The following is a 42,372-nucleotide window of genomic DNA, read 5'->3' on the forward strand; positions in this document are numbered from 1 at the left end:
TACGAGAGGCTGCGCGCCAAAGGCAAACCATTCAAAGTCGCCATCAACGCGTGTATGCACAAACTTCTGCGTATTCTGAACGCAAGGATGCGGGATTATCTGGCCTCTTTGCAGACAAAATCAGAACGGCAAAGCGAACAGCAAAGCGAACAACAACCCGCACCGCAATGCGCGTAATCACCGAGTTTGGTTGCCCTGCCCGATGGGGTGGGGGAACACAGTTGCTACAGCATACGGGCTACGCTTGCTTTTGAGCTTTCAGACGGCCTTTTGGCTGCACTGAAACTTGGTTTCAGACGGCCTGAAAAGCGGCTACCCGTTTCATTGGCCATGATTCTGTTGTCCAAACGCGTTCAAATTCTTCGGCGAAACCGTGTTGCGCGGCGTAGGTTTGCAGTTGTTGCAGCCAAGTTTTCGGGGCGATGTCGGCGGCGGCGCGGGTGGTGTGCAGCAGGTAGGGGCGGGTATCGAAAGCTTGGACGATGTGTTGGCTGACGGCGTTTAAGGCTTGGGGATTGTGGTCGGTTTGCTGGGCGATTTTTTCGTATTGCGACAGGGCGGCGGCTTTTGCGGTTTCGTGTTCGGCGGCGGTTTGCGGGCTGTGTCGGGCGGTGGTGGCTTGGATGGTAATCAGTGGTGGTAGTTGTCCTTCGGCAAGCGCGGCGGCGAGGCGCAGGTGTCCGTCTAAAATCAGCTGGTGGTTGGATAGGGCAGGGAGTTCGTACGCCAAGACGGGCGGCAGTTGGTTTTGCCGTGCGCGTTTGCGCCAGTATTTGAGACGACCGTCTTCGGCGTGGTGGGTTTTCAGGGTGATGAAGCGTTCGGCTTGGGTGTAGAAATTGTTGTCCAATGCGTCGAAACGGCTGCCTGAAAACAGCCATTGGGCGTAGTTTTTGTCGGTTTCAGGCTGCCCCACGGCGGTGTCGTGCCAGCATTCTCCCCATCGCGGCGGCAGGGTTTGGGCGGGGCGGTAGTCGAAGTGCCATTCGCCGCTGCCGAGCAGCCCTGCGTTGTGGGCGGCGAGTTGCTCGATGAAATATTTGTTCCACAACAGGCCTTGTTCGGCAGCGGGTTGGCGGGCGATGTGTTCGTTTACGCGGCTGCCGATGTGCCCGACGGGCTGGTATGCCTGCCAGCGTTCGGCGTAGCTGCGGACGAGGTAAGTGTCGTATAAATCGTGGCTGAAGAACGACCAGAACACGGGTTCATCGTGGCAAGTCAGGCTGAGGCTGATGCCGTCGGGCGTGTGGAGTTTCAGGTAGCCTTGCGTTTGACGGTCGATATGCAGGGCGAGGCTGCTGGGTGAGGCGGGATTCCGGGTCAGGTTGCCGCTGTATTGTTCCAGCGCGGTGTTGAGCGATTGGTAGTGCATGGGGTGTCCTTTGTGCAGGCTGCTTTTTTGGCTTTAACTTTGTGGAAACTCCGTTTCTTGGTGGAAACGGAGTGTTCATTTTACTGAAGCCTCTGCTTTCAGACGGCCTGATATGGTCAGCGGATGTGTGGGAATCACTATCCGTTGATGTGAAGCCGTTTTAGGATGCAGGCTGCTTCGGATGAAACACGCGATACGCGCCACGCAGGGTGAACAACAGCAACGCGCCGATGAACAGCAGCCCGATGGTCAAGGCAATCGGCTCGTCTATGTTGCGCCACCAGCCGATGCCCGACCATGCAAAGGCGGCGGCAAGCGGCAGATACCAGCAGCACAACACGGTGTATTTCCACCACTGCGGCGTTTCGTCCGGCACGGTTTCGCCTTCGGCCAGCGTGTTCTGCCAATCGTCGAAGCGGCGGTGGAACCACATCAGCGGCAGGGCGAACAGCGGCACGGCGATGAGCGCGTCCAGCAGGGCGGCTTTGCGTTCGCGGTTGAATCGGGCGGCTTGGTCGGCATAACGGTAGATTGGCACGCCATCCACTTCCATTTCATACAGGCGCGAGCCGCTGTATTTCACTACGGCCGTTTTGCCCGCGTGGGCGTAGGCGGATTCGCAAGCGTCGTGCAGGTCGGCGGCGCAGCTCAAATGCAGGGTTTCACCGCCGTTGGGGAAGGGGAGGTAGCTGGTATCGCTCACATGGCGGCAGGGGCGGCCGAGCAGGAATTGGGCGAATCCGTTTTGGGATATGGCATCCTGCCTGGCATAACATTCGGTTCTTGCGTTATATGGTTTGGCGGGCACGATGCCGCGTGCTTCGCGCAATTCGCCGTATGAGGCCGCCGTGCCACCGTAAAAGGCGACAACCGCACCCATTACGGCAATCATCAAATAAAGCCATTGCAGCGAAGAGATGCCGCTTTTGCCGGCGGGGAATCGGTCGTAAAGCCGTTTTTCGCCGCGTGCCAGCGCGCGGATGCGTAGATACAGCACCAGCGCGGTGGCCAGCAGTATGCCCCATAGCACACCGTTTACGGGCAGAAACCAGCCGATGCCGAATGCGGCAACGATGTAGAAGAACATGGCGCGGTAGAGCGCGTGCGGGGTTTGGGGGACGGGCAACATGGTTTCGTCTTGCTATAGTCGATTAAAATTGCAATGATACGGCGTTGGCTCGCCTTGACGTACTACCTGTACGCCTTACGGCTCGCCGCCTTGTCTCATTTTTATTTTAATCGACTATAAAAAAATATGGTATGCGCGGATGAATGTGCAGCAAGCGTAGCCTACATGGGTAGGGTGTTTCGCCACGCGCCGCACACGGTTAAAGACGGCTTGAAACCCTTGTTTTCCCCTTTCGGACGCCTTTCTTCACAAAGGCCGTCTGAAACCCATCTTTCAGACGGCCTTATTATCAACCAAACCATTGCCGACATCGAACGCAACAATCTGCGTCAGGAAATTTAAAGAGCCCACGCAAGCGTAGCCCGCATAACGCAGTATGCCGACCCGCGACGCGCTCGTTTTTCAAGCCGAAAGGCCGTCTGAAACCTGTTCAGACGGCCTCCCCGATATCCGAAAGGAAACCCGCCATGCCCACGTTGAAACCCAAACCGTTTGCCGCCGCGCTCTGCGCCGCCCTTCTGCTTTGTGCTTGCCGCAATATCGATATTGCCGCCGACAGCGGCATCCGTCTGCCCGAGCATTTCAGCCAAAACCAAGCCGCGCACGGCAGCGCCGACATTGCCGTTTGGTGGCGGCAGTGGCGCGATCCCGTGCTCGACAGCCTGATAGAGCGTGCGCTGGCGCAGAATTTCGACATCAGAATCGCGCAAAGCCGCCTGAACGAAGCACGCGCCGTCGCCCAACTGGCACGGGCCGACCTCGGCCCGACGGCCGGTGCGGCGGCGCTGGCGGCTTTGGGGCGCGGCGGCAGCGCCAACCCGCTTGACGAAAACCTGCGGCAGAACCTGTCGCATCTGCCACAGGCGGGCGCTCTGGCCGAAGACGGATTTTCCGCGCGCGGCAAAATGGCGGGCGCGGGCTTTGCCGCCTCGTGGGAGCCCGACATCTTCGGGCAAAAACGCAGCGACGCCGACGCCGCCCGCTACGCCGCCCTCGGGCGGCAGGAAGCCGTGTACGGCGCACGGCTGCTGGCCGCCGCCGACACTGCCGACCATTATTTCCAAGCCCGTGCCGCGCAAGGCCGTCTGAAAACTGCCGCCGACAGCGTTGCCGTGCTGGAAAAAATGCTGCGCTACCTGCAAGGCCGCTTCAAAGCAGGGCACGTCACCGACGCCGAAGTTGCCCAAGCCCGATCCGCCCTTGCCTCGGCGCAGGCCAAACAAAGCACCATCGCCGCAGAATACGCCGCCCAAGTGCGCGCCATCGCCGTGCTCACCGGACAAGTGCCGCAGGATTTCGTCCTGCCCGACAGCAGCACCGACGCGCTGGCCAAGCAGCCCGACGCCCCGTCCGGCCAAACGCCGCAAGGGCTGCTCGAACGTCGCCCCGACTTGCGCGCCGCCGCTGCCGAAGTGCGCGCCTACGCGGCAAAACTTGCCTCCACCAAAGCCGACCTGCTGCCGCGTTTCTCCATCCGCTTCCTCGGCCAAAGCGGCCGCATCGACCTTGACAGCAGCGACCTGAAAGGCTGGAACAGCCTGGTTTCCGTCGGCATACAGCTGCCGCTGTTCACCAACGGCCGCATCAGCGCCAACATACAGGCCGCCGACGCCCGCCTACAAACCGCCCTTTTGCGCTACGACCAAACCCTCCTCACCGCTCTGGGCGAAGTCGACACCGCCTATCAGGGACAATCCGCCCTGACGCGGCAAAACGCCCTGCTCGCCGACGCCGCGCGGCAGTCTGCCCAACAGGCCGCCGACAGCGGCAAACTGTTCCGCCACGGCAGCGTCACCCTCGACAGCGCCCTGAAAGCCGAACTGGCCGCGCAGGAAGCGCGCGAAAACCTGATCCGCTCGCAACTGGCACGCGCACAAGCCGCCCTCGGCCTTTACAAAGCCCTCGGCGGCGGCTGGTCGGAGTGGGGGAGCAGAACGCCGATACGGAACGGGAGCGCTTTCTTTGCGACCGTCTAAAAACGTTCAGACGGTCTTTTATCGTTTTATCGTTTTTTCAGACAACCTTTGCGGTTTGGAAATAATGTCTGTCTGTACGGATTGGCGTAGCAGTGCAGGGTAAGGGTTTGGCGTGGAGGCCGTCTGAAAGCCCGTTTGGCCGGAATGCAAAAAGGCCGTCTGAATGTTTTCAGACGGCCTTTTTTGTCGTTTTTTCAGACGGCCTTTGTGGTTCGGAAACGGTATCTTTCTTCGCGGATTGGTGTAGCAGTGCAGGGCAAGGGTTTGGCATGAGGCCGTCTGAATCTTTCAGACGGCCTCTTTGCTGTTTTCAGACGGCCTTGGGCAGCGTCTCAACCGCGTTCCGGCGTTTTCAACACCCGTTGCCGCCGCGTTTCGCTCAATACCATGCCCGCGCTGACGGACACATTCATGCTTTCCACTGTGCCGAACATCGGTATCGATACCAGCATATCGCAGTGTTCGCGCGTGAGGCGGCGCATGCCTTCGCCCTCGTTGCCCATCACCCACGCAATGCTGTCGGGCAGGTCGGCATGGTACAAATCGGCTTTGCCGCCCATATCCGTGCCAACTATCCAGATGCCGTATTCTTTCAACTCGCGCAGGGTACGGGCGAGGTTGGTGACGGTGATGTAGGGTACGGTTTCGGCCGCGCCGCAGGCGACTTTGCTCACGGTGGCGTTCAGCCCCGCGCTTTTGTCTTTCGGCGCGATGACCGCGTGCACGCCCATTGCGTCGGCGGTGCGCAGGCACGCGCCGAGGTTGTGCGGGTCGGTGATGCCGTCGAGGATGAGCAGAAGCGGCGGCTCGCTTAAGTTTTCCAACACGTCTTCAAGGTGGACATGGTTTTTCGAGGCATTGATAAAACCGGCTACGCCCTGATGGCGCGCGCCTTTGGCGATGGCATCCAGCCGCGCGGCATCGGCAAAATGCACGCGCACGTTTTCGGCGGCGGCTTTTTCCAACACTTCGCGCGTGCGGGCATCGTTTTTGCCCTCTTGGATGTAGAGTTCGGTAAGGGATTTGGGGTTTTGCCACAGGCGGGCGTTAACGGCGTGAAAGCCGTAGATGAGTCTTTGGTTGGACATGACGGGTTTTCGGCGGAATGGGAAACGGCGGATTATACAGGCCGTTTGAAAGCGGGGCTTCAACGAAGTTAAAAGCGGGTTTGTCTTTATCATTCCGTTGAAGCTTTGCTTTTAGAAACGTCATTTCCGAGAATGGATACCGGCGGGAATGATCTCTGCCGCTGCGACAGGGAGTTGCCCCGGTAACCATGAGATTGGAAATGTGCGCTTAGGCAAAGGCCGTCTGAAAAGCATATCTCATGAGTTTTCAGACGGCCTTTGGGAGGATGGCCGGTATGGCATGGAACGTGTGCACCACTGGGACGCCTCCCCCTGTATATAACTCATACTGTGCCCGATGGTTTTGACAATAGGTATGTAAGCGGTGTCTGATAGGTTTTTTAGACACTCTTTAAGTTTAGAAGAAAATAAACATTTTATTTGTTGTTTTAAATTAAAAAATATTTGCATAAATTATCTCAAACGGTGATAATTCTCAAAATTCTAATTTTAGAAATAATACTATTGGGCATGATTAGCTATATTAAGAATTTTTGTAAAGCAGCCGCTTTACTGGTTTCCATCCCCGCCTTTGCCGACGAAATACCTTTGGATTTGGAAGAATTACTTACCAACAAAGGAAAAATCAAGTTGGAGGCATCCGTCAGCTACGCCAATACTGAAAACAGACGCTCCGAAGTACAGGCATTGGTAGGAGCCTATGTTAATAAACAAATGGATATAATGAACTCTATTAATTAAATTGATACCAAGGAATATCCACATTAGGCTTGAATAATGGATATTCCTTGTTTTTTTACTAGGGGCTGTTGACATTCAGCTTGCGAAGCGGTTTTTTGAGTAAAAAATGCCCGAATGCAAGGAAAAAAGCACAGTAAGGTTGGACACCTTGCGAGCATTTTTGACGCGGCAGGCGGGTATTTTTTGCCAAAAACACCGCCGCAAGGCTGATTGTCAACAGACCCTAGGGTGGGGGCTTGCGCCGCTGCGGCAATTTCTGCGGAGGCTTCGGCGCAAATGAAGTCCTGCAGACTGCCGCCCCCACCCCGACCCTCTCCCGCGCTTGCGGCGCAGGGGAGGGAGTTTGGTGCGCGGCGGGGTTTTCGGTTCCAGCCGCCGCAGATTCAGTCGGCAAACGGTTTCTGCTGCCAGTAAAAGCGTTTGGGCTGCCATTGGCGTGCGCTCAGGGTTTGGCCGCCGCTGTCGAACAGCCATGCGCCTTGTCGGTCGGTGCGCAGCAGGCGTGCGCCGTGGGCGGACAGGCGGGTCTGCACTTCGCGGGCGGGGTGGCCGTAGGGGTTGCCGAAGCCTGCCGAGGCGACGGCGTAATCGGGCGATACGGCGTTGACAAACGCGCCCGACGACGAGCCTTTGCTGCCGTGGTGTCCCAACACCAACACCTGCGAGCGCAGGGCGTCGCCGTAGCGGCGTACCAGTTCGGCCTCGCCGCGCGTGTCCAAGTCGCCCGTTACCAGCACCGCCGTTTCCCCCGCCAGCACGCGCAGCACGCAGCTTTGGCCGTTGTCGCCCGCGCCGCCCGCGCCCGTGTCCAGGAGCTCGAAGCGCACGCCATCCCATTCCCATGCCGTTTCCTCGCGGCAGCTTTGCGCCTGCGGGTAAAACCCGGGCTGTCCGGCCAGCACGGCACGCGGGCGCAGGGCGGCTGTCAGCAGCGGCGCGCCGCCGTCGTGGTCGGTATCGTGGTGCGACAAAAGCAGCACGTCCGGCCGCCGCACGCCGAGCGCGCGCAGGGCGGGCAGGGTCTGCATCTGCGCCGCGCCTTCCGTGCCCGTGTCGAACAGAAGGACGTGGGAGGCCGTCTGAAAATACACCGACAAGCCCTGTCCGACATCGATCACTACGGTTTTCAGACGGCCTTGTTCGGGCGGCGCGGGGCGGTAGAAGACAAAGCCCGCCAGCACCAGCGCAGCCCACGGCCGCAAGCCCGCGCCGCGCGGCAGCAGCCACACGCAGGCCGCCGCAGCCGCCAGCGCGGATAGCGGCCACGGCGCAGCGGCCACGCCCCATTCGGGCGCGTAAGCCGCCAGCCAAGCCAGCGTCTGCAAAGTCTGTTCGCCCAGCCATGATGCCGCGTATTGCAGCGGGTAAAACGGCAGCAGCGACGCCGCCAACGCCAGCGGCACCAGCACCCAGGAAAACCACGGAATCATCGGCGCGTTTGCCAACGGCGAGGCAAGGGGCAGGGCGGCAAACAGCCAACCCGTTGCCACCGACGAAGCCAGAGTCGCCGCCCACTGCCCGCGCAAGGCGGCAAGCGGCCAGGGGCGTCTGCCCGTGCGCCACGAATCCGCCCACAGCAGCGCTGCCACCAAACCGAAGGACAGCCAGCTTCCCGCCGCCAGTGCCGCCGACGGGTCGAGCAGCAAAACCAAAGCCAGCGCAAACCACCAGCCGCGCCAGGCCGAAGCCGCGCCGCCCGCCGCCCACGCGGCCGCCACCGCCGCCACCATCAGCAGCGAACGCAGCGTTGGCACGGCAAAACCCGCCAGCGCCGTGTAAAACAAGGCCGCCGCCACGCCCGCCGCCAGCAGCCAAACCTTCGGCCGGCGCGGCGCAACGGGCAGTACGAGCAGCAGCCGTTTTGCCAGCCACGCCGCCAGCAGTGCCACCATCGACACGTGCAGCCCCGACACGCTCACCAGATGGTTCAGCCCCAGCGGGCGGAAAGCCTGCCACCATTCGCCGCGCAACGCGTCCTGTTCGCCGACGGCCAACGCCCGCATCAGTGCCGCGCCGTCGGCCGTTTCCTGCGGCATCCGCCGCCAGCTTGCGCTGACGGCTGCGCGCAGGCGCAGGAGGCCGTCTGAAAGGCCGTCTGCAAACCCCAGCGCCTGCCGCTGCGCGCCCGCCGTCGCCAGCGCGTCGATACCGTTGGCCAGCGCCCATGCCTCGCGGCCGAAACCGCGCGCGTTGTTCTCGCCGACGGGGGCGCGCATCCGCAGGTTCAGCCGCCACACGCTGCCGGCAGGCCAGTCGCGGCGGCGGTAGTCGGCCAACTGCACGCGGTAGCTTCGTCCGTCGTCCGCCACCGCTTCGGCGGTAAAGCGCACCCGCCGCCCGTCGTCCTGCGCCAGCCCCGTCACGCGCACCGCCGCCGCCAGCGTCTCGCCCTGTTTTTCAGACGGCCACCGCCGCGCCAGCGCATCCTCCGTGCGCCACACGCCGTAAGCCGCGCCGACAAGCAGCAGCAAAAGCAGCAAACCCGCGCGTTTCCGGCGCAGCAGAGCCGCCGCTGCGCAGCAGAAAGCCGCCGCCCACGCTGCGGGCGGCGGCACAAAGGGCAGAGCGAACGACAGCAGCACGCCGACGGCGAATGCGGGCAGCAGGTAAAACGGCATGGCGGCTCCTGTCGGCTTGGGTTGGTGGTTGGGAAAAGGCCGTCTGAAAGGCTGTGTGGCTCGGCTTCCTGAATCCGACGTTTCCTTTTAAGGGGAAATCCGCTTTCAGGCCGCGTTTGTCGGGTGTTTTTCAGACGGCCTTTGAGGCTGTGAAACCGCGTGCGTCGCGGGGTGCACGCCCTACGGCATACGGGCTACGCTTGCTGAAAGCGGAGGGACGGCGTTTTAGGCTGCTTTGTGTCGGACTTGGCAACCAAATCTGCGCTTGCTCGGGTGGCATTTGCTCAATATGTTTCCCAAGAAAATTTTGAATCATCTTGGGGAATCAGTCCTGTTGCAAAATATTGCACGGCACATTCAAACGCTGTTTTTTTAGGCAATATATATTTAGGCTCAAACAAACCAAGCTGTCCTCCGGTATTTAATTCTATTTGTAATGTGCTTTTTTCATTCGCATTAATCAAATTAAAAACAAAACCGTTCTCTTCTCCTGTTACCACATACCTGCCATTTCCTCCGCCAATCATCAGATAGTTTTCTTCTGATGAAGACAAATTCACAAGGGTATGTTGCCTTTCATCTAATTTTTCCAAAATATCTAAAAGTTCTTTTGAAGAAGCAATATGATAAATTTTTTCTTTGCAATGAGTGCCATTCCAGTTATCTAAAATAATTTCCATAATTAACAGACTTTCTTATTTGCGTAGGAAATATTTCCTGCTGCCGCTAAGACGGCTCGCCGTGCCACATCAGCGCGTTTTGCACGCGGCGCAGTTCGCGGCGGAGGTGTTTGGCGTGCTTGGATGGGGCGGATTTTTCGCGTCGTTTAACTGAGCCGACAGGGCGGCGGCTTCGCGCTCCAAGCTGTGTTTTTCTGCGGAGAGCGCGGCGGGGTTGTAGCCGCTGCCCATTGGTGGTTTTTGCCTTTGGGCGGAATGGGAGCTTTATAGCTCAATTCGATGCACGCGCCGCCGCAATGGGGACAGCGCGGGACGCGTTCTTCCTCGCCGCGCGGTCAAAACATCCAAACAGATGGCGACGGCGGCGGTGTTGTCGGCGATAAACAGGTCAAACAGCAGCTTGTCGGCTTTTTCCAAATCCGTTTTTTGCGGGCGGAGAAATTTTTGGCAAGGGCTTGCGCCTGCTTGGTTTGGTTGGGCGACAGATTGGGCAGGGCGGGTAGTTTTGAGAACATTTTTGTTGGCTCCGGTTTGGGGTTTCAGACGGCCTTTGAAGTTGGGACACCGCGTGCGTTGCGGGGCGGCATACGGTCTACGCTTGCTGTGGGGATTCGGATGGCTTGGCAGAGGCCGTCTGAAAGGGCGGTTTGGGGTTTTAACTTTGTTGAAGCCGTAGGTCAGGCATTGATACCCGACGTTTTTCAATTTGCCGCTGCTTGTCCGGCATTAATGCCGAACCTGCTTAGGCTTCTTCGTCGTACGCTTCCCGCGTCAGCACTTCAATGCCGCGTTTTTTGAGTTCAGCCAGCAATTCGGCGGGCGGGTCGAGGCTTTCGAGGCCGATGATGCGTTTGAGCTTGGGCAGGTGGGCGAGGTCTGCGATGGCGGCGCGGGTGACGGGTATCATCTGGTCGCAGCCGGGGTCGTAATACGGCCACAGTTCGGCGTAGAGCGGGGAGCAGCCGTCTTCGATATGGAGTTCTTCTATGGTGGCGAGCATCTCGGGCGGGATGTCGAGCCGGGTGAAGTAGTCGAGGATTTCGGGCACGGGGGCGTAGCCGTCGGTGTCGCGGCTGATGACGCGCGTTTCGCAGTCGGCGGCGAAGCGGTCGAAGTCGAGGCGGGGCGCGAGGGTGTCGCGGCGGTACATGAGTTCGTCGATGACGGCGAGTTTGAGGGCGGTGTCGCGGAACGGGGTTTGCGGCGGCGCGGCTTTGGCGGGTTTGGACGGTTTGGCGGCAGGCAGCAGGCCGCGCAGGGTGGCGGCGGCGGGGGTATCGGGCGCGGCTTCAGCGAGCAGGCGGATGTTTTCCCGCACGGGGCGGCTGCGCTTGAGCCATTTCATCAGTTCGGGGCGGCTGTCGTTCGCAGCATTTTCCGCCAAATCGAATTCTTCCAGCACTTGTTGTTGCAGGGTTGCGATTTCCGTCGCGCCGCATTGTGGCAGGGTGGCTTGGAAGATGGCGGCAGCGTGTTGGTAGGGGTAGCTGTCGGTGTCGCCGTCGCCGAACATTTGGCTGAGGCAGTAGTCCTGCCGGTTTTGTGCGCCGAGGGCAAGCAGGGCGGCGAAGGCGGCGATGGGGTCGGGGGCTTGTTCGAGGTAGCTTTCAAAGAAGCCGCTGTATTGTTCGGGGAAGCGTTGCAGGTAGGGGCGGACGAGGGCGGCGGCAGGAATGAAATTTTCAGGCTGGTCGTGGGTGCTGTGGTGGAAGTAGAGGTCGAGCAGGCTGCCGAGCCAGTTTGCGGCGCGGCTTTCGGGCGGCAGCGGGGCGGCGGTGGCGGCGGCGAGGTGTTCGGCAAGTTGCGCGCCATATTGGGCGAGGACTTCGCCGGTTTGGCGGGTGTTGTCGTAGCGTTCGGCGATGAACAGACGTTGGGCAAACAGGGCGGCGAATTCGTCCAAGCCCTGCCATTGTTGCCACTGCTGCGCGGCGGCCTGTTGGAGGATGCGGAACAGGAAGGTGTAGTAGTGGCGCAAATCGGCTATCGGGTGCTGCTCGAAGTATTTGAGCCATTCGCGGCGCACGGCTTTGCGGGATGCGGGGTCTTGTTGGAGTTGGGCGAGGTTGTGGCCGAGCATGGCGGCCAGGGGGTTGGGCTCGGGCGGGGGTGTGCCGCTGTAGCCGTCTGAAAGTTTGGCGGCGGGGTTGGTTTTTTTGCGGAAGAAGGAGAACATGGCGGGCTGGCTTTTTGCGTGAGGTGGTAAAGTCGGGCGGGGTGGTTCGGGCGGCTTTGGGCTGTATGGCGGGAAACGCGTGCGGTGTGGCAGATTTATCCGGCAGCGCATCCAGACCGCGTGCGTCGCTTGCGCCACACCCTGACTTAGCGGCGGAGGCCGTCTGAAAAACGTTTTTCAGACGGCCTTTGCTGTTTCAGACGGCCTTTTTCTTTTTGGCGGGGGCGGGGGCGGGTTTGCTTTTGCCGGTTTCGGCTGCGGGTTTGTCGGAGATGCCGAGGCGGCGCAGGGTGTCGTTCAGGACGCGGGTGTTGCCGCCGGCGGCACGCCCTTGTTTGAAGGTGTCGCGGGCTTCGTCTTTGCGGCCGAGTGTCCACAGGACTTCGCCCAGGTGGGCGGCAACTTCGGCTTCGGGGTGTTCTTTGAAGGCGTATTGCAGGTAGGGTAGGGCGGCTTCGGGGTCGCCTTTGAGGAAGTAGGCCCAGCCGAGGCTGTCGTTGATGGCGGGTTCTTCGGGCAGTTGTTCGAAGGCGGCGCTGATGAGGGGGAAGGCTTCTTCGATTTGGGGGGTGGGCAGGGTGAGCAGGGTGTAGCCGAGGGCGTTTTGCGCGTTGGGGTTGCCGGGGGAGAGTTCGAGGTAGCGGCGCAGGTCGGCGACGGCTTTGGCGGGTTGGCCGAGGCGGTCGCTGTAGATCATGGCACGATGGTAGAGGATGTTGCCGGTCATTTCGGCGTTGCCGGGCTGTTTGGCGGCGTTTTCGTAGAGGCGGTTGAGTTCGGCGAGTGCCTGTTTGGCATTGCTGCTGTGGCCGATGACGATGAGTTCGATGCCGGCGAGGTGGGCGGCGTCGAAGAAGCGTCCTTGGCGGGCGGTCATGCGGCGGGCGCGGCGGACTTCGGCGGCGGCCTGCGGCCATTTTTGTTCTTCGGCATACAGCGAGGCGGCGAGGACGGCTTTGTCGAAGGCGTAGTCGGGGGAGTGGATTTTGTCGAGCCAGCCGTGTGCTTCGGTGTAGCGTTTGTTGTCGGCGTTGCGCATGACGGCGATGACGGCGGCACGGCTTTGCTGTTCCTGCGTGCCGCTTTGGTAGGCTTTGGTGAGGTAGGAGAGGATTTCGTCGAGCGGGGCTTGGCGTCCGGCGGACAGGAGGGCGGCCTGGATGTAGAGGTCGGCGTTGGGGCGTTTGTCGATGAGTTCGCGCAGGAGTTTGCCGGCCTCTTCTTTTTTGTTGGCGAAGATGAGGGCTTCGACTTGGAGTTCCTGCCAGACGGGGGAGAGTTTGGCGGTGTCGGTTTCGGCGAAGAAGCGGTTGATGATGTCGGGTTTGCGCTGACCGATCAGGCGCATGGTGAGGTAGGTGGGGGGGAGGATGTCGCTGTCGAGCGCGGCCAGGCGTTGCAAGGCCTGAACGGCGGCGGCGGTTTTGTCGTTGAGGGCACTGAGGATGGCGTCGGCGATGACGGCGTCGGGTTTGTCGAGGTAGGTTTTGGCGCGGTTGTGGACGGGTTCTTCCATGAGTTTGGCCACGGCGGGGTTTTGCGCGGCGGTTTGGGCGGTGAGCAGGAAGATGCGGCTGCGCTGGCCTTCGTCGGCGCCTTCGAGGGCGGCGTCGAAGCCGTCGCGGGCGTTGGCATAGTGGCCGCGTACCATGTCGCGCATCCAGGTGATGCGTTTGAGGGCGGGGCCGGGGACGGGTTCGATTTTCAGCCAGCTCTGGTAGATTTGTTCGGCCTGTTCGTAAGCGCCGAGGCCGACGGCCATGTCCATCGCGCGTTCGGCCACTTCGGGGTCGCGGGTGCGTTCGAGCATGACGAGATAGGTACCTAGGGCGGTGGCGGGGTCGCCTTTGTGCAGGGCGATTTCGGCGCCGAAGAGGGTGAAGGCGTCGTTGGTACGTTTGACGACGGCTTCGCGGCGGGCGGCTTCAGCGGCGTCGATGGTGATGTGGCGGTGGCTGCCAACCTTTGTGACGGGGCGGCCGCTTGTGCCTGCGGCGTGGAGGGCGGAGGCGGCGAGTGTCAGCAGGATGGTGAGGGCGGCGGTGGTCAGGCGGGATTTTTTGTCAGACATGGTGTTCTCGGTGGGTGCTGGGGGCGGTCTGGCGGGCGGTTCGGACTTTGCGCGGCGGCGGTTTGGCTGCGTTGAAATCCGGCTTTCAGACGGCCTGTAACGGAAAGGGGGCTACTTTAACATACGGCGGAATGAATTTTATAGCGATTGGCTTGCAGGGGTGGTTTGCCGGCTGGCGCAGGCGGATGTGAAAACTGCGCCGCAAAGCACAAAGTTGCTTTGCGGCGCAGTTGGCGCTTGCTGCGGAGGCGGCGTCAGTCGAGCTTGCCGTGGCAGTGTTTGTATTTCAGGCCGCTGCCGCAGGGACAGGGGTCGTTGCGGTGGACGACGATGCCGCGCGCGGCCAGCGCTTCGGGGGTGTAGCTGCTGTTGTCGGCATTGGGGTCGAAGGCTTCGGCGGCCAGCCCGCTGCGCGACTGCGACAGCACTTCTTCCATGTCGGGCGCGTCGGCTTGGAAGGCGTGGGCGTTCAGGTCGGCTAAATCGGCAGGTTCGCTCTCCTGTGCCAGCGGCTCGTCCATACGGACCTGTACGGAAGCCAGTATCGAAGCAATCTGGTATTTGATGCTGTTCCACAGGTTTTGGAACATTTCGAAGGCTTCGCGTTTGTATTCCTGCTTGGGGTTTTTCTGGGCGTAACCGCGCAGGTGGATGCCCTGGCGCAGGTAGTCCATAGCCGACAGGTGGTCGCGCCACTGGGTGTCGATGACTTGCAGCATGACGTTGCGTTCGTACTGGCGCATTTCGTTTTCGTCGACAAGGGCGGTTTTGTTGCTGTAATCCTGTTCCATTTGTGCCAGCAGGCGTTCTTTCACGTCTTGGTTGTCGAGCGTGTTGTCTGCTTTCAGCCAGCCTTGGATGTCGGCATGCAGACGGAAATCGCTTGCGAGGCGGGCTTCCAGTCCGGGCAGATCCCATTGTTCTTCCATGCTGTCGGGCGGCATGTGGGTATCGATCAGTGCGGAGACGGTTTCGGTGCGGAATTCTTTGCCGATTTCGCTGATGCTGCCGGAGGCGAGGATGTCGTTGCGCAGGAAGTAGATGACTTTGCGCTGGTCGTTGGCGATGTCGTCGTATTCCAAAACCTGTTTGCGCATATCGAAGTTGCGGCCTTCGACTTTGCGCTGCGCGCCTTCGATCTGGCGGGTGAGCATGCCCGCTTCGATGGCGACGCCGCGCTCGGGAGCGAGGCGGTTGAGGATGGCGGCGGCGCGGTCAAGCGCGAAGAGGCGCAGGAGTGGGTCTTCAAACGAGAGGTAGAATCGGCTGGAACCGGGGTCGCCCTGGCGTCCGGCGCGGCCGCGCAGTTGGTTGTCGATGCGGCGGCTCTCGTGGCGCTCCGTGCCGATGATGTGCAGGCCGCCCGCTTCCATTACTTTGTCGTGCTCTTCCTGCCAGCCGTTTTCCAGGGCGGAAATTTTGGCGGCTTTTTCTTCTTCGCTTAGGCTCTCGTCGGCACGGACGGCGTCGGCCTGGTGTTTGACGTTGCCGCCTAGCACGATGTCGGTACCGCGTCCGGCCATATTGGTGGCGACGGTAATCGCGCCGACTTTGCCCGCCTGCGCCACAATCAGGGCTTCGCGCTGGTGTTCTTTGGCATTTAACACGTTGTGCGGAATGCCATGTTGGCGCAGCAGGGTGGAAACGAGTTCGGAGTTTTCGATGCTGGTGGTGCCGACGAGTACGGGTTGGCCGCGGTTGAAGCATTCGATGATGTCTTTGACGACGGCTTCGTATTTTTCTTCGGCCGAGCGGAAAATCTGGTCGTTGAAGTCTTTGCGCTGAATCGGGCGGTTGGTCGGGATGATGACGGTTTCCAGATTGTAGATGCTCTGGAATTCGAAGGCTTCGGTGTCGGCCGTGCCGGTCATGCCGGCGAGTTTGGTGTAGAGGCGGAAGTAGTTTTGGAAGGTAATCGAAGCGAGGGTTTGGTTTTCGCGTTTGATTTCGACACCTTCTTTGGCTTCGATGGCCTGATGCAGGCCGTCCGACCAGCGGCGGCCCGACATCAGGCGGCCTGTGAATTCGTCGACGATGACGATTTCACCGTCTTGAATCACATAGTGCTGGTCTTTGTGAAACAGCGAATGGGCGCGCAGGGCGGCCATCAGATGGTGCATCAGGGAGATGTTGGAAACGGCGTAGAGCGAATCGCCTTCGGCCAGCAGGCCGATGCGCGTCAGGATGGCTTCGGCATGTTCGTGGCCGGCTTCGCTGAGCAGGACGCTGTGGTTTTTCTCGTCCACCCAGTAATCGCCTTCGCCTTCTTCGGTTTCCTGGCGGAACAGCTGCGGGGGGACTTGGTTCATGATTTTGTACAGGCTGACGTTGTCGTCGGCCTGGCCGGAGATAATCAGCGGCGTGCGCGCTTCGTCGATGAGGATGGAGTCGACTTCGTCCACTACGGCGAAATTCAGTTCGCGCTGCACTTTGTCGTATTGGTTGACGACCATATTGTCGCGCAGGTAGTCGAAACCGAACTCGTTGTTGGTGCCGTAGGTGATGTCGGCGCCGTAGGCGGTTTGGCGCTGGAAGGGGTCGAGATCGCTGATGATGACGCCGACTTCGAGGCCGAGGAAGTTGTAAAGCGGACGCATGGTTGCCGCGTCACGCTGTGCCAGATAGTCGTTGACGGTGACGACGTGCACGCCTTTGCCCGAAAGGGCGTTCAGATACACGGGCAGGGTGGCGACCAGGGTTTTGCCCTCGCCGGTGCGCATTTCGGCGATTTTGCCGTAGTGCAGCACCATGCCGCCGATCAGCTGGACGTCGAAATGGCGCATGCCGAGCACGCGGCGCGAGGCTTCGCGGCAGACGGCGAAGGCTTCGGGCAGGATGTCGTCCAAACTTGCGCCCTCGGCGATGCGCTGTTTGAATTCGGCGGTTTTGCCTTGCAGCGCGGCATCGTCTAGCGCTTGGATGCCTGCTTCCAATTCGTTGATTTTCGCTACGGTTTTCCGATATTGTTTCAGCAGGCGGTCGTTGCGGCTGCCAAATACTTTTTTTGCCAGTTGGGTAAGCATGGGATTTTTGAACCTGTTTTTAAAGGCGATAACGGCGCATTTTAACACAGGCCGTCTGAAATAAATAATCCGCCCGCATGGGGTGCGGGCGGCTGCGGAGGGGTTGTTTTTCGCGGGAACGGGGCTTGGGTGGGTTTCAGACGGCCTTTTCTGTTTTGCGGCATGAGGCCGTCTGAAAAGTATTCAGACGGCCTCTTAATTATTCCGTTTGTTCCGTTGCTGCGGGGGCGACGGTAAACGCGGCCTGTATCAGGCCGCAGAGATCCAGTTCGAGCCTGTCGCCGCCGCTCAGACGGCCGACACCAGCAGGCGTGCCGGTGAAGACGATGTCGCCGCGGCGTAGGCCGTAGGTTTCTGCAAGATGGCAAAGGATGGCGGGCAGGCTGTAAATCATCAGGGAGGTGTCGCCCTGCTGGCGCAGGATGCCGTTTTGCCGCAGGGAAAAGTGGGTGTGCAGCGGGTCGGGCAGGCGGCTGGCGGGCAGGAAGTCCGATACGCAGGCCGCGCTTTTGAAACCTTTGGCTTTTGTCCACGGCAGGCCTTTGTTTTTCAATTCAGTTTGGACATCTCGGGCGGTGAGGTCGAGGCCGGCGGCGTAGCCTGCGACTAGGGCGAGGGCTTCGTTTTCGTTCAGACTGTCGGCATCGCCGCCGATCAGCAGCACCAGCTCGGCTTCGTAATGCACGTCGGCACTGTATGCGGGCAGGACGATTTGCGCGCCGCTGCCGATAATGGCGGAATTGGGTTTGAGGAACACCAGCGGTTCGGTCGGGGTTTCGTTTTGCAGCTCGGCGATGTGGTCTACATAGTTGCGGCCTATGCAGTAGACGGTGTTGGCGCGGACGGGGCGGGAGTCGAGCAGGATGTCGGTCATGGCTTTTCCTTTTGTGGGGGCGGGGAGTTTGTTTCAGACGGCCTTTCCGGCTGCTTTGCCTTTCAGACGGCCTGAGGCCGTCTGAAAGGCGCATGGCAGGCGGATTGTAGCGTGTTTGCCAGCCGAATCCGTGTGCGGCGGGCAAAAAAACGGCATACCGTTTTGCGGTATGCCGTGGCAGGGTGCAGGGTTGCTGCTTGTTTGGCAGTGGTTTGCAGCGGCGGTTTGTTTCGCCTTAGTCCTCTTGCGCCCCAAGTTGCAGGTAGTTGGGCAGGCCCATTTTGGCAATCAGTTCCTGCTGGGTTTCCAGCCAGTCGATATGCTCTTCGTTGACGTTTTTCTGTTTTTCCAACAGCGCGCGGCTGACGTAGTCTTGGCTTTCTTCGCACAGGGCGATGGCGGCGGCCAGCTCGGCGTGTTTTTCTTCCTCTTTGGCCAGGTCGCATTTGATGATTTCTTCGGTGTTCTCACCGATCAGGAGTTTGCCCAGCTCTTGCAGGTTGGGCAGTCCTTCGAGCATCAGGATGCGTTCGATTAGGGCGTCGGCGGATTTCATTTCGCGGATGGACTGCTTGTAGAAATGTTCCGACAGCTCTTCCAAGCCCCAGTTTTTCAGGATGCGGGCGTGGAGGAAGTATTGGTTGATGGTCACCAGCAAAAGGCCGAGGTTTTTGTTCAGCCCGCGGATGACGTTGCGGTCGCCTTGCATGTTTCTTTCCTTTTGTGTGGCTGTTTACAGCTGGCTTTGGGTGTAGTTTTCCAGACCCATGATGTCGATCAGGCGCAGCTGCTGTTCGAGCCAGTGGGCGTGGTCTTCTTCGGTGTCGGCCAGTTGTTTGACCATGATGTCGCGGGTGACGTAGTCCTGTTTTTCCTCGCACAGTTTGATGCCTTTTTTCAGTGCGGCGCGCACTTCCAATTCGGTGTTCAAATCGGCTTTGAGCATGGAGGGCAGGTCGCTGCCGATGTTCAGCGCGGTGGGTACCATGTTGGGTGTGCCGCCCAGCATCAGGATGCGGCGGATAAACTGTTCGGCGTGTTCGGTTTCTTCAACCATTTCGTGGCCGAGACGCTCGAAGAGTTTGTTGTAGCCCCATTCGGCATACATGCGGGAGTGGATGAAGTATTGGTCGCGCGCGGCCAACTCGCCCGCCAGAAGTTCGTTCATATAGTCGATGACTGCTTTATCGCCTTGCATAATTATTTCCTTGTTTGTCCGGATTAAAAAAAATTGGTGTGGTTTGGGTTTGGCAGAAGGTTTGTGTCCCGCCTTGTTTCGGGCGGCGTTTTTTGAATGGGCGCATTCTAGCAGCGCCAAAACGCAATGCAACTTTTCTTTTAAAATACAAACAATTATCAGGCAAAAGGCTGGGGGCTTGAAGAAGGCTGTCTGAAAGTATTGCTTTGTTTCCTTTAGGGTTTTAATCCGTTTGATTTTAATAAAAGCTCTCAATAAATTTTGTTATTTACATAGTTTAACCAAATGCAAAAAAGCGCCCGTGCAACAGACTTTTGCACGCGGTAAAAATCCGACCCTGCGGCGGCAAAGTGCTATAATCCGCCGCTTTTCCATTCCGTCAGCAAAAGTACAAAACTTATGAAACAAATCCGCAACATCGCCATCATCGCCCACGTTGACCACGGCAAAACCACGCTGGTTGACCAGCTGCTGCGCCAGTCCGGCACTTTCCGCGCCAACCAGCAGGTGGACGAGCGCGTGATGGACAGCAACGATCTCGAAAAAGAACGCGGCATTACCATTCTCGCCAAAAACACCGCCATCGAATACGAAGGCTACCACATCAACATCGTCGATACCCCCGGACACGCCGACTTCGGCGGCGAAGTGGAGCGCGTATTGGGCATGGTCGATTGCGTGGTACTGCTGGTTGACGCCCAAGAAGGCCCGATGCCGCAAACCCGCTTCGTGACCAAAAAAGCGCTGGCGCTGGGCTTAAAACCCATTGTTGTGATTAACAAAATCGACAAACCCACCGCCCGCGCCTCGTGGGTAATCGACCAAACCTTTGATCTGTTCGACAATCTCGGCGCCACCGAAGAACAGCTGGATTTCCCGATTGTGTACGCATCAGGCCTGAGCGGCTTTGCCAAACTCGAAGAAAGCGACGAGAGCAGCGATATGCGCCCGCTGTTCGACACCATCCTGAAACACACTCCCGCCCCCAGCGGCGATGCCGACGCCCCCCTGCAACTGCAAATCTCCCAGCTCGACTACGACAACTACACCGGCCGCCTGGGCATCGGCCGCATTCTCAATGGCCGCATCAAACCCGGCCAGGTTGTTGCCGTGATGAACCACGAGCAGCAAGTCGCCCAAGGCCGCATCAACCAGTTGCTCGGCTTTAAAGGCCTGGAGCGCGTGCCGTTGGAAGAAGCCGAAGCAGGCGACATCGTGATTATTTCCGGCATCGAAGACATCGGCATCGGCGTGACTATTGCCGACCGCGACAACCCCGTCGGCCTGCCGATGCTGAGCGTGGACGAACCCACCCTGACCATGGACTTTATGGTCAACACCAGCCCGCTGGCCGGCACCGAAGGCAAATTCGTCACCAGCCGCCAAATCCGCGACCGCCTGCAAAAAGAGCTGCTCACCAACGTCGCCCTGCGCGTGGAAGACACCGCCGATGCCGACGTATTCCGCGTATCCGGCCGGGGCGAGCTGCACCTCACCATCCTGCTGGAAAACATGCGCCGCGAAGGTTATGAGCTCGCCGTCGGCAAACCGCGCGTCGTGTTCCGCGAAATCGACGGCCAAAAATGCGAGCCCTATGAAAACCTGACCGTTGACGTACCCGACGACAACCAGGGCGCAGTGATGGAAGAACTCGGCCGCCGCCGTGGCGAGCTCACCAATATGGAAAGCGACGGCAACGGCCGCACCCGCCTCGAATACCACATCCCCGCCCGCGGCCTGATCGGCTTCCAAGGCGAATTTATGACCATGACGCGCGGTGTCGGCCTGATGAGCCACGTCTTCGACGACTATGCACCCGTGAAGCCCGACATGCCCGGCCGCCACAACGGCGTGCTGGTTTCCCAAGAGCAGGGCGAAGCCGTCGCCTACGCCCTGTGGAACTTGGAAGACCGTGGCCGCATGTTTGTCTCCCCCGGCGACAAAATCTACGAAGGCATGATTATCGGCATCCACAGCCGCGACAACGATTTGGTCGTCAACCCGCTCAAAGGCAAAAAGCTCACCAACGTGCGTGCCAGCGGTACCGACGAAGCCGTGCGCCTCACCACCCCCATCAAGCTCACGCTCGAGAGCGCCGTCGAATTTATCGACGACGACGAACTGGTCGAAATCACCCCCCAGTCCATCCGCCTGCGCAAACGCTATCTGAGCGAGCTCGAACGCCGCCGCCATTTCAAAAAACTGGACTAATCCGTCGGCAAGAGGCCGTCTGAAAGCGCAATGCAGCATCTGCCTTCTTTCAGACGGCCTCCTTCAAACAGGCAAAACGGTAAAAGGCCGTCTGAAATCCCTTATCGGGCTTTCAGACGGCCTTTTTTGCTGCGGAATCGGAATCATCAGCCTTCGGCAAAATTCCTGCCGCGAAAACGCGCTGCGGATGGCGCGGCTGCCCGGCAGGCGCACCACGGCGGAGGGAATGCCGTGCTTGTCGGCTTGTTCTGCCAATATTTCCGCCGTTCCTGCTGCTCTGCCTCGCGCAGGATTTGCGCCGGCACAAAGCAGACGAAAATGCGGCAGCCGGTCAGGTCTTACGCTGTGGAAATTTGCAGGAGCAGGCTCACGGTTTTCTCTTTTCAGACGGCCTCTGCGTGATGCGGACAACAGGTTGCACAAAACCGTATTCCAGCCACTCTTCCGACGGCGGCAGGGCGAAGCCTTGCAGTGTCAACAGGCCGTTTGAAAAACGGTATGCCGCAACTGCTTCGAGCGGCTCAATACGGCTTTCGGCAATCGTGCGCGAACGCCCGGTTTTCGCATGGTAGGCGCGGCCGCGGAACTGCTGCCAGTCGGAAATTTCGATCACGACGTTTGGCGCAAAAGCCTGCAAATCGGTGTGGTAGATTTCTGCGAAATGCAGCGTGATATGTTTGCCGCCGATTTGTATGTTTTCCAACAGGCAGTCGGCGGTTTCCACATCTTGCGGACGGATAAGGGACGCGCTCATTTTTTGTTCCTTTCAGAAACGTCATCCCCGCGTAGGCGGGGACGCCTTTTCATCTTCGGACGGAAGGAATATTTTTCGTCAAAACCCTTGTTGCCGATTTTGGCTTGGTCGGGCACGGGCGGGCTGGTTTCGGCTTCGCTTTTCAGTTGCGACAGGTATTCCACGATTTTCTGCCAGACGAAATCGGGGTCGAGATACACGCCCAGGGCGGAGAGCTGCGGGTTGGCGGCGTAGGCGGTGTAGTCGCTGATGTCGCGTATGGTTTCGCCGTCTTCGGTTTGCACTTGCGGGAAATAGGCCAGCAGCAGGGGGATGTCGCGGTAGGGCTGCAGGCGCGGGATGTTGTTGCGCCTGATTTCTTTTGGTGCGAGCAAACTGTGCAGTTCTTCGCTGTGGTGCACCCAATAGTTGTAGCCGACGAGGCAGTATTCCTGCCCGTCGCAAAAGCAGAGAAATTTGTCCATCCAGCCGTTGCGGTTTTCGATGCGGACGGACTCGATATTCGCCGCGCTATACACGCGTTCGCCGCTGTTGAACAAGGCCGTCTGAACATTGCCCACATAGAGCCACGATACGACGACGCACGCGTCAAGCTCTTTTTCCCATTCGGGCAGCGGCGCGGGCAAGGCTTTGGGCGCGGGCAAATCTTCGCGCGCGCGGCGGTCGAACACCAAAATCGGATCGACGCCGTATTTGGCGACTTTGAAATCGTAAAAATCTTTAAATTTGCTGATGATTTTCATGTTTTATTCCCCTGCTGCGTTGAGGCCGTCTGAAAGTGTTTTGACTTTGTTGAAGCTGCGCTTTCAGACGGCCTGTTTTCAAAATCCGTTTTTCAATTCGCGCAGGGCGGTGAAAACGGCGGTTTCGCCGTGCAGTTCGCGGCCGCAGAGTTCGGCGGCGCGGCGGCGGACGGCGGCTTCGCCGGTGCGCAGAAAGGGGTTGATGCGCCGCTCGTGGGCAAGGGTGACGGGCAGGGTGGGGGTGTGCGCGGCCTCTTTGCGGGCGCAGGCGGTGTCGGCGTTGTCGGGTTCGATGTGGGCGGCGAAGGCGAGGTTGGCGGCGGTGTATTCGTGGGCGGGGTAGATAAGGGTGTCGGGCGGCAGGGCGGCGAGGCGGCGGCAGGAGGCGGCGAGTTCTTCGGGCGTGCCGGTGAAGACGCGGCCGCAGCCGGCGGAGAAGAGGGTGTCGCCGCAGAAAACGTGCAGACGGCCTGCGTCGTGCAGCAGGTAGGCGAGGTGGCGGTCGGTGTGGCCGGGGATGTGCCACACGTCGGCGCGGTGTCCGGCAAAACGGATTTTGCTGCCTTCGCCGACGGTTTCGTCGGCTTCGGCGATGTCGCTGTTGCCATAGACGGTGCAGTCGGGGAAGCGGCGTTTGAGTCCGGCGATGCCGCTGGTGTGGTCGTGGTGGTGGTGGGTAATCCAGATTTGCGTGAGGACGAGGCCGCGCGCGTGCAGATAATCGAGCACGGGCGCGGCTTCGGCGGGATCGACGCAGGCGGCGTTGAGGCCGTCTGAAAGCAGCCAGACGTAGTTGTCGGACAGGGCGGGGATGGGGGTGATGTTTAGGGGTTTGTTCATGGGATTCCTAATGTTTGTCTTTCGGCGGCACGGGCGCGAACCAGCCGACCAGAAGCAGCAGCAGGCCGACGATGATGAAGGAGGCGATGCGTTCGATGCCGCCGCTGTTGCCCAGCTCGACGAGGAAGAGTTTCACCACCACCGCGCCCATCAGCGAGGCGCCGCCTATCCAGCGGCTGCGGCTGCCGCTGCGGTTGCCCGCCACCATCAGCACGATGGCCGCACCCGCCCACACGACGGACAGGCTGGCCTGCAAGCCGACGGAGCGCAGGAGTTCGGCCAGATTCCAGCCGATGCCGCCGTAGAAATGCCAGAGGCGCATCACGCCCGCGCTGAGGGTGAAAAAGGCGAGGGCAGACAGGGCGTATGCGGCCGTTTTCCGCGTTTCTTCGTTCAGATGGATATGCGGCAGCGAACGGAAGCCGAACCACAGCAGGCCGACGGCGGCCAGCTCCGTCGGGTTAAACAGCGGCAGATAGGGCAGCGGCGCGGGGCGGTGGGGCGCGGCGGTGTTGGTCCACAGCAGCCACGCGGCGGCGGCAAAGGCGCACAGGGCGCGGCCGAAACTGCCGTAAACGGCGGGATGCCGTCTGAAAAGCGGCAGCGCGCCTTGCTCCGCCGCCAGCCAATAGGCCGCAGGCACGGCCAGCCACGACAGTTGCAGCCACGCGCCCGACAGGAACAACGAGGCCGTCTGAAACACCAGTTTCTGCCACAGCAGGGCAAACAGAAACAGCGCGGCGGCATGCAGATAGAAGAACACGCCGCGTCGGCCGTTTTCTTCGGCATTTTCCGCACCTTCTTCGTCAGCCAAACCGAGCAGCCAAAAGGTCAGCGCGGTTTGCGCCGCCAGTATCGGCCATGCGACGAGCGGTGCGGCGCGGAAGTTTTCCGTCAACAGCGCGGCGGCGAAGAAAAAGGCGGGCGCAAGCAGAACGTATTGCGCCTCGCGCCAGCGCAGATAACGGGCGGCTGCGGCAAAGGGCGTCAGCAACAGCAGCGGGTGCAGCCAGCGCCCGATGTTTCCGGACGAGCCCAAAACGCCGCGCCACGCCGCGTCGGCCAGCAGCAGCGCAACGGCAAACACCGTTGCTCCCGACCAAGACGTCTGCTCTGACTCGCGCCATTGCGGCCGCGACAAAAGCCATGCGGCGGCGGCCGTCAGCGCGGCGGCTGTCAGATATTGCGCCGCTTCGAGCGGCGGCAGCGCCGCGTGTGCTGCGTCGGTTTTCAGTAGGGCGAAAACCGTGCAGCAGAACGGTTTGGCGAGATAAATCAGGGGCAGCGCCAGTGCACACAGCAGCGAGAACACGGCGAACACGGTTTGCCGCTGTCGGTATTGGCAGGCCGCCCACAGCAGCGACAGCAGCGCGTAGGACAGCAGCAGCGTCTTGGACGACGAGAACCACAGCAGCGGCAGCAGCGAGGCGTAGAACAGCGCGGCGGTCAGTACAGCCGTCTGCCAGCTGCGTTCCCATGCGGCCGAACCCTCGCGGCGGTACAGTGCCCACAACAGATAAACCAGTCCGCCGCCGCCCGCCGCCAGCAGCGTCGACAGCGGCGAACCGGTAATCAGGCGGCCTGAAACGCGGTAGGAAGCAAGCTGGGCAACAGCGGCGAGCAGATACACCGCCAAAGCCGCCAAACGCAGATGCGGCAGACGCTGGCGCAGGCCGAAGTAATAGGTCAGCGCCGCTTCCAGCGTCCACAGCGAGGCGGTGTCCGCGCCGTCGAAAAACAGCGGCACGGCCAACGTGGCAAAAGCGAGCGCGAGCGCGGCAAACGCCTGCCGCAGCAGTGCCAAACCGCCGCCCTGCACCGTCAGCGCGGCGCAGGCGTACGCGGCGGCAAAGCCCAGCGCCGACCAGCCCGCGCCGTGCGGCCAATGTTTCACCATATGCCATTGCAGGGTGAAGGCCGCGCCCGCCGTGCCAAAGAGCAGCACATGGTCGATCAGATGCACGCGCATACCGTGTGCGGCAATGCGCGCGACAATTTCGCCGAAGGAGGCGTTGTCGGCCAGGGGCGGCACATCGTCTTCTTCGTTTTCCCACAGATGGCGGCGGGCGAAAAACACCGCCACTAGCGTATAAAGTAGCCCGTGGTAAAGCAAAAACGGCTCGGTCGTTGCGAACAGATCGGGTGCGTAATCGCGCGCGCCCCACGCGGCGGCAATCAGAAACGTGCCGGCAAAACCGGTGAGGTTCAACGGCCGCCAAGCCTTAAACCAGGCGATAAAGGCCACGCCGCCGTTGAGCAGCGCCAGATAGGAAAACAGCACCAGATAACGCCCGCTGCCGTCGGATACCAGCAGCGGCGCGGCCAAACCGCCAACCAGCGCCACCTGCGCCATCGCCTGCGCGTTCTGTTTCACCGCCGAGGCCGCCATTACCGTCACCAGCAAAACCATCAGCGCGAATACCAAAGGCGCGGGCAGCAGCGGATGCAGTTTCAAAGCCGCCAGCGCAGTGAGATACATCACCGCCAAACCGAAGCCCTGCAATACCAGCGCGTAATCGCGGCGGCGCGCCTGCAACTTCCAGCCCGCCAGCGCCGCCGCCAAACCCGCGCCCGCCACCGTCAGATAACGCAGCCCCACCGGCACATGCACGCGCTCCGAGGCATAGCGCAGCAAAAAGGCCAGGCCGAGAAACAGCACCACCACGCCCGTTTTCAACAGCGGATTGCTGCGGACAAACCACGATGCCAAAGCATTATTGTCATACCACGCGGCTTGGTCTGCCGTTTCGTTTTCAGACGGCCTCTGCGCTTGGGAGGCCGTCTGAAACGCGGTTTGCGCCGTTTGTGCCTGCACGCGGGCGGCTGCGGCCTGCGTCGGTGCGCCGTGCATCGTGCCGTCCTGCCGCTGCGCACGCAATCGGGCGAGGGCGGAAACGTCTGCGCGGGCATGGCGCGGCGGCAGGGCGGGGGAGGGCGGTGTTTCGTTTTCTGCCATCTCTGTCTGTGGAGAAAAGGCCGTCCCCGTCTCAGGCATACAGGGATAACGTTTTTGAACGCCGCCGTTTTCGGCCTGCGGCGGCTCGCAAACGTCTGCCGACGGGTTTTCAGACGGCCTGATCTGCGCTTCGAGCAGGCGCACGCGACGGCGCAAATCTTGGATTTCCTGCCGCAGCGCCTGCGTGCCGCCGCTTTCGCGCTGCGCCTTTTGGGCGGTGTGCACGGTGTAGCACAGCGCGGCGCCGAGCAGAAAGCCCGACAGCGGCGCACCGTTGACGATGCCGACAATCAGGGCAAGGACGAAAAGCAGATACGGCATGGGAAATCTCCTGCGGATGCGGACAGGCGGCCGATTGTATAGGTGCGGCGGCACAACCGCAAAAGAGGCCGTCTGAAAGCGCAGACAAAACGCCGTTGCGGCCGCCCGCCGTGCCTTTCAGACGGCCTCTCTTGGCGCTGCCGCACGCGCCGCTATAATCGCCTGCCTGTTTGACTGTCTGCCGCACGGAGATCGCTTTGTCCGTTTTGCAAAACATCACTTGGGGCGAGATTTTCCTTGCCGCCCATACCTGCGCCGCACTCGCCTGCATGGTGCGCGTGCTTTATAAGCAGCGTAATGTCGGTTCGGTGTTCGCCTGGCTCATCATTCTGTTTCTATTTCCGATTTTCGGCACGCTGGCCTATCTGATGCTCGGCGAACCCAGATTGGGTGCGGCGCGCGCCAAGCGCAGCGGCGAGATGAACCGTTTTTACCGCGGCTTCGCCGAAAAATATCTGGCCGACCGCTACCTCGACATTGCCGGGCAGGTAAAACCGCGCTACCACGGCATCGGCCGCATCGCCGAGCGCGTTACCGGCCTGGGTGCGACGCAGGGCAACGCGATGGAGCTGCTCTCCACCACCGACGAAATCGTTGACGCCATGCTGGCCGACATCGAAGCGGCGCAGCATTCCTGCCTGCTGGCCTTTTACATCATCGAGCCGCAGGGGCGCATCGAAGAGCTGATGAGCGCCGTGGCGCGGGCGGCGCAGCGCGGCGTCGACTGCGCCGTTTTGGCCGACGCCGTGGGCAGCCTCGGCTTTTTCGACAGCCGCTGGGCGCAAACTCTGCGCGACGCGGGCGTGGAAGTACACGCCTCGCTGCCCGTCGGCCTGCTGCGCACCTTCTTCACGCGCAGCGATTTGCGCAACCACCGCAAAATCCTCGTCGTGGACGGCAAAGTCGGCTACACGGGCAGCTACAACCTCGTCGACCCGCGTTTTTTCAAACAAGATTCGGGCGTCGGCGAATGGGTGGACGTGATGATGCGCTGCACCGGGCCGCTGGTGCTGGAAATGTCGGCCGTGTTCTTTGCCGATCTGGCGGTGGAAGACGACGAAAACCTGCAAGGCATACAGCAATACATCGCCCTGCACGAAGACCGCATCCCGACGCTGCTGCCGGAAAACATGGCGCAGGGCGGCATTGTGGCGCAGGTGATCCCCTCCGCACCCGACCAGAGCGACCGCGTGATTTACGAAACCATTGTCAGCGCCGTCCACTCCGCCACCCGCCGCGTCACCATCACCACGCCGTATTTCGTGCCCGACGAGCCGCTGCTCACTGCCCTTACCACTGCCGCCAAGCGCGGCGTGGCCGTAACCCTCATTCTGCCGGCGCAGGTCGATTCCCTGCTCGTGCGCTACGCCTCGCGCGCCTACTACCCGATGCTGCTGGCCGCGGGCGTGGACATCGCCCTCTTCGAAGGCGGCCTGCTGCACGCGAAAACCATGGTGATCGACGACGATTACGCCCTCTTCGGCACGGTCAACATGGACATGCGCAGCTTCTTCCTCAATCTGGAAATCAGCCTCGCCATCTACGACCGCCCCACCACCGCCCGCATCGCCGCTCTGCAACAGGGCTATTTGGCCGACAGCCGCCGCATCAGCGCCGAAGTGTGGGAAAAACGCCCCAAATGGTGGGGGCTGGTGGAAAACACCGTCAGACTGATGAGCCCGCTGCTGTGAGGCCGTCTGAAAAGCGGAAAAGGAAACATCATGGCGCGTTTTGACAAAAAAACCATGCAAACCCTGCGGAGGGCAGGTTGGCATCCCAACCGGCACACTGATACCGCCGCCGTTGCCGCCCAAGCCGCCGCCTGCGGCTATGTTGTCGGCGAAAAGCCCGCTACTTTCCTGCGCGAGTTCGACGGCCTGTCCCTCGAATTTTCCGAGCGGGATTTTCTCTTTGAATTCCGCGCCCGCACGGAATGCCTGACGCGCGAAAGGCTGGCCTATATCGCGGGCAGCATCGGGGAAGAAGGGCTGGAAGTCGGCGAAACGCCCGATGTGGCACTGGTTGTCGGCGAAAGCGGACGGATGTACGGCATCTGCCACGTCACCGGCATCACCTGTCTTTTGGGCGGATGCGCCGACGAGGGCGTGGAATTTGTCTGCCGCAGGGGCAACCCGTTCAAGCATCTGCTGTAACGCCTTTTCAGACGGCCTCCCGGGTGCAAAGGCCGTCTGAAAGCCGCCTGTTGGCAGAGGCAGCATTACCTTTTATACTGCCCGCGTTTTTTGCCCGCCAAATCCCTGCCCATGCTGCCCAACGCCCTGACATTCGCCCGCAGCCTGCTCGAAGGCCGTCTGAAAGCAGGCGGTCGCGCCCTCGACGGCACGGCGGGCAACGGACACGACACGCTGCTTCTGGCACGGCTGGTCGGGGAAACGGGCAGGGTTTGGGCGTTCGACATACAAAAGCAGGCGCTGGACGCCACCAAAGGCCGTCTGAAAGCGGCAGGGGCGGACAAGCAGGTAGTGTTGGTGTGCGACAGCCACGAGCGTTTGGCAGACTATATAAAAGAGCCGCTCGATGCCGCCGTGTTCAACTTCGGCTACCTGCCGGGCGGTGACAAAAACATCACCACCTGCGCCGAATCGAGCATTGCGGCGCTCGAAGCCGCGCTGGGGCTGCTGACCGAAGGCGGCATTTTGGCGGCGGTGCTCTACGGCGGCCATCCGGCAGGTGCGCAGGAGAGCGCGGCGGTACAGGAATGGGCGGCCGCCCTGCCGCAGGAGCGCTTTGCCGTGTTGCGCTACGCCTTTGCCAACCAGCGCAATTCGCCGCCGCTTTTACTGGCGGTGGAAAAAATTTCCAAACAAAAACAAGGGATACAACCATGATTTACATTTGGGCGAAAAAAGGCCATCTGTTTTTTGTCGCCATGACCGTGCTGCTGTTCAACCTGCGCTACTGGATGCGCTTTGCCAAGCCGGAAAAGCCGCTGCCGGGTGTGCTCAAAGTGCTGCCGCATCTGAACGACACCACGCTGCTCTTCACCGGCCTTTGGATCATGACCATCGCCCACTGGACGCCCTTCGGCAACGCCAACTGGCTGGGCGTCAAGCTGCTTTTGGTGGTGGGCTACGTCTTCATCGGCATGGCGGCGCTCAAATCGCAGCCGCGTTCGGCCAAAGCCTGGTTTTTCTACGCACTGAGCATGGGCGTGGTCGGCATCATCTACTATCTGGCCACCTACAAACCGTTTTAAAGCGCAAAAGGCCGTCTGAAAGCGTTTCAGACGGCCTTTGCCCGATATGCCGCAAACGTTTTCTCGGCTATAATCCGCCCGTTTTTTCCGCACCGTTTGAACCCGTTCAGACGGCCTTTTAATATAATTACAGGGATTACATTATGACGGCAGCCGCTTCCTCCGAGCCGATGGGCATCAAAGACACCATTCACAACTGGATGCGCTATATGTACGAACATAAAGCGTCCGACCTCTTCATCACCGCCGAATTCCCGCCCGCCGTCAAACTCGACGGCAAACTCACGCCGATTACCGACAAACCGCTCACCGCCGGCACCTGCGGCGCCATCGCCCAGGCGCTGATGACCGCCAAACAGCGCGAAGAATTCGAAAGCACCAAAGAATGCAACTTCGCCGTCAGCATCGACGGCGTGGCGCGTTTCCGCGTCAACGCCATGATCCAGCGCGGCGCCGTCGCCCTCGTCATCCGCATCATCAACAGCGTCATCCCGAAAATGGACGACCTGCGCCTGCCCGAAATCCTGAAAAAAGTCGCCATGCAGAAACGCGGGCTGGTGATTTTCGTCGGCGGCACCGGCTCGGGCAAATCCACCTCGCTGGCGGCCATGATCGACTACCGCAACGAAAACAGCTACGGCCACATCATCACCATCGAAGACCCCATCGAGTTCGTCCACCCGCACAAAAACTGCATCATCACCCAGCGCGAAGTGGGCGTCGACACCGACAACTGGTTCGCCGCCCTGAAAAACACCCTACGCCAAGCACCCGACGTCATCCTCATCGGCGAGATACGCGACCAGGAAACCATGGAATACGCGCTGGCCTTCGCCGAAACCGGCCACCTGTGCATGGCCACCCTCCACGCCAACAGCTCCAACCAGGCGCTCGACCGCATCATCAACTTTTTCCCCGAAGAAAAACGCACCCAGCTTCTGACCGACCTGTCGCTCAATTTGCAGGCCTTCGTCTCCCAACGCCTTGTGCCGAAAGAAAACGGCAAAGGCCGCGCGGCCGCCGTGGAAGTGCTGCTGCAATCGCCGCTGATTTCCGACCTGATTTTGCGCGGCGAAGTGCACGGCATCAAAGAAATCATGAAAAAATCCACCGACATCGGCATGCAGACCTTCGACCAGGCGCTGTACGAACTCTTCGAAAGCGGCCAGATTTCCTACGCCGAAGCGATTAAAAACGCCGATTCCGCCAACGACCTGCGTCTGGCCATCCAGCTCAAAAGCCGCAGGGGACAGAACGCCGGCATCGACTTCGAGCTGCTGTAAGACAGACAGGCCGTCTGAAAAACGCCGACAGGCTTTCAGACGGCCTTTTCCCATCCATTCCCTTTTCAGACGGACTCCCGCGCCGCAGCTTCCCCGAACCATGCACTATTTCAGCCTCCACAGCGAAGACCAAACCCATATCGGCTTCTTCGTTATGACCGACGACGATGAGCACGAAACCCCGCCGCAGTCCGGGCAGTTTCTCGTCAAACTGCAAAGCGAAAACCCGCCCCCCGCCGCCGCAGAACGCGCCCTCGCCCCCTTCCAAGACAGCAAAAACCCCGGCATCTGGCAGCTGGAACAAGACCGCGTCGAACTCTACGAAGCCGACGGCACCCCCGCCGGGCGCATCCGCAACGAATACCTCAGCCTCGGCGGACAAACCTTTATCCTTGAAGACCTTGCCGGAACATTCTGATGGAAAGCATGTACATCCTCGTGCCGCTGAGCCTAATTCTCGGCGCGCTGATTATCTATTTCTTCTGGTGGTCGGGCAAAAGCGGCCAGTTCGACGACCTCGAAGGCCCTGCCCACCGCATCCTGATGGACGACGACAGCTACCACGAACCGCCGCAGACACCGCAACCCGACAGGCCGTCTGAAAAAAACCGCCCCGAACACGGAGAACAACCATGAGCGACAACAGCTTCGCCTTTGCCAAAAGCCGCCGCTTCGCCCCGCTGTTCGGCACACAGTTTCTCGGCGCATTGAACGACAACCTGTTCAAAACCGCCCTCTTTGTCATGATCAGCTACCACGGCCTCGGCGCCAACAGCATCCTGCCGCCCGCGCAAATGCTTAACCTCGGCTCGCTGCTCTTCATCCTGCCCTATTTCCTCTTCTCCTCCATCTCCGGCCAACTGAGCACCCGCTACGACAAAGCCCGCTTCGCCCGCATCATCAAACTTTTGGAAATCCTCATCATGGCCGTTGCCGCCTACGGCTTTCACATCCAGTCCGCGCCCCTGCTGCTGGCCATGCTCTTTTGCATGGGCGCGCAATCCACCCTGTTCGGCCCCCTCAAATACGCCATCCTGCCCGACTATCTCGACGACAAAGAACTGATGATGGGCAACAGCCTGATCGAATCGGGCACCTTCCTCGCCATCCTCCTCGGCCAAATCCTCGGCACGATACTGGCGGGCGCGCCGCACGCGCTGGTGATGGCGCTGGTCGTGCTGATTGCCGCCGGCGGCACGGTCACAGCCTTTTTCATGCCCTACGTCGGCGCGAAAAACCCGCAGCAGCACATCGACCCGAACATCGTCCGCAGCACCAAACAGCTCCTCAAAGACACCTTCGCGCAAAAAGAACTCTATACCGCCATCATCGGCATCTCCTGGTTCTGGCTCATCGGCGCGGTGTACACCACCCAGCTGCCCACCTTCACGCAAAAACACCTCGGCGGCAACGACAACGTCTTCAACCTCATGCTCGCCCTCTTTTCCGTCGGCATCGCCGCAGGCTCGGTACTGTGCAGCAAAATCAGCGGCCACCGCCTGCACCTGCGCCTCGTTTCCGCCGGCACCGTCGGCCTCACCGTCTTCGGTGTCCTGCTCGTCTGGCTTACCCACGGCCAACACTACGACAGCGCGCAGCTCGAAGGCATCTTCTCCTTCCTCACCCGCGCCAACGCCTATCCCGTCATGGCCTGCATGATTGCCATCGGCTTTTTCGGCGGCTTTTTTTCCGTGCCCCTCTACACCTGGCTGCAAACCGCCAGCAGCGACGAATTCCGCGCCAACGCCGTCGCCGCCAACAACATCGTCAACGGCCTGTTTATGGTGGCCGCCGCTATTTTCAGCGCCGTGCTGCTCTTTCTGTTCGACAACATCGGCCTGCTTTATCTCGCCGTCGCCCTCGGCAACCTCGGCCTGCTGGCCTATCTGGTCAAACTCGACCGCCGTTTCCTGCGCGGATAAACCGCTTACCAAACTTTTCAGACGGCCTGCTTGATACAGGCCGTCTGAAAAGCCATATGGCCGTCTGAAACTGCAACCGCAACCGAGAAAGGCCGTCTGAAATGACCGACTACATCCCCACCTTCCGCCGCCGCAAACTCAACGAACCGGGCTTTCTGAAAAAACTCGCCCGCCACGCCGCCGACCTCGGTGCGCCCGTCGTGCGGCAGTTTTACGCCCTCTACTACCTCTACCGCTCGCCGCAAACCCCGGCCAAAGCCAAACTCATCATCGCCGCCGCCCTGCTGTATTTCGTCAGCCCCATCGACAGCATCCCCGACATTCTGCTGCCTTTTGGTTTCACCGACGACATTGCCGTCCTCACGCTGGCCTACACGCAACTCAAAGCCTATCTCACCGAAGACATCCTCAGCCGCGCCCAAGCAGCCGCCGACGCACTGCTGCGCCGCTGAGCCTGTGACGAAAGGCCGTTCCCGCCTTCGCGGGCATGACGTTTCTGAAACGTTTTCAGACGGCCTTTTTGCGCCCGCGCCGCCCGTGGGTGTGGTGAAAACGGATACGGAATGATAAAATTTCGCACCAATCGGGCAGACTGTTTCAGACGGGCTGCCCGTTTTTCTGCGGCGAAAGTCCGTCTGAAAACATGGCTTTAACGCAGTTAAAAACACCTTCCCTTTCCCCATTTTCACAAGCAAACCATGAAACCGCACACCTTCATTCTCACCCTTCTGTTTACCGCCGCTGCCGTTTACTTTTGCAGCGGCATCGGTTTTGGCGCGTGGGATTCGCCGCTGGCGATGGACGACACCGTCCGCCAAATCCGCCTGCCGCGCATCTACACCGCGCTTTTGGTCGGCGCGGGGCTGGCGGCTTCGGGCGCGGCTTTGCAGGCTTTGTTTGAAAACCCGCTGGCCGATCCCAGCCTGATCGGTACGTCGGGCGGCGCGGCTTTGGGCGTGATTTCGGTGATTGCACTCGGCGGCGGCGCGGTGAGCGTACCCGTGGCCGCGTTTGGCGGCGCGTTGGGCGTGTGCCTGCTGATTTTGGCCGTGCACCGGCTGGTGGGCGGCGGAACGCTGGGGCTGCTGGTGTTGAGTTTCGTATTGAGCGCGTTTGCAGGCGCGGCGGTGAGCATGATTATGTTTCTGGCCGACGACATGGCGCTGCGCAGCGCAACCAACTGGCTGGCGGGCAGCCTGTCGGAAGCGGGCTTTGCCTCGCCGCTCTTGGCCTTGTGCACCATGCTGCCTGGTTTTGTATTGCTGCTGCTGTCGGGGTGGCAGCTCGATGTATTGATGACAGGCGAAGACACCGCCGTGAGCATGGGCGTGTCGGTGAGCCGCGTGCGCGTGCAAACCGTTATCGGCGCGGCGCTGATGACCGGCGGCGCGGTGTCGCTGGCGGGCGTGATCGGCTTTCTCGGCATGATGATTCCCAACGTGCTCGCGCAGGCCGTCAGCGGCGGACGCAGCCGCCTTACCGCGCTGTCGGCCTGGGTGGGCGCGGTGTTTCTGATGATTGTGGACGGCATCTCGCGCTGGCTTACCTATCCCGTCGATTTGCCCGTGGGCATCGTCATCGCCCTGCTCGGTGGGCCGTTTTTTCTGTATCTCTTTATCCGCCCCATACAACGTTAGTGAATCAAAATTAAGAAAGATACAAGGCAGCAAGCCGCAGACAGTATGGGTAATACGGCAAGGCGCAGCAACGCCGTAGATTTTTTAATTTTGGTTCACGCTCATTTTCAGACGGCCTCATCATGACCACACAAACCACATTCCAAGTCCGCAACCTTCACGTTGCCGTTAAAGGCAAAACCCTGCTTTCCATCGACGCGCTCGATTTTCCCGCCCAAAAAACACCGCCGTCATCGGCCCCAACGGCGCGGGCAAATCCACCCTGCTGCGCGCCCTTATCGGCCAGATTGGACAAGGCGAAATCCTGCTGCACGGCGCACCCGCCGCCCCGCAAGTGCGCCAAGGCCGCGCCGCTTGGGTCGGCCAGCACGGCCGCTACAATATGCCCATGAGCGTGCGCGGCTACATCGCGCTGGCAGCCTACGCCAAAAAAGGCCGTCTGAACGACAAAGCCGCCGCCGCGCTCTTGGATTATTTCGATTTGGCCGAGCTGGCCGACAAACGCATCGGCCGTCTCTCCGGCGGCGAGCAGCAACGCGCCAACATCATCCGCGCCCTGTTGCAGGACGCGCCCGTATTGCTGCTCGACGAGCCGTGCAACCACCTCGACATCCGCCACCAACACCGCCTGATGCAGCATCTGGCGCAGCACAAAACCGCCATGCCCTCCATCATGGTCTTGCACGACCTCAACCTCGCCGTCCGTTATGCCGACCATATCGGATTGATGAACAAAGGCAAAGTTGTCGAGTCGGGCGACACCGCCGCCGTGATGCGCCCCGAACTGCTCGAAGCTGTGTACGGCTGGCCGATACGCCGCTGCGAAGACGAACACGGGCTGTATTTCAGAAGCTGATTTTGTCTTTGCCGTCGTAGCGGTGCAGATGCAGAAAGGCCGTCTGAAAACCTTAAAAAGGGTTTTCAGACGGCCTTTTGCTGCTTGGGACGAATCCGCGCTTTCACTTCGTTGAAGCTGCGCTTTCGGAAACGTCGTTCCCGTGAAGGCGGGAACGGCCTCAGCCGAACAGCCCGGCCACTTTCACGCCCGTCATAACGATGCCGTAGGCCAGCGGCACGCAGACAATCAGCCAGCGCAGCTTCACGCCGCCGCCGCTGTGGGCGATTTCCTCCGCCGCCTGCGCCGCTTCTTCAAACGCGCTCTCGGCGGGCACTTGGTGCGGGATGCGGTAGCGGCTGCCGTCGGCATGGTGTTTTTCGTTAACCGGCCGCACGAGAAGGTTGCAGACAAGTCCGGCAATCAGCAGGACGGCCATGATGTACATGGTGACGCTGTATGCCTGCGCGGGCGGCACGCCGCCGTCGATCTGGCTTTGGCGGATGTAGTTCACCAGCACCGGGCCGAGCACGGCGGCGGTCGACCAGGCCAGAAGCACGCGCCCGTGTATCGCGCCCACTTCCAGCGTGCCGAACAGGTCTTTGATGTAGACGGGCATGGCCGCGAAGCCGCCGCCGTACATGGAAATGATGATGCAGAAGCCGATGATGAACAGCGTTTTGCTGCCGCTTTCGCCCAGCGCGGGGATGGCGAAATAGAGCAGGGCGCCGAGGATGAAAAACAGGTTGTAGGTGGGCTTGCGGCCGAGGCGGTCGGAAATGCTTGACCAGAAAAAGCGTCCGCCCATATTGAACAGGCTCAGCAGGCCGACAAAGCCCGCCGCCGCCGCCGCACCCACCGCCGCGCCTTCGCCGACGGAGTGCACGGAAAACATTTCCTGAATCATCACCGAAGCCTGCCCCAGCACGCCGATGCCGGCGGTGACGTTCAGGCACAGTATCCAAAACAGCAGGTAAAACTGCGGCGTTTTCACTGCCTGCGCGGCGGTAACGTGGTTGGCGCTCACCAGCTTTTTCGCCGCTTTGGGCACAAAACCCGCCGGTTTCCAGTCGGGCGCGGGCACGCGGATAGCGAACACGCCGAACATCATAAACACGAAATAAAACGCGCCGAGTACGAGAAAAGTCTCCGCCACGCCGACGGACGAGGGCGTTTTGAAAAAGTCCATCAGCGCTACCGAGAGCGGCGAGGCCAGCATCGCTCCGCCGCCGAAGCCCATAATCGCCAGCCCTGTTGCCATGCCCGGCTTGTCGGGAAACCATTTCATCAGCGTCGAAACGGGGCCGATGTAGCCCAAGCCCAGCCCCACGCCGCCGAGTACGCCGTTGCCCAGATAGAGCAGCCACAGATTGTGTTCGCGCACGCCGAGGGCGGAAACGAGAAAGCCCAGCCCGAAGCAGATAGCGGCGACAAACATCGCCTTGCGCGGGCCGACGCGTTCCATCCAGGTGCCGAACAGCGCGGCCGACGCGCCCAGCACCGCCAGCGCGATGCTGAACACCCAGCCGACGGTGGCCAGCGACCAGTCGCCGGGCGCGGATTCGCTGATGCCGAGGATTTTGGTGAGCGGCGCGTTGAATACGGAATAGGCGTAAATCTGGCCGATGGAAAGGTGAACCGCCAGCGCGGCGGGCGGCACCAGCCAGCGGTTGAAACCCGCGGGGGCGACGGTGCGCGATTTGTCGAGGAAGGAAGCCATGTTTGAGGAGTGTGTGTTGGTTGTCGGGAAGAGGCCGTTCCCGCCTGCGCGGGAATGACGTTTCTGAAAGCTGCAAGCGGGCTTTCAGACGGCCTTTATTCTAAACAGTTCCGCCGCTGCGCATGATGAAATATCTTGCGCTGCAAAATGACCGGAATTTGTATACAAACTTTGCATCCGCAGCGGCGGCAGGCCGTCTGAAAACACAGTTTCAACGGAAATACGGTTTCAGACGGCCTTATTCCGCATCCCCGATAAAGCTGCCGCGCTCGACCACCGCGCGGTTGCCCCATTCGGTAAGCGCGGCGAGCACGGGCAGGAAGCTTGCGCCGAACGGCGTGAGCGCGTATTCGGTTTTCAGCGGCGGCCTGCTGCCGAACACTTGGCGCGATATCAGCCCGTCGCGCTCGAGCTGTTTCAGGCTGCGGCTCAACACGGCTTCGGTGGCGTCGCGCAGATGCGCGTGCAGCTCGCCGAAGCGTTTGGCACCGTCCTGCAAGTGGTAGAGGATAACGGCCTTCCATTTGCCGCCGACCAAATCCATCGTCACGCTGAGCGTGCAGGGATAGGTTTTGCCGTTGAAGCCGAAGGCGCCGCTTTTTTATCTGTTCCATCTTTTTCCCAACTATACAAAAGGATAGTTATTGAACCGACTACGGCCGCCGCCTACAATCCGCGCCGTTTCCAACGCAAACCGACAGGACAAACCGTGGCACTCGTTATTTTAGCCCATCCCGATTTTCAAAAATCCGTCGCCAACAAGGCCGTTATCGAGCATCTCAAAGCCGCGCGTCCCGGCGACGAAATCCGCGACATCGCCGCGCTCTATCCCGATTTTTGCATCGACGCCGCAGCCGAGCAGCAGGCTTTGCTGCGCCATCAAACCGTTGTTTTCCAATACCCGATGTACTGGTACAACATGCCTGCCATTTTGAAACAATACTTCGACAGCGTGTTTACCTACGGCTTTGCCTATGGCACAGGCGGCGACCAACTCAAAGGCCGCCACTTCGTGCCGAGTATCACCATCGGCTCGCCCGAAGAAGACTACCGCGCCGACGGCCTCGCCCATTTTCGTGTCGGCGAGTTGTGCAAAAACATCGAACAAACCGCCTACTACGCGCAGATGAACTACATCGACCCCTTTTATTTCCACGGCACGTCCCCCGCGCTGTATACGCCCGAGCAGGTGGCGGCCAAAGCGCAAAGCTGCGCGGGGGATTTGGTGTCGCTGTTGACTGAACTGGACAAAAAGGCCGTTTGAAAACAAAGATCCGATAAGGTGCAACCATAGGCAGAGGCCGTCTGAAACGCTTTCAGACGGCCTTTTGTTTTCAGTGCCGCTACGGCTGCTCCTCTGCGGCCACCGCCTGCGCCCCTGCCGCCAGCCAGTCTGCGCCGTATTGCGCCGCCGTGTCCGCGTCGGTGCTGACAACCAGCGGCACGCTCGTGCCTGCGTGCAGGGTGTCGAGCACGGTTTGTGCGTCGGCGTGTGTGCCAACGCGCCAGACGATTACGTCTGCTTCATCCTGCAAACGGGCAAAACCGGCCGGGTTGTCCACCGCCAGCCACAGGCTTTCGGCGGCGCTCGGGCGGCCGTCTAAAAGGTATTCGGCGGCGGTCAGCAGCAGGTTTTTGTCGTCTGCCGCCGCACGGGTTGGCGGCACGGCGCGGTATGTGCCTGCGGCGTTTGCGCCGTAAAACCCGTCTTTCAGACGGCCTGTCAGCGCGGTGGGCACGGACAGGGCTTTGAGCAGTGCGCCGTTGGCAGGCAGCATGGGCGACACGGTAAAAGCGCCCGCCTGCTGCCACGCCCAGCTCTGCCCTTCCCTGGCCTGCAACTGTCCCGTCCAGCCTGCGGCGGGCACGCGGAAAAAGTGCAGACGCACGCGGGCGTGTTCGTAGGAATGGATTTTCACCAGCCAGGGCAGGGCGCGGCAGATGTCTATGCCCAGCTCTTCGGCAAACTCGCGTTTGAGCGCATCCGCCGCGCTCTCGCCCGCTTCGACCTTGCCGCCGGCAAATTCCCAGTAGCCCGCGTAAGGTTTGCCTGCGGGGCGGGAGGAGAGGAGGAATTCGCCGTTTTCGTTGAAAACGATGCCGGCGGCAACTTCGAGCAGGGGGCGGGTGTCTGTTGCGCTCATGGTTGGTCCTTGTGTTTGAACATGGGTTTATCCGTCTGTATCTGCGGAGTTTTTTGCAGATTTTCGGCTTTGGTTTGCTGTGTTGGAGGCCGTCTGAAAGATTTTCAGACGGCCTTTGCGCTTGCCAAGTGCGGTAAATATTGTAAAAATAAATAAACGCGATAAATAAATTAATCAGCAAATGATGAAATTTTGTGCATTTGCTTGTGATAAAGGTTTTCACGGCAGATTTGTTAAGCGATTTTAACAAAATTCCTGCCGCTTTTCTTTGGCTGACATTGGTTTTTACAAGGAACACGGTATGAGAAAAATTCCCGAGCTGGTTTGCCCCGCCGGCAATCTGCCCGCCATGAAAACGGCGGTGGACAACGGTGCGGACGCGGTTTACATGGGGCTGAAAGACGCGACCAACGCGCGCAATTTCCCCGGCCTGAATTTCGACATGAAATCGGCGCGCGAGGGGGTGGAATACGCCCACGCGCGCGGACGGCAGGTGCTGATGGCCATCAACACCTTCGCCCAGGCGGGGCAGGTGGAGCGTTGGCAGGCGGCGGTGGACACGGCGGTTTTGCTCGGCGCAGACGCGGTGATTGTCGCTGATCCCGCCGTGATGGCCTATGCCGCCAACCGTTATCCTGACCTGCGCCTGCACATGTCGGTGCAGGGTTCGGCCACCAACTACGAAGCCATCAACCTGATGAAGGATTTGTTCAACGTGCGCCGCGTCGTGCTGCCGCGCGTGCTGACCATCGACCAGGTGAAACACGTTATCGACCACACCGACGTCGAAATCGAAGTGTTCGGCTTCGGCAGCCTGTGCGTCATGGTGGAAGGCCGCTGCATTTTGTCGAGCTACGCCACGGGCGAGTCGCCGAATATGCAGGGCGTGTGTTCGCCCGCCAAGGCCGTGCGCTGGGAGCAGTTGCCCGACCGCATGGACGTGCGCCTCAACCGCATCCTGATCGACCGCTACAACCCGAACGAACCGGCGGGCTATCCCACGCTGTGCAAAGGCCGTTTTGAAGTGAACGACGAAACCTACTACGCGCTGGAAGAGCCGACCAGCCTCAATATTCTGGAAATGCTGCCCGAAATCATCAAAATCGGCGTGGCCGCCGTGAAAATCGAAGGCCGCCAGCGCAGCCCGATGTACACCGCGCAAGTTACCAAATCCCTGCGTCAGGCGCTCGATGCCGCCGCTGCCGATCCTGCCCGTTTCAGAATCAACCCCGCGTGGGACAGTGCGTTAAGCAAAGTGTCCGAAGGCCACCAAACCACCCTCGGCGCATACAGCCGCCCGTGGAAATAAAGGAACAGACAACGATGAACCCGATGAAACTCTCCCTCGGCCCCATCCTTTTTTTCTGGCAGAAAGAAGCCCTGCTCGAATTTTACGCCGGCCTGCTCGACGCCCCGGTCGACACCGTCTATCTCGGCGAAGTCGTCTGCTCGCGCCGCCAGAAAATGCGTTTTGCCGACTGGTACGGCCTGGCCGAAGACCTCGCCGACAGCGGCAAAGAAGTCATCCTCTCCTCGCAAGTACTGCTCGAAAGCGAGTCCGACCTCAAACGTCTGCGCAAAATCACCGGCCAGGACAAATTCAAAGTCGAGGCCAACGACATGGGCGCGGTGAAACTCGCGCGCGAACACGGCATCCCCATCGTTGCCGGCGCCAGCCTCAACATCTACAACGAAAGCACCCTACGCCTTTTTAAAAGTCTCGGCGCCTTCCGCTGGATACCCCAGCCCGAATTGAACCGCGACAAAGTCGCCGCCGTGGCCGCCGCCGCCGTTTCAGACGGCCTCGAAACCGAACTCTTCGCTTGGGGCAAAATGCCGCTTGCCTACTCCTCGCGCTGCTTTACCGCCCGCCATTACAACCTCAACAAAGACAGCTGCGAATTCCGCTGCCTCGACTACGAACACGGCATGACCATGAACACCCGCGAAGGCCAGCCCTTCCTCACCATCAACGGCATCCAAACCATGTCCTACGGCTGCCAAAATCTGCTGCCGCACCACCGCGATTTGCAGAAAATCGGCATCAACATCCTGCGCCTGTCGCCGCAGATGCACGGCATGGCCGACATCATCCGCCTGCACCGCGACGTGCTCGACGGACAAACCGACCTGGCCGACGCCATGAAAGAACTCGACGCCCTGTCTACCGGCACACTGGTCGACGGCTACTGGCGCGGCCAGGCCGGCATCGCCGCCGTACAGAGCATCAGGGAGGAAAACCATGCCGTTGCCTGACATCACCCTGCCCGCGTGGGCGGGAAAAATCGGCGGCGTCCTGCCCGCCGCCCCGCCGCGCTTCGCCCTTGTCGCCACCCTCAACATTATGCTGAAAAAAGGGCTGCTGCCCGCCGACATGAGCCTGTTTGACGGGCGCAAATTCGAAATCGACGTGCTTGACGCAGGCGTGAAAGTCCGTTTCAGCGCCAACGGCGAAAAATTCACCGCCGACGGCTTCGACGGCACACCCGACCTGCGCCTGGCCGCCAACGGCATCGACTTCATGCGCATGATGCTGCGCGAAGAAGACCCCGACACTCTGTTCTTCAACCGCAAACTGCAAATCGAAGGCGACACCGAACTCGGTCTGATTACCAAAAACCTGCTCGACAGCGTCGAATGGCCGTTCGGCGAATGGTTTTTGCAACGGGGAACGGAGGCTTAGATTTCCGGCCGCCGTTTGGGCATATAGGACAAAAAAGGTGCTACTCATCACTAGGGTGTGTTGACATTCAAGCCAGCCTTAAAACCGTAGCAGCCAGATAAATGTTGGCAGCAAAAGATTCATCCGTCTTTTCACAACGCATCGCAATCTTTTTAAACTC

General features: G+C 60.4%; 39 protein-coding genes and 2 pseudogenes. 20 read left to right on the forward strand and 21 right to left on the reverse strand.

Features of this window, described 5'->3' with window-relative positions:
- Positions 1–177 (forward strand): annotated as a pseudogene (locus ACLD9W_RS05920) (IS110 family transposase); the annotation flags it as partial.
- A 115-nt stretch (positions 178–292) separates the two neighbouring features.
- Here the strand turns inward: ACLD9W_RS05920 and ACLD9W_RS05925 are convergent.
- Together ACLD9W_RS05925 and ACLD9W_RS05930 are read right to left on the reverse strand one after the other, a co-directional pair.
- Positions 293–1,372 (reverse strand): hypothetical protein, encoded by a 1,080-nt coding sequence (locus ACLD9W_RS05925; RefSeq protein WP_410841156.1) that lies wholly within the window; start codon positions 1,370–1,372, stop codon positions 293–295.
- Positions 1,373–1,532: 160 nt separating this feature from the next.
- Positions 1,533–2,501, reverse strand: a complete 969-nt coding sequence (locus tag ACLD9W_RS05930; RefSeq protein WP_410841157.1) for a hypothetical protein — start codon at positions 2,499–2,501, stop codon at positions 1,533–1,535.
- A gap of 165 nt (positions 2,502–2,666) precedes the next feature.
- Between ACLD9W_RS05930 and ACLD9W_RS05935 the strand changes: the two genes are divergently transcribed.
- Both ACLD9W_RS05935 and ACLD9W_RS05940 read left to right on the forward strand, forming a co-directional pair.
- Positions 2,667–2,843: a hypothetical protein gene (locus ACLD9W_RS05935; protein ID WP_410841158.1), complete on the forward strand. Its 177-nt coding sequence runs from the start codon at positions 2,667–2,669 to the stop codon at positions 2,841–2,843.
- Positions 2,844–2,968: 125 nt separating this feature from the next.
- Positions 2,969–4,477 carry an efflux transporter outer membrane subunit gene (locus ACLD9W_RS05940; protein ID WP_410841159.1) on the forward strand — a complete coding sequence of 503 codons (1,509 nt, stop codon included), beginning with the start codon at positions 2,969–2,971 and terminating at the stop codon, positions 4,475–4,477.
- A gap of 332 nt (positions 4,478–4,809) precedes the next feature.
- Here the strand turns inward: ACLD9W_RS05940 and rlmB are convergent, their stop codons facing one another.
- Positions 4,810–5,565, reverse strand: a complete 756-nt coding sequence (rlmB, locus tag ACLD9W_RS05945; protein WP_410841160.1) for a 23S rRNA (guanosine(2251)-2'-O)-methyltransferase RlmB — start codon at positions 5,563–5,565, stop codon at positions 4,810–4,812.
- A 510-nt stretch (positions 5,566–6,075) separates the two neighbouring features.
- Between rlmB and ACLD9W_RS05950 the strand changes: the two genes are divergently transcribed.
- A complete protein-coding gene (locus ACLD9W_RS05950; RefSeq protein ID WP_410841161.1) occupies positions 6,076–6,306 on the forward strand; it encodes a hypothetical protein in 231 nt (76 codons plus the stop codon).
- Positions 6,307–6,689: 383 nt separating this feature from the next.
- Here ACLD9W_RS05950 and ACLD9W_RS05955 read toward each other — a convergent pair whose 3' ends face one another.
- The 10 genes from ACLD9W_RS05955 to bfr (ACLD9W_RS06000) all read right to left on the reverse strand — a co-directional run bounded on the left by ACLD9W_RS05955 (position 6,690) and on the right by bfr (ACLD9W_RS06000) (position 18,946).
- Positions 6,690–8,924: a DNA internalization-related competence protein ComEC/Rec2 gene (locus ACLD9W_RS05955; protein WP_410841162.1), complete on the reverse strand. Its 2,235-nt coding sequence runs from the start codon at positions 8,922–8,924 to the stop codon at positions 6,690–6,692.
- A gap of 284 nt (positions 8,925–9,208) precedes the next feature.
- Complete coding sequence (locus ACLD9W_RS05960) at positions 9,209–9,604, reverse strand: hypothetical protein (protein ID WP_410841163.1); 396 nt, start codon at positions 9,602–9,604, stop codon at positions 9,209–9,211.
- Between the two features lie 69 nt (positions 9,605–9,673).
- Complete coding sequence (locus ACLD9W_RS05965; protein ID WP_410841164.1) at positions 9,674–9,835, reverse strand: hypothetical protein; 162 nt, start codon at positions 9,833–9,835, stop codon at positions 9,674–9,676.
- A gap of 33 nt (positions 9,836–9,868) precedes the next feature.
- Complete coding sequence (locus ACLD9W_RS05970; protein ID WP_410841165.1) at positions 9,869–10,021, reverse strand: hypothetical protein; 153 nt, start codon at positions 10,019–10,021, stop codon at positions 9,869–9,871.
- Between the two features lie 325 nt (positions 10,022–10,346).
- Positions 10,347–11,780, reverse strand: a complete 1,434-nt coding sequence (locus ACLD9W_RS05975) for a DUF6892 domain-containing protein (protein WP_410841166.1) — start codon at positions 11,778–11,780, stop codon at positions 10,347–10,349.
- 196 nt (positions 11,781–11,976) lie between these two features.
- A complete protein-coding gene (locus tag ACLD9W_RS05980; protein ID WP_410841167.1) occupies positions 11,977–13,851 on the reverse strand; it encodes a tetratricopeptide repeat protein in 1,875 nt (624 codons plus the stop codon).
- A 254-nt stretch (positions 13,852–14,105) separates the two neighbouring features.
- Positions 14,106–16,874 carry a preprotein translocase subunit SecA gene (gene secA / locus ACLD9W_RS05985; protein WP_410841168.1) on the reverse strand — a complete coding sequence of 923 codons (2,769 nt, stop codon included), beginning with the start codon at positions 16,872–16,874 and terminating at the stop codon, positions 14,106–14,108.
- A 199-nt stretch (positions 16,875–17,073) separates the two neighbouring features.
- Entirely contained in the window at positions 17,074–17,748 is a 675-nt protein-coding gene (locus ACLD9W_RS05990) for a fumarylacetoacetate hydrolase family protein (RefSeq protein WP_410841169.1), read from the reverse strand.
- Between the two features lie 235 nt (positions 17,749–17,983).
- On the reverse strand, positions 17,984–18,457 hold the full coding sequence (bfr, locus tag ACLD9W_RS05995) for a bacterioferritin (protein ID WP_410841170.1): 474 nt from the start codon (positions 18,455–18,457) through the stop codon (positions 17,984–17,986).
- A 24-nt stretch (positions 18,458–18,481) separates the two neighbouring features.
- Entirely contained in the window at positions 18,482–18,946 is a 465-nt protein-coding gene (gene bfr, locus ACLD9W_RS06000; protein WP_410841171.1) for a bacterioferritin, read from the reverse strand.
- Positions 18,947–19,345: 399 nt separating this feature from the next.
- Between bfr (ACLD9W_RS06000) and typA the strand changes: the two genes are divergently transcribed.
- On the forward strand, positions 19,346–21,157 hold the full coding sequence (gene typA / locus ACLD9W_RS06005; protein ID WP_410841172.1) for a translational GTPase TypA: 1,812 nt from the start codon (positions 19,346–19,348) through the stop codon (positions 21,155–21,157).
- Between the two features lie 63 nt (positions 21,158–21,220).
- On the opposite strand, the gene ACLD9W_RS06010 is transcribed toward typA, so the two are convergent.
- The 5 genes from ACLD9W_RS06010 to ACLD9W_RS06030 all read right to left on the reverse strand — a co-directional run bounded on the left by ACLD9W_RS06010 (position 21,221) and on the right by ACLD9W_RS06030 (position 26,771).
- Positions 21,221–21,412: a hypothetical protein gene (locus ACLD9W_RS06010; RefSeq protein ID WP_410841173.1), complete on the reverse strand. Its 192-nt coding sequence runs from the start codon at positions 21,410–21,412 to the stop codon at positions 21,221–21,223.
- A gap of 112 nt (positions 21,413–21,524) precedes the next feature.
- Complete coding sequence (locus tag ACLD9W_RS06015; RefSeq protein WP_410841174.1) at positions 21,525–21,911, reverse strand: hypothetical protein; 387 nt, start codon at positions 21,909–21,911, stop codon at positions 21,525–21,527.
- Positions 21,908–22,654, reverse strand: a complete 747-nt coding sequence (locus tag ACLD9W_RS06020) for a hypothetical protein (protein WP_410841175.1) — start codon at positions 22,652–22,654, stop codon at positions 21,908–21,910. Before ACLD9W_RS06020 ends, ACLD9W_RS06015 begins: the two co-directional genes overlap by 4 nt.
- 78 nt (positions 22,655–22,732) lie before the next feature.
- Positions 22,733–23,494 (reverse strand): hydroxyacylglutathione hydrolase, encoded by a 762-nt coding sequence (gloB, locus tag ACLD9W_RS06025; protein ID WP_410841176.1) that lies wholly within the window; start codon positions 23,492–23,494, stop codon positions 22,733–22,735.
- 7 nt (positions 23,495–23,501) lie between these two features.
- Positions 23,502–26,771 (reverse strand): DUF2339 domain-containing protein, encoded by a 3,270-nt coding sequence (locus ACLD9W_RS06030; RefSeq protein WP_410841177.1) that lies wholly within the window; start codon positions 26,769–26,771, stop codon positions 23,502–23,504.
- A 197-nt stretch (positions 26,772–26,968) separates the two neighbouring features.
- On the opposite strand from ACLD9W_RS06030, the gene cls reads away from it, so the two are divergent.
- The 11 genes and pseudogenes from cls (at position 26,969) to ACLD9W_RS06085 (ending at position 35,686) form a co-directional block, all read left to right on the forward strand.
- A complete protein-coding gene (cls, locus tag ACLD9W_RS06035; protein WP_410841178.1) occupies positions 26,969–28,462 on the forward strand; it encodes a cardiolipin synthase in 1,494 nt (497 codons plus the stop codon).
- A gap of 30 nt (positions 28,463–28,492) precedes the next feature.
- Entirely contained in the window at positions 28,493–28,924 is a 432-nt protein-coding gene (locus ACLD9W_RS06040) for an SUKH-3 domain-containing protein (protein WP_410841179.1), read from the forward strand.
- 111 nt (positions 28,925–29,035) lie between these two features.
- Entirely contained in the window at positions 29,036–29,620 is a 585-nt protein-coding gene (locus ACLD9W_RS06045) for a tRNA (mnm(5)s(2)U34)-methyltransferase (RefSeq protein WP_410841192.1), read from the forward strand.
- Positions 29,617–29,988 (forward strand): SirB2 family protein, encoded by a 372-nt coding sequence (locus ACLD9W_RS06050; protein WP_410841180.1) that lies wholly within the window; start codon positions 29,617–29,619, stop codon positions 29,986–29,988. Before ACLD9W_RS06045 ends, ACLD9W_RS06050 begins: the two co-directional genes overlap by 4 nt.
- A gap of 170 nt (positions 29,989–30,158) precedes the next feature.
- Positions 30,159–31,271, forward strand: a complete 1,113-nt coding sequence (locus ACLD9W_RS06055) for a PilT/PilU family type 4a pilus ATPase (protein ID WP_410841193.1) — start codon at positions 30,159–30,161, stop codon at positions 31,269–31,271.
- 100 nt (positions 31,272–31,371) lie between these two features.
- A complete protein-coding gene (locus ACLD9W_RS06060) occupies positions 31,372–31,689 on the forward strand; it encodes an HLGFF motif protein (RefSeq protein WP_410841181.1) in 318 nt (105 codons plus the stop codon).
- Positions 31,689–31,907, forward strand: a complete 219-nt coding sequence (ccoS, locus tag ACLD9W_RS06065; protein ID WP_410841182.1) for a cbb3-type cytochrome oxidase assembly protein CcoS — start codon at positions 31,689–31,691, stop codon at positions 31,905–31,907. Before ACLD9W_RS06060 ends, ccoS begins: the two co-directional genes overlap by 1 nt.
- Entirely contained in the window at positions 31,904–33,193 is a 1,290-nt protein-coding gene (locus tag ACLD9W_RS06070; protein WP_410841183.1) for an MFS transporter, read from the forward strand. The genes ccoS and ACLD9W_RS06070 overlap by 4 nt, the downstream gene beginning before the upstream one ends.
- Before the next feature lie 101 nt (positions 33,194–33,294).
- Positions 33,295–33,645: a YkvA family protein gene (locus ACLD9W_RS06075; RefSeq protein ID WP_410841184.1), complete on the forward strand. Its 351-nt coding sequence runs from the start codon at positions 33,295–33,297 to the stop codon at positions 33,643–33,645.
- Between the two features lie 246 nt (positions 33,646–33,891).
- Positions 33,892–34,830 carry a FecCD family ABC transporter permease gene (locus tag ACLD9W_RS06080; protein WP_410841185.1) on the forward strand — a complete coding sequence of 313 codons (939 nt, stop codon included), beginning with the start codon at positions 33,892–33,894 and terminating at the stop codon, positions 34,828–34,830.
- 122 nt (positions 34,831–34,952) lie between these two features.
- Positions 34,953–35,686 (forward strand): annotated as a pseudogene (locus tag ACLD9W_RS06085) (ABC transporter ATP-binding protein).
- A gap of 160 nt (positions 35,687–35,846) precedes the next feature.
- On the opposite strand, the gene ACLD9W_RS06090 reads toward ACLD9W_RS06085, so the two are convergent.
- Positions 35,847–37,385 carry an OFA family MFS transporter gene (locus tag ACLD9W_RS06090; RefSeq protein ID WP_410841186.1) on the reverse strand — a complete coding sequence of 513 codons (1,539 nt, stop codon included), beginning with the start codon at positions 37,383–37,385 and terminating at the stop codon, positions 35,847–35,849.
- Positions 37,386–37,623: 238 nt separating this feature from the next.
- A complete protein-coding gene (locus ACLD9W_RS06095) occupies positions 37,624–37,929 on the reverse strand; it encodes a winged helix-turn-helix transcriptional regulator (protein WP_410841187.1) in 306 nt (101 codons plus the stop codon).
- Positions 37,930–38,094: 165 nt separating this feature from the next.
- Between ACLD9W_RS06095 and ACLD9W_RS06100 the strand changes: the two genes are divergently transcribed.
- Positions 38,095–38,649, forward strand: coding sequence for an NAD(P)H-dependent oxidoreductase (locus ACLD9W_RS06100; RefSeq protein ID WP_410841188.1), 555 nt, complete (start codon positions 38,095–38,097; stop codon positions 38,647–38,649).
- 79 nt (positions 38,650–38,728) lie between these two features.
- Here the strand turns inward: ACLD9W_RS06100 and ACLD9W_RS06105 are convergent, their stop codons facing one another.
- A complete protein-coding gene (locus ACLD9W_RS06105; RefSeq protein ID WP_410841189.1) occupies positions 38,729–39,529 on the reverse strand; it encodes an NUDIX domain-containing protein in 801 nt (266 codons plus the stop codon).
- A gap of 301 nt (positions 39,530–39,830) precedes the next feature.
- On the opposite strand from ACLD9W_RS06105, the gene ACLD9W_RS06110 reads away from it, so the two are divergent.
- From ACLD9W_RS06110 to ACLD9W_RS06120, 3 genes are read left to right on the forward strand one after another with little or no spacing between them, the layout of a single operon-like run.
- Positions 39,831–40,838, forward strand: a complete 1,008-nt coding sequence (locus ACLD9W_RS06110) for a peptidase U32 family protein (protein WP_036496489.1) — start codon at positions 39,831–39,833, stop codon at positions 40,836–40,838.
- A 14-nt stretch (positions 40,839–40,852) separates the two neighbouring features.
- Positions 40,853–41,785, forward strand: coding sequence for a U32 family peptidase (locus ACLD9W_RS06115; protein ID WP_410841190.1), 933 nt, complete (start codon positions 40,853–40,855; stop codon positions 41,783–41,785).
- Positions 41,772–42,212, forward strand: coding sequence for an SCP2 domain-containing protein (locus ACLD9W_RS06120; protein WP_410841191.1), 441 nt, complete (start codon positions 41,772–41,774; stop codon positions 42,210–42,212). Before ACLD9W_RS06115 ends, ACLD9W_RS06120 begins: the two co-directional genes overlap by 14 nt.
- The last annotated feature ends 160 nt before the right edge of the window (positions 42,213–42,372 follow it).

The sequence above is a fragment of the Neisseria sp. WLZKY-1 genome (assembly GCF_046546535.1).
In the GTDB taxonomy this organism is placed as follows: domain Bacteria; phylum Pseudomonadota; class Gammaproteobacteria; order Burkholderiales; family Neisseriaceae; genus Neisseria.

Coding starts and splice junctions, on each gene's coding strand:
- ACLD9W_RS05955 (WP_410841162.1), bottom strand. CDS start 8,924: ATGCCGTTTTACCTGCTGCCCGCATTCGCCGTCGGCGTGCTGCTGTCG.
- ACLD9W_RS06090 (WP_410841186.1), bottom strand. CDS start 37,385: ATGGCTTCCTTCCTCGACAAATCGCGCACCGTCGCCCCCGCGGGTTTC.
- ACLD9W_RS06095 (WP_410841187.1), bottom strand. CDS start 37,929: ATGGATTTGGTCGGCGGCAAATGGAAGGCCGTTATCCTCTACCACTTG.
- ACLD9W_RS05940 (WP_410841159.1), top strand. CDS start 2,969: ATGCCCACGTTGAAACCCAAACCGTTTGCCGCCGCGCTCTGCGCCGCC.
- ACLD9W_RS05930 (WP_410841157.1), bottom strand. CDS start 2,501: ATGTTGCCCGTCCCCCAAACCCCGCACGCGCTCTACCGCGCCATGTTC.
- gloB (WP_410841176.1), bottom strand. CDS start 23,494: ATGAACAAACCCCTAAACATCACCCCCATCCCCGCCCTGTCCGACAAC.
- ccoS (WP_410841182.1), top strand. CDS start 31,689: ATGGAAAGCATGTACATCCTCGTGCCGCTGAGCCTAATTCTCGGCGCG.
- ACLD9W_RS06055 (WP_410841193.1), top strand. CDS start 30,159: ATGGGCATCAAAGACACCATTCACAACTGGATGCGCTATATGTACGAA.
- bfr (WP_410841170.1), bottom strand. CDS start 18,457: ATGCAAGGCGACCGCAACGTCATCCGCGGGCTGAACAAAAACCTCGGC.
- secA (WP_410841168.1), bottom strand. CDS start 16,874: ATGCTTACCCAACTGGCAAAAAAAGTATTTGGCAGCCGCAACGACCGC.
- bfr (WP_410841171.1), bottom strand. CDS start 18,946: ATGCAAGGCGATAAAGCAGTCATCGACTATATGAACGAACTTCTGGCG.
- ACLD9W_RS05935 (WP_410841158.1), top strand. CDS start 2,667: ATGGGTAGGGTGTTTCGCCACGCGCCGCACACGGTTAAAGACGGCTTG.
- typA (WP_410841172.1), top strand. CDS start 19,346: ATGAAACAAATCCGCAACATCGCCATCATCGCCCACGTTGACCACGGC.
- ACLD9W_RS06050 (WP_410841180.1), top strand. CDS start 29,617: ATGATTTACATTTGGGCGAAAAAAGGCCATCTGTTTTTTGTCGCCATG.
- ACLD9W_RS06110 (WP_036496489.1), top strand. CDS start 39,831: ATGAGAAAAATTCCCGAGCTGGTTTGCCCCGCCGGCAATCTGCCCGCC.
- ACLD9W_RS05965 (WP_410841164.1), bottom strand. CDS start 9,835: ATGGGCAGCGGCTACAACCCCGCCGCGCTCTCCGCAGAAAAACACAGC.
- ACLD9W_RS05990 (WP_410841169.1), bottom strand. CDS start 17,748: ATGACCGACATCCTGCTCGACTCCCGCCCCGTCCGCGCCAACACCGTC.
- ACLD9W_RS06020 (WP_410841175.1), bottom strand. CDS start 22,654: ATGAAAATCATCAGCAAATTTAAAGATTTTTACGATTTCAAAGTCGCC.
- ACLD9W_RS06040 (WP_410841179.1), top strand. CDS start 28,493: ATGGCGCGTTTTGACAAAAAAACCATGCAAACCCTGCGGAGGGCAGGT.
- ACLD9W_RS05925 (WP_410841156.1), bottom strand. CDS start 1,372: ATGCACTACCAATCGCTCAACACCGCGCTGGAACAATACAGCGGCAAC.
- ACLD9W_RS05975 (WP_410841166.1), bottom strand. CDS start 11,780: ATGTTCTCCTTCTTCCGCAAAAAAACCAACCCCGCCGCCAAACTTTCA.
- ACLD9W_RS06075 (WP_410841184.1), top strand. CDS start 33,295: ATGACCGACTACATCCCCACCTTCCGCCGCCGCAAACTCAACGAACCG.
- rlmB (WP_410841160.1), bottom strand. CDS start 5,565: ATGTCCAACCAAAGACTCATCTACGGCTTTCACGCCGTTAACGCCCGC.
- ACLD9W_RS06080 (WP_410841185.1), top strand. CDS start 33,892: ATGAAACCGCACACCTTCATTCTCACCCTTCTGTTTACCGCCGCTGCC.
- ACLD9W_RS06115 (WP_410841190.1), top strand. CDS start 40,853: ATGAACCCGATGAAACTCTCCCTCGGCCCCATCCTTTTTTTCTGGCAG.
- ACLD9W_RS05960 (WP_410841163.1), bottom strand. CDS start 9,604: ATGGAAATTATTTTAGATAACTGGAATGGCACTCATTGCAAAGAAAAA.
- ACLD9W_RS06105 (WP_410841189.1), bottom strand. CDS start 39,529: ATGAGCGCAACAGACACCCGCCCCCTGCTCGAAGTTGCCGCCGGCATC.
- ACLD9W_RS06060 (WP_410841181.1), top strand. CDS start 31,372: ATGCACTATTTCAGCCTCCACAGCGAAGACCAAACCCATATCGGCTTC.
- ACLD9W_RS05980 (WP_410841167.1), bottom strand. CDS start 13,851: ATGTCTGACAAAAAATCCCGCCTGACCACCGCCGCCCTCACCATCCTG.
- ACLD9W_RS06030 (WP_410841177.1), bottom strand. CDS start 26,771: ATGCCGTATCTGCTTTTCGTCCTTGCCCTGATTGTCGGCATCGTCAAC.
- ACLD9W_RS06120 (WP_410841191.1), top strand. CDS start 41,772: ATGCCGTTGCCTGACATCACCCTGCCCGCGTGGGCGGGAAAAATCGGC.
- ACLD9W_RS06070 (WP_410841183.1), top strand. CDS start 31,904: ATGAGCGACAACAGCTTCGCCTTTGCCAAAAGCCGCCGCTTCGCCCCG.
- ACLD9W_RS06045 (WP_410841192.1), top strand. CDS start 29,036: ATGCTGCCCAACGCCCTGACATTCGCCCGCAGCCTGCTCGAAGGCCGT.
- ACLD9W_RS06015 (WP_410841174.1), bottom strand. CDS start 21,911: ATGAGCGCGTCCCTTATCCGTCCGCAAGATGTGGAAACCGCCGACTGC.
- ACLD9W_RS05950 (WP_410841161.1), top strand. CDS start 6,076: ATGATTAGCTATATTAAGAATTTTTGTAAAGCAGCCGCTTTACTGGTT.